This window comes from Chengkuizengella axinellae (assembly GCF_030730905.1).
Taxonomy (GTDB): Bacteria; Bacillota; Bacilli; order Paenibacillales; family KCTC-33759; genus Chengkuizengella; species Chengkuizengella axinellae.
The window spans coordinates 634,386-692,056 of the sequence record NZ_JAVAMP010000002.1 but is presented as its reverse complement, the minus strand read 5'-3'; the positions used below and the strand labels follow the sequence as shown (position 1 = coordinate 692,056).

Sequence of the window (57,671 nt, the reverse complement as noted above, 5' to 3'; positions counted from 1 at the left end):
ATGTGTCCAATATTCCCTTCACCAGCATAAAGGGTCATGTTAAAAAAGTCTTTATCCAAATCGGACCAATATAAAATATTTTCATCACCTGAGACAATAATATCTTGCTTTAATTTACCAACATAAACTTCAACATAACATTGATGCATATAGTATGTATAATCCATTAAATGATGTAGAGTCACATCCTCTTTTGAAATACCCGTTTCTTCAAAAAGTTCTCTGTATGCAGCTACAATGCCAGACTCTCCTTGTTCAATCTTTCCTCCGACTAAGTTACTTAATCCTTTATATGGATCTTTTAATCGATTGCACATTAATAATTCATCCATACTTTTATTGTATATCATAATAACGTTATATCCTTGCATTCTATTTATCCTTTCTTAAACATAATTTCTTTTATTTATTAATCAACATGACTACAGATCATCTTCATTTTCATAAGGAGATTGGTGAGCCTTAATAGTATAGATATATCAAATATGTTACTGTAAAGTATGGATGTTGTACATCATTTATCATTTTGGGAGGACTATATGCTGATTTGGAATATTTTATTTGTTTCTATCCTAGTGATCATCGTTTATACTACAATTCACACTCATTATATAAAGGTATCGTCCCATAAAATTCACTTGGGTTTACCACAGCCTATGACTGTTGTCCAACTCTCTGATATACATGGCAAGACTTCTTTTATTAATGGAAAAATATCGAAGATCGTCAATTCTATTCGTCCAGATTTAATTCTAATAACTGGAGATCTAGCTTCTACTAGCAAACATTTGCCAAAAGTGTTGAAGGAATTGAAACAATTGACTTCGCCAAATGTCTACTTTGTCCCTGGTAATTATGAAAGAGAACAGAGGAGAGGTCTTAAGAAAAAAATATTAACGGACAATGAGTACTTGGAAAACGTTAATGCTATTCGCAGTATAGGGAAATACTTAGAAAATTCAGGAGTAAAGGTGACTGTTAACAATTCATCCGTATCTATATACGGTTTTGATAATTCCATTTATGGTCTTGAAAAAGAAGATCGCAGCTTTTTGAAAAATTCTGATACTGTGAATATATTGCTTGCTCATTCTCCTAGTATCATTCATTTTATTAAAGAGCATAACATTCCTTATCACCTTTTATTAACTGGACATACACATGGAGGGCAAATCCGTTTATTTGATAAATCAATAGGACCCTATAAAGATTTTCATGTAGGAATGAAAAAAATAAAACCTCAATCCTACTTTTATATAAACCGAGGAATAGGATTTGTGAAATTGCCTATAAGAATAAATTGTTCTCCAGAAATTACTGTTATACGGTTTGATTAAAGTTGTTATTAGAACCTCGGTTAAAACCTTTTAATTATATGAAATACTTAACCAAAAAAGCGAGAATATCCTAACGAAGGATTTTCTCGTTTATTTGATTCAACTTTTCCGACAGTGAATTTGTTTATCTTTTTAATTGTTTTATAATTTCACCCATAATCTATACAGCCAAGCCTCACATTGTTGAGAGGAACTTATTTTATACAATCATTTTAATATAAAGTTATAATGTCAATACGCTAATTAGATACAAGTGTTCTTTGTAATGCATTATTAACTATCAAATCAATTACTTTTTCATATCCCCATTTTTTCCCTATTTCAAATGCTTTAGGAAAATAACTAGACCCTTTCTTCATCCCTGGAACTAAATTTATTTCTAAAAAGTAGCACTCCCCGTATTCATCCATTTTTATATCAATTCTGCCGTAATCTCTTGCACCTAAAAAATTAAAAGTATCCATTGCAATATTGTTTAATTTGTTTTTAATATTGATATCGACAATTTCTCTTAATTCTTCTGTATCTCCTGTTTTAACTTCGCTTCCTAAGATTCTAACTCCATTTTTATTTTTTGGGGGAATAATCTCGATTGGTGACACAATTAATTCGTTGTTTTGATTTTGAATGATAGCTACAGTAAACTCTCGCCCACTTAGGTACTTTTCAGCAAGTACTATTTTGTTGTATTTCAAAAAAATGCTCTCTGTTTTCTTCTTGTAATCTAAAAAGTTATATACTAAAGAATCTTCATCAATTCCATTCCCATTTGCAGCATTCATTGGTTTTAGAAAAATAGGAAAGTCAATTGGAATATCAGCTTCTAATTGATATGTTTCTGGTGTAACTAAAAAATAAGCAGCGGTTTTAATTCCTTCTGATTCAATTTGTTTTTTTGCTTCTATTTTATTTGAATCAAAATTTAATACTTCCCTGATTGAACCTGTAAAATTAAGATTAGATTTTTCAAAAAAATTAGAGAGCCAAAGTTTCTCTTCATTTTCTAACTGAATATACTTAACAGCTAAAATGACAAGGTCAGGCTGCCTCATTGTAACAAGTGTTAAATCAGATTCATTTTCACAAATGTTTAATTTAACATTCCCAAATCTTTTTTGTAACGTTTCTAAAATAGCCTCACATGCTTCTATTGTCCCAAATCCAGTCTCTTTCAAATTTTCGTTAGGTGTTGTTATGATTTCTATTTTCATTTTGTTCCTCCTATAGAATGATGAATTTATTTGAAATGTTCAATACCTTTTAAATTCTCATCCTGATCGCTTGCAATATCGTTTAATGTAATTATGATAATGTTAAAAATAAAGTGACATGGATATTAAAAAATTGTTTCTGAGGGAAATGGTAATTAGTAAATCAGAATAGACTATAGAGACCTACACAAAGAAAAGATTCTATCATGAATCACCCAAAGAGGCACAAAAAAAGGAGATTATTGTAATAACTAAAAAATAAGCATTGGAATAATGACAAACAATACTTCATGAAAACTTACATCGAGAAATAAAAGACAATAGAAAAGATTCATCATTAATTCTCATACTATTTTCTGTAAAAAAAATGACCAAGTAGTAAAAAAATAGAATAATCTGTCGGGTTTATTTCGGAGACCTGTAAATAAACGAGTTGTTCGTTATACCGACACGTGGATTGAAATAATGTGAGGCTTGAGTGGATAGAACAAGGAGAAAATTCGTAAAACAACAAAAAGAAACTGATTCAATTTTACCGTCGGAAAGAGTACATAAAATCAGTCCCTCAACCCATCAACATAAGTGATGATTCTACTATTATATCAATAGGGTTTATAAATGACAATTTTTATTTATCGTATAAGCATATTCAACCCTTATCTTCTATCTCTTTTACATGCTTTTATGATGTAAATACAGTTGCTTTAAGACTTCTTGAACCAACAAGCAAGAAAACTGTGATTTCATATTATAAAACTAACTATGCTCGCTCTAAATTGACAACAAATAATTGCCTATTTCATTCCAACAAAAATAGATTTGAAAATATTTACATATTTGTTATTTTGATATAATATTTAGTTGATAGAATAACTTTTATATCAAAAAAATAAAACGGAGGATGAAGAATGAATTTAAAAAGATTTTTTTCTGTATTTATGACCATTGCACTAATTCTATCTTTCTCAATTCATAGTTCGATTCAAATTGATGCTGAAACTAGCAAGTCAACTACAGAAACTTCAGAAGAAAGTAAGATCATCGTAAAATTCAAAGATAAAACATCCAAAGAGATAAAAAAACAAATACATCTAGAAGAAAAAGCTGAGGTTTTAAAGAAAAATGAACAACTAGGTTTTGAGGTTGTAAAGATTAAAGGAAAATCTGTAGAAAAAGCCTTAAAACAATATAAAGATAGAGCAGATGTTGAATATGCAGAACCTATTGTTACATATCACGCTTTATTCACTCCAAACGATGCGCTTTATTCAACAGACCAATATGGTCCCCAAATGATAGATATTGAGAAAGCTTGGGAGATCACACAGGGCAGTGAATCTGTTGTAGTTGCCGTACTTGATACTGGAGTACAAGCAGACCATGAAGACTTACAAGGAAAAGTCATTCCTGGCTATGACTTCATAGATAATGATAGTGACCCTTCTGATGAACAAGGACATGGTACACATGTTGCTGGAACAGTTGGAGCAGCTACAAATAATGAAATAGGCGTTGCTGGCGTAGCTCCTAATGTTAAAATCATGTCTATACGCGTATTAAATGAATTTGGCTCAGGGACAAATGCTGGAATTGCAGATGGAATTACTTTTGCTGCTGATCATGGTGCAGATGTGATTAATTTAAGTCTTGGGGGCCCATCTTCTTCTATAACTTTAGAAAATGCGGTTAACTATGCATGGAATCAAGGTGCGGTTGTCATTGTTTCTGCAGGAAATGCAGGAACCTCGATTCCACAATATCCTGCCTATTACGAAAACTCATTATCTGTTGGTGCGACCAATTCCAACGATATTAAATGGTCTGCATCAACTTATGGAACTTGGGTAGATGTGGCTGCTCCAGGTGCAAATATAATTTCTACACAGCTAGGTGGCGGTTATATTTATGATAGTGGAACATCGATGGCAGCTCCACATGTAGCTGGATTAGCAGGTCTACTTGCATCTCAAGGACTAACAAATGTTGAAATACGTAATGTAATCGAAAGTACAGCAGAACCTATATCAGGTACAGGTACTTATTGGGAACATGGAAGAGTTAATGCATTTCTTGCATTAAGTGGGGGGGACGTCCCTGATCCCGACCCTACTATCGTATTTGAAGATGATTTTGAAACTGATCTAGGGTGGGTTGTAAATCCTAATAACAATGATAGTGCTACAACAGGAATCTGGGAACGAGCCATCCCTGAGCTGACTGATTATAACGGAACGAAACAACAAGGAACTACATCAAGTGGAAGCTTTGATCTTGTAACAGGAGGAAATGCAGGAAGTTCTGCAGGAGTCAATGATATCGACAGCGGAGTTACTACGATTCAATCACCAGTTATCTCATTACCATCTGATGGTTCACTTACACTATCTTTCACTTATTACTTCAGTCATTACACGAATGCAAATCGTGATGATTTCTTTCGTTTGAATCTAGTACGCTCAGATGAAACTGTCGTAACTCTATTTGAAGAATTAGGAGCTTCCAGTGATCAGGATGCAGCATGGTCGAATCAAGCCCTTGATCTCTCTGCTTATTCTGGAGAGGATGTTTATCTTCAATTCAAAGCGTCTGATGCTGGCAGCCCTAGCTTGGTAGAAGCTGGAGTAGATGATGTCAAAATCGAAAAAAATGAACCACCTAATTCGATAGAACAAATGATACATTAAAGTCGGTTTTTAATAAACTATCGTATTTAACCCCAATTTTTAAGGGTATCGCCTAATTGACGATACCCTTAAATAAAAAATATTACTTCAAAACAGAACTATACTTTGTTATAAATTAATAGTCATATTTGTAATCCGTTCTTACTTCACCTGGTAGAGTTAAAGTCATGGTTCCCTCTGAATTAGTGACACTCCCACCAACAATATGCTCGTAAGCAATCAGGGTATAATTTCCATTGCCATCTATTTGTCCATATTGTTCATGGCTACTATCTCCAAAATAGCCTTGAGAATAATACAACATTTCCTTATTTAGATGAGGAGTCTCCCCTGTATCATCTTTAATGTTCATCTGTAAAAAAGAATCGAGATGATCATAGTTTAGATCCTTAAAATGAGCTTGCCAAGTACAAACAAGAAAGTCATCTTTAAGCTCTATCCATGAAATCGTGTCACCATCAAGATGATAATAACTAAGTACTTCTCCTTCAGGAAAAATATACGTATTATCGTAGTTTTCATAGTTTCCATTTATATTTGTAACATTTAGTGGGGTATTCATATAATGAACAGGCTGAAATAATCGTATAATTTCCCACCGCGCCTCTTCTAAAGAACCTCTATACAATACATCCTCTTGCTCCTCACTTAGTGGAGAGTTAATACTAATCTCTCCCGGAACCCAGCTCACCTTATATCCAAAGGATTGAGCAATTAATCTTAAAGGAACATAAAGAGTACCCTTTTTCAGTTTAGCAGGGGATTCTAATTCTAGTATCTCATCATTATTTGATCCGCCTTGTAACTGTGCATGTTGTGCATTAGGTTTTAAGTTTAAGCGTTCTCCCCATATCTGAACAGTTGCCGTGGATGTATTTACATCCCACATCACTTGTGCGTCCAATGCCTCGCTTACAATTCGTAATGGAATGAGTGTTCTATCACTATCCATGATAGTGGGGAGATCCTCGGTTATGACCTTGTCCTTTACTATTAACTTAGTAGGGACAGATTCAGCATAAATGATTTGAAGGGTAGAAATAAGTAATGCGGCAGTTGTCACAATAAATGTATGACGAACCCATTTTTTCATTAATAAGGCTACCTCTATTTCATTATTTTATAAGTTATGTATTAAACGTACTATACTCTTCTTTATTGGAAAGATCATCTATTCTTTTACCTTCAAAAAAACCTAGTGATCTTTCTCTTAATAAAGGGGTTTGATTTATATTGTTCTTAGGAAATACAATTTCTGCTGTTCTTACCGCTCTTGACAAATCAGAAGAGTATACTTTATCAAATTTCATATTTTTGATTGATCTGGACAACTTTAACGCTTGTTCCTCCCCTTCTATCGTTAAAGGGCTTTCATACTGTCCAGTAAACATCGTATATTTTTCTTTGTTTAATAAATTCGCTTCTGTTTGTCCATGCCTAATTAAATAAATATCCATTTATAACTTACTCCTCACTTTTTCCATGCATTATTCCATCTACCCACGAATAACACCTTTCCAAATCTTCATCACTAATCAATTCAGATCTATGTTCGAAGAGTATTTTTATATTCTTATTTTCTTTTTTAATTATCCCCAAGTACTCTTCTATAGGTGCCCAGCCATCCTCAGGTTGCAGTTCAGGCAGTACTGGATAATGATAAAATTCTATCTTCTTATTCACTTTTACGTTCCACAAATGAATCAAATCTGCAAATCTACCGTATTTTTTTATGATGGTCTTAGGATCAAAATATGGATCTAGTTTATCTTGAAAATGTAATCTACCTGTATCAAGGCATAACTTAACATGATTGTATTTTTCAAATAATTTTTCAAGGAAATCAGTCTCGTATACGTAACGATTTAATCCATCGAATTCTAATATAGGTGTAAAATGAAACTCCTCACTTTTCTCAGTAAGCCACTGAAATAAGGACTCACTGTGCTCTATTAATTCATCCAAGGAATAGCTGCTCTCAAACACAAACTCACTTGGGTCAGTAAAACGCCAATTGCTCCAATCTACTCTATCATCTAATAAAACAGGCTTTGGATAATGAAATAATACATACGAGGGATTCATAGAGGTTAAAAACTCCAACTCCTCCTGTATCCATCTATAGGCTTTCTCTCTAGTTTTTTCGTTTTGATCTAAAAACAGAGCATCCCTTACTTTCACATTCTCCGATCGAAATGGAAAGTGTACTCCAATTTGAAATCCTCTCTCTTTAGATTCTTTTAATAAGTTCAAAGTATCTTTTTGCCCAGAAAATAGACAAGCTTCTATACCATAAAAATCGTCCTTAAAATCCCTTTTAAATTTGTGATAATCAAAACTTCCATGTTGTCCAATCAAAAAATGATGCATAACAGCTATCCCCTTTGTAAATTGCAAATGCAAAACCAGGTTGCCTGCTTTTGCAATGATGTTTTCAATCATACTCTTACGAGCAGCTATTTATTATGGTTTATAATGAAATCTGCCAAAAGACGAACACCAAAACCCGAAGGACCCTTAATATGATATCCCTTTGTTATTGGTGATTCTGCTGTTCCTGCCATATCAATATGTGCCCATTTCACTTGGGGAACAAACTTTCTTAAAAATAATGCAGCAGTAATATGAGCTGCTTGGGTCATCGTTGTATTGTTTGATATGTCGGCATATTCACTGTTTAACATTTGTTCATACTCTTCAATTAAAGGCATTTGCCAAACGTATTCCCCTAATTCATTGCCGATTTGTTTCAAGCTTTCTGTTACTTCTTCATCTCCATATACACCAGCCATTTTATACCCCAATGCTGAATAAATTGAGCCCGTTAGCGTGGCAATATCAATAATAATTTCAGATTTGAAGCGTTCTGCGTAAAGTAAAGCATCTGCCATTATAAGTCGCCCTTCCGCATCTGTATTACCGACTTGCACATGTAAACCATTTGAATAATGTATAACTTCACCTGGTAAAAAAGCATTTGCATCGGGTGTATTTTCAACAATAGGCAATAATGCAGTAATATTTACTGGTTCATTTCTTAGTTTCAACAATTCCACTGCTCCAAAAACAGCTGCAGAACCTCCCATATCAACACGCATTCCACTCAAAAGTCTACCTTTCTTAAGGTTTATGCCCCCTGTATCAAAGGTAACGCCTTTCCCTATTAAAGTAATATGAGGTTGAGTAGGATCAGTGCATAGTTGTATTTCCGCTAAGTAAGATGAATACCTGCTGCCTCTCCCTACAGAGAGGATTCCATTCATCTTCATTTCCTCTAGTTTCTTCTCTTCATGAATATGTACATTTATCTCATGACCTTCAAATTGTTCTTTTATTTTCTCAACATAAGCATCTGGGTTTAAATTTTTGGGGTCCAGATTACATAGATCTCTAGCAAAGTTTTGGCTGTTAGCATTCATAATGCCTACCTGGATTGCTTTTTCAATCTCTTTTGTTTTTTCTAGATTCACAATTAATCTATTTGGTAAAATTTCTTTCACTTCTGTACGATACACTTGAAACTCACACCTTCCCAAAATCCAGCCTTCTACAAAAGCAGTAATTACCTTTTCTAATTCCAGCTTCGTTTCTTTCACAAATTCAAAAGAAATTTGCAAAGCTTCTGTGTTCATTTTTTTCACAAATCTGGCAGTTTCTCCTGCTGCATTTCTCAAATCCTCATAAGAAAGTTGTTCCCTTACTCCTAAACCTGTAATTATACTTGGCGTTTGCTCATTTGGTGAAAAATAATGAACTTGATTTTTCACCATCATCCATTCTGGAATACTAATCATATTTGTGCCTTCTACTACAGGAATCACTTTCATAATGTTTGTATTGCTTGTTTTTAATTCAACTTCCATTATGTATACCTCCTTGTATTTTAAATTTACTTAAATGATTTCTTGTTTTAATATGTTATAAAATGAATCTTTAGCGAATCTCTCTTTCCATGGTGAATGTCCACATTTCTCTAATAAATAAAAATGAAAATCATCTAGTGCATTTTCTAAAGGTTTCTTCACTCCTTCGAATGGATGTGGATCATGATCACCATGTATTGCTGCAACAGGGCATTGAAGTTGATCTGCATATTCTATAAGTAACCCCATTTTTCTTAACTCTGCAGCTTCCTTCCAGACAGGAATAAATTCATTACTTTTTACAATTACTTTATCTTGATCTTCCTGTTGATTGTTCAATACATCAAAACTATCAGATTCAGTAACTAACTCACTTAATCTAACGTAATTATTCTTATTATGTGTAGAACTAGGTGAATTAAGCTCTTCTATTATCAGCTTAAATTCTTTTGCATCCTCATTACTCAATCGTTTCAATCTGTTTTCTCTTAGACTTGGAACATATTTTTGTTCAAATGGAGGACAGCCAACCAAAATTAGTTTTTTTACTATAGAAGGATGTCTCAAAGCAGTAAGATATGCTAACCACGCTCCCCATGAGTGTCCAATCAATGTTATTGGTTTGTCTGCATATGCTTTTAATGTTTCAAACAATTCAGAAATTTGTCCTTCTAATGTTGTTTTTGTTTGTATGGGTTCTAACACTCCAATATGTTCAGAAAGCACTCTAGCAATGGCTGCAACTGTACCGGGCGCTCCAGGACCGCCATGAATGACCGCTGCTCTAGATGGATCTTGACCATAAGACCTTATATGCATGGAAATGAAACCTCCTAATGTAATTTTTGCTTTTTTGTCTACTCTCCATCCAATTCAAAGAGAAATTCTTCATTTATATCCTCTTCATAAACAATATCTCCATTACTGGATAATAACTTCATAGTAAATTCATACCCGTCTTCTTTTGTCACAAATAAATACCAAATTCTATACCCAGATCCTTGAACTAAGTTCACAGTCTGCTCCTCACCTGTTAAATGACTTAGCATTGTTATAGTTTCAATATTAGGGTTATTAAGCACTCCAACAAACATAGGAAAAGGAGTATCTCCAATCGGCGTGTCTTTTGTACTAGGAAAATACATAGATGATATAGAATCTACATCCATAAAAAATTTATTTTCTGAATAACTAGGAATCGAACCGCTCCCACCATAACCCCGTGTCCATCCCATCCATGACTTTTTAACAAAATCAACATTGAGTTGCTGACTCTCTTCACCCGTATCTCTTGAATACATCAGTATTTTATCGCCATCTACATCCATCTCGTGTAAAATAAATCCGATTTCATCTCTTACTTCTTCAATAGCTTCAATAGGTGTTTTGGTATAAGTCCCAAATATATTTAAAAGAAACAAAATACTTATACTAATAGCTAGTAGAATGATATATTTTGCGCTTATAAATTTCATAACATCTCCTTTTCACCTACAATATATTAAATAATTCCTCTAATGAATTTATTATATATTTCGGTTCCTCATGTCCAATTATTTTTAAGTTATTGCGATTGTAAAAGCAAAAATCAATCTCAGCATTTTTTGCTCCTTGAAAATCATGTAATATAGAGTCTCCGATGTATAAAACCTCATCATTTAATCTGTTTAATTGCGTAAATGAAATATCAAAGATCTGTTTATTTGGTTTCATAACTTTTACTTCATCTGAGATGACAATGGATGATAAATATGGAATCAATCCACTGACTTCTAACCTTTTCCTCTGAGAGTCACTATATCCATTCGTAATAAGTCCAAGTGAATATTTTGGATGCAAGTAACTAATCAATTCTATCGCATTTTCTTCATAATAATATGTACTGCAAAAATAACTCCAATAATGATCTGCTAATGACTTGCTTAGTAATTTTTCAAAGTTAAGTTTATTTAATGTTTTTTCAAATGAATGTTCAAGTATTGCTTCACGGTTTAAATTCAGTTCTTGACGATGCTTCCAATAATGAGAATTATATTTCTGATATATCTCCCAAAAAGACTCCCAAGGATTTACATCGTTAAGAAGATCAAATTTATGACATACCTTTTTCAAAGACTCTGTTTCACATAAAGGGAACCTTTCTTTCAGTGGGGGTATTATATCCCCGCTGAAAGTTAGTTGAACTTATCAGGTGATTACAGTCCGTTATTTCCCTCATATAGAAGAGAGAGTCTTACGGAATGTTGAAACGTGATAAATGATAGTTTAATAGTGTATTGTCTAAATCAAAAATAATTGCCTTATACATTCACCAGTCACTCCCTGTTTGTTCAATAGATGCTTTAAATTTGTTCAATAGCATAATCATATCAAAACTTGCTTCAATTGGATATTAAATCCATCAAGCAAAAAAAATAAACCACAGTGAATCGTGGTCTATTAAAATCTATTTTTCTTTTACAGTCCAGTGAAATAAAACATGCAATTTCTTTTTGATGCCCTCATAACAGTCTTCAAACGATTTTTCCTCAATATAAAAATAACTAATATATTCAAATACGATTGCACTTGTTACGATTTCTGCCGCTTCCTTTGTATCATAATCCTCTGTAAAAACACCTATTCCTTTATATTTCAGCAGCAACTGTTCTATTTCACCAATGGATTGGTAATCATTTTGCACAATCATTTCTAAAAATTCGGGATTTGTTTTGTATTGGTTGAGCGAACCTACGATAATTTCACGCATAAATGACTTATCAAATAAACGCATTCCCTCAGAAAATTGATCAATGTATTTTAATATCGCCTCCTCAACAGTGAGGTTCATATCTGCAGTGTTTTCTATATTTACCCCTTCATTCATTGAGATTTCATCCATCATAGAAGCATATAAAATTTCTAATTTTGAACCAAAATAATTGAAAATCGTTCCTTCCCCAATCCCAGCTTTTTGAGCAATTTTCTTTGTTGTAGTCCCGTCGTAACCATGAGTTAAAAACAACTCTTTTGAGACTTGAATAATTTTCTCTCTCGTTAATTGTTTTTTACTCTCTCTAATTCCTGATATAGTGAAAACTCCCTTCTCAAATATGAGGCACTTATCTTTATATCATAACTGATTCAAGTTAAGGGTGAAACATATGGATCGAAAATATTTTAATTATAGAACATAAAAAATAAAACAAAAGCTTCTCCATAATAGAGAAACTTTTATAGGGGTGCATTTTAATTTATTTATCATTCGCAAATGTGTTTTATCATTACGCTTAATGTGCTGAATTGGCATCATTTTTTGCGTTGTCTATTTTAATTGAGGAGACTTCTCTTTCTTTAAGAAAGATTGGAAGTACAATGACCGATAGTAAAAATGCAAACCCAACTCCTATAAATAGTGCTGTTCCTAAAGAAGATAACCCTCGATAACTTGCAAGCATTAAAGATCCGAATGCTATCATCGTTGTCAGCGTAGTGATGAGTATTGCTCTCCCAACACTTGCAAACACTTCAATTAAAGACTGATTGGTAGATTTGTAACGATGCAGTAAATGTACTCCATCATCCACCCCAATTCCAATAATGAGAGGCAATGCTAAAACATTAAGGATATTCCATTTCAATCCCAGCCATCCCATCATACCAGATGTAAGTATTAACGCCATGATTAGAGGAATGAAAGCCATTAATGCATACTTAAAAGATCTAAAATGTAGGAGTAAAATTGAAAATAATGCAGCTAAAACGATGATTCCTGTTTTTACAATTTCACCTTTAACAGAATCATACAAAGCCTTCATAAATACGGGCGTACCTGTAAATCTAGGATCCTTTTCTTGTAACATTTGTATGAAAATATTCCCTTTTTCATTTTTCAACTCTTCCCATATGTTAAAGTTCGGGTATGCCGTCAGTAAAAAATGCTCCCCATCCTCACTTACTAATTGAGATTTCAAATCATTTGGCAAATCATCAACCTCAAGTATTGTAGCATCCATCATTTGCTGACTTTTCTTCTGAAGAAGTGTATAAAAGTCAAATTGAATTTGTTCAAACTGTTCTGTAGACATGTTTTTTATCTGCTCTTTAAGCAGTGTTATATTTGAAGGTTTATCATCATTTTCTAGAAATAGTTTACTTGCTTGTTTTAATCGACCTGACTCTGTTTGTTCATAGAAAGTTTGCATTGTATGTTCAATACCTGCAATTCCCTGTAGAAACTCCTCTTTTGATGCAGCATAATAAGGTATTGGATTAGAAAGAAATTGTTCTATATTATGAATGGCTTCCAACCGTTGTTCTTGCACCTCGGCTTTAGGTAATATTTCGGCGATACTCAGTACGGCAGAAACAGATTCCTCAGCTTGTAACTCTTCATTTAATTCATAAATTTCTTCCAAACTATCCATTTCAACTAGCAGCCCTTCAGAGCTTAATCCAAAATCCTCACTCATTTTATTCAATAATTCAATAGATTCTAACCCTTTTGGCTCTAAATTCAGCATATTAAGATCAAATTCATTGTCTGTAGACTTAAACCCTACAATTCCAACCAAAACGATAACAGCACATAACATAATATAACGATTACGATGGCTATAAGCTGCTAATTTACCTAGTACTTTATATTCGCCTTTCACTTTAGAAATATTTTTTTGTTTACCCAAAAGTAGTATGGAGGGTAGGATAAGAAACACAGCTAGAACCGTAGTTAATATTCCAGATCCCATTACAAAACCTAGCTCCTTCAACATATCTAATGAACTAGTCATCATGACAAAAAAAGCGAAGGCTGTTGATAGTGCTCCTATCAAAATACTTGGTCCAACTTTTAAAAGCGTATATTCTATGGATTCTTTTTTATCTGCTCCTTTGCTCCTTTTTTCTGTAAATCCGCTTAATAGATGGAGTGAGAAATCAATCCCAAGCCCAATTAGGATTACGAATGTAAAAACTGTGACCATATTTAATTTTCCAATCACTAAAGAAACCAACCCAAAATCCCATATTACCCCGATAAAAAGTGGTATAAACGCCAAGATCGGGACAGAAATCATACGAAATGCTGCATAAAGTAAAATTAATATTCCTATCACAGCAACTCCAGAAGTCAACATCGTATCCTTTTCTGTGCTTTCTAACTCGTCTTTAGCAACAACATGCATTCCGGTTAATCCATAACTAACCCCGGGCATTTCGTTTTCAATCTGAATCAATTCATCTACTATAACATTCACACCGGGAGCTACTTTCTCAAAATCTATAATGTCAAATGTTGGCTGAATCATCATCAATACTTGAGTACCATCAATAGACCTTGTATACGGATCACCAAAAACTACCCGATTCACACCTGTATTTAATAATTCTAGATCCATATCAAGCAGAGAGTAAAAAAACCAATCCAGCCCAATTAAAGATGCTGTGATCCCCTTCTCTTCTTGTTCTGTCAGTACATTTCCATTATTTATTTGATCTGATATTCCGTTGTAGCTCATGTTCAAAAAAGATAAATAACTTTTTAAATTAGGATCACTCAACCCAAACCCAGTCATTTCAATTGTATTTTCATCCATCAACATCAAACCATTTTCAATAAGAAATTCTTCATTCACCTCAGAAGAAACACTTTTCACATATTCATTTAGTAGAAGCAACCTTTCCTTGGCAACATCAACTGCTTGATCAAGTTGTAATGGATCCTCCGCTTCCACAATGACAATAAGGTTGTTTAAAGTTGGGAAATGTTCCAAGATATCATCATACTGCTTTACAGACGGATGATCCTTAGGTGTGAGTCCAACCCAGCTCATCTCCATTTTTAAACCGGCGGATGCAAATCCCATTAAAACAGTCACCATAAGACAGATAACTAATACTGTTTTTGGTTTTGTTGTAGTAACACGGAATACAAAAGTAAAAAATTTGTTCATCATTTGAGTTTCTCCTCCTTCTAATTCCCACAATCATTCTTTATTTCACCAAACATGGATCTAATAAAACTTTGATGAATAATGAAATACATAAATATGAGTGCACTCATTAATGAGTGTACTCATATTTTAAATCTATAATTTTCCATTGTCAATCATTTTTCAAAACTTACATTTGGAAATTCAATTGTTGACACTCTACCATAGTTTGACTATATTAAATTTAAATCTAGTCTAAAGGGGAAATGTGTATGGTACATAAAATAAACCAATATTTGACCGATTTATCTGAACGTCAACAATTTAATGGAGCCTTTTTCATTTCAAAAGATGGTGAAGTTGTTGGTAGTGGTGGTATTGGTATGGCTAATTTTGAAGATCATATACCAAATCAAAGCAATACTCAATATTATGTTGGGTCCATCACCAAAACATTCACTGCAATTGCAATAATGATGCTTCATGAAAAAGCTTTATTAGATCTACATGAAAGTTGTGAACGTTTTTTCCCTGAATATGAACATAGCAACAAAATCACCATTCACCATCTATTAGCACATGGTTCAGGCGTTCCTAATTTTTTTGATCCAGAAGACTTTCTAGATACCTTTACTCAAAGAATGAGTGTAGAACAGATTTTGGACCTTTTTATAGATAAACCTTTAAATTTCGAACCAGGTGAAAAAAGTGAATATTCAAATTCTAACTACATATTGTTAGGGCTTATCATAGAGAAAGTCACAGGACAACCCTATCAAGACTATATTGATCAACATATTTTAAAACCTTTGAATATGGATCAAACTGGATTTCCAGAAAGTGCTACAGGAGGGGGAAACTTAGCCGAAGGTTATGAATGGGTAGAATCCAAACTACAAAAAATACCTGTAATCCATTCTACTAATTTATATGCGTCTGGAGAAATGTATTCAACAGTTCAAGATTTGGCTCTACTAGACCAAGTTTTATACACTGACAAATTACTTATGGCAAGCTCAATTGAAAAAATGCATCGATCCTATTTTGATCCATTCGGTTATGGGTGTACATCAGGAGAGAATCTAAATAAAAAATATGTACTATTTTCCGGTGGTACGATAGGTTATACATCTCTAGTTCTGCGATATGTTGAAGAAAAAGTTACAATTATAGTTATTAATAATATCAGCCACAATTTGAATGTTGTTGCAGAAGAATTGTCAAGAATCGTGCTTAATGAGGAATAGAGTATAAAATATACTAGCAATTAGATAATTCAAATCATCTAAATAAAATAAACTCTGACTTAGAACCTGTCAGAGTTTATTTGTGCTTTTTCATATATATTTCATTAACAAACTCAAATCATGGGATTTCCGAGTAGATTCCATTTGACTTGCTAAGTTAACTACAAAATTATAATTCCTTTGTCATAAATGCGCTATTTGGGTCTTCTATGTAATCTGAAAACGGCTTACAAAATCCAAACCCAAAACTTACATATAAATTTCTTGCTGGTTCGAAAGCATCCATTGATCCTGTTTCCAGACTTAAACGCTGATAACCACGTTGCTTAGCTTCCTCAATAATGTGTTGAAGGAGTCTTCTTGCAACCCCTCTCTTTAAATGTGATGAAGACGTTCGCATTGATTTTATCTCTCCATGTTGACCATCTAGTTCTTTAAGTGCTCCACATCCAAGTAATTCCTCTTCTTTCCATACACTCCAAAAAGTAATTTCTGGTTTTTTTAATTCGTCAAGATTTAGAGCATGTATACTTTCTGGTGGAGAATGTAAAGTCATACTATGAAGATGCTCCATTATTAAGTCACGTATTTCAGGTCCAGTTAAATCATCTAATTTAATATTCATATAAAAACCCTCCACTTCTCTCTTTAATTTTTTATTATACATTTAGTCATGATTAACTAACAATACTAGCTAATTAAATAACATATAAATTTTACAGCAATAGAGTTGAAAGATTCAAGCTATGCTGATCTAAAATAACAAAATGACTAATAATTGTTGAAGTATGAATAAGAAAGAATTATATCATAATATGATTATAAAAATAATGAAAAAGGAAGTTATACATGAAATTCCTATACTGGTTATTAGTGGGTGGATGGTTATTAATCATATATATATTAGCCGACATTTTTTGGGAAAGCTTTGGCTGGTGGGTTTTATTATTTTTTATACCTTTATTTCTTCTAGGAGAGTTTCTAATGAATAAATTATTTCCCAAAAGAGAAGAAATACTTAGCCGTTCTGTTCTTAAAAGAACCTTAAAGAAAGAATTAAAAAAACCTTTAAGAACGTTTGAAGATTATCAATACTTAGCAGGTCTTTATAATATGCTCTCTCAAAACGAAGAAGCAATACGAATAATGGAGAAGGCTATTCAGAATAAACAGTTTACTAATTTACTCTAATTAGAAATACTTTGACAGAACTCTCCTCCCTTTATTGTATCTCATTAATATATAAATACCTCTACTTTCTATTAGCTTCTTTCTCACTTCTCCTAAATGAAACTTTATCAGATATCAAAATTTATTTTCCACCTAAAATGAAACGGCTCAACAATCATGGAAATAATTAGAAACTTTTTTAAAACAAAAATTTGAGACTAAATGAACTAGTTCTCAGTCTAATTAGTAACATTGAAATTTCAATAACAAAATAAAAGGAGTGTAAAAATGGCTATTGGTTTCAGCAAAAACAAATTACTTAGAGAAAAGGAAGAAAGCTTTCTGTCCTTGATACATGAAAACCAAGAGAAACTATATAGAATTGCATATAGTTATGTGAAAAATAAAGATGATGCGTTAGATATAGTTCAAGAAACAGTATATAAAGCTTATATTTCTTATCATAAAGTAAAAAAAATTCAATATGAAAACACTTGGTTAACTAGAATTTTGATTAATACATCAATTGATTTTATAAAGAAAAATAATAAGGTTGTATCAATGGACATGGAATTCATTGAAAAAACAAGTGATTTTAACAATGACAATTTTCACCAAACAGTAGAAGTAAAAGAAGCAATTGAGAAATTAAATGAAAAGCAAAAGACAGTCATCATTTTAAGGTTTTTTGAAGATATGAAACTAGAGGAAATTGCGAAAATATTAGAATCGCCAGTAAGTACTATAAAGTCTACTCTATATAGAGCATTAAACGAAATGAATATTACTTTAAAGGAGTAAATGATATGGATAAAAAAAATTTGTATGAATTACAAAAAGAATACAAAGAGATCCAAATTCCTTCTGAACTTAATAATGTCGTACAAACAGGAATCGAAAGGGGAAGAACTAAAATGAATAAAAGAAGTAGTAATAAGTTTCTAAATATATGTGCTAGCTTTGTTCTAGGTTTAGCGTTATTAACGGCAAGTGTGAACCTATCACCTACTTTTGGCCAATCACTAGAAAATATACCTTATATGGGGCAATTAGTAAAAGTCCTTCAATTTAATAATGGTAAATCTGATGGCGGAACAATAACAGATGGGTCTGATATAAGTGGATTAGATTCTTTTGAAAAAGACGGATACGAAAATATTGTGATCAACTTCTCACAAGGTGATATGTTGCAAAGTGATGTACCAGCATATGAAGTAAGATATGATGAAATTCCATATGCTATGACCCTAGAGATTTGTGGAGCTAGAAATTTTTCAGCTGAAGAGGACTTCAATAAAATACTAGAAAGTGAATATGTGAAGGATATTTATAAACTGGTCACTTTTGATGATTCTTGTATGAGATTTGTAATTGAGTTCGATCGACCTGTGGAATATAAGATAGAAGAAAGAAAGGACCCTGCAAGCTTAGTCATTTCATTAAAAGAAGATGAAAAAGTTGAGGAAAAGAAAATATATTCATTAAGAACTGAGTCTTATGTTAAAGGATTTTTTGCAGCTAGTTCAGAAGAAAAGCTGTATACGATTGGTTATGATAAATCAAGAGTACTAAAAGATGAAAGTGGTCTGTTTTATATAGAAATTCAATCTTTTGAAACTAAAGAAGAAGCAGAACAAGAATTAGAGGAGTTAAGTAAGGCAACAGATATAAAGATGTTAATTGAAGAAAGAACGGGAGTACAAGAACCACAGAGTTTTCCATCAGAATAAAATGCATTTTATATAAGTAAAAAACTTTTTAAAATTTACTTGAATAAAATACAAACGGTGACTCTAATAAAGAGTTACCGCTTTTTCATATTTTATTTTTTGGTAATAATTTTTTTGTATTTACACATAATATACATTAATATTTATCTAGCCGATCTTTCAGATAATATTATGATTCAACTGAAAAATCAAATTTTCGCTTTATTGAATCTATCTTCATATAGGAGTAATGTTAGTTAAATACCATTGACCGAACTTGTCCAGGCTAGAATCTTTTTTTAGGTTTGCATACTTTTCAAAATCCATCTCATTAAATTGAGCTAATGTTTTATTAAATTGTTTAGGTATGAAAATATACCATAAGTCAGACCATTTCTCTTTATTGTCTTGCCCTTGAATGGACTCTGCGATATAACCAGGAGATTCACTTTCAAAATACTCCATTCTTTCGCCATCATAATAAGCCAATATGCTGTATAAATAATATGTTATAGGCAAGTAAATCATATCTTTATAAAATAGGCTTAAGTTCTTTCGCATACTTTCCTCATAACCCAACAATGAAATATAACATAGATCAATTTCACTATGTTTTCTAGCGTATTAATTAAAGGTAGGCATTGGAAGTCGATAGTTCTATTATTTACCAAAGAATGCGTTCATCAAAGAAAAAAAGCCACCAAGTACGATGGCCGGTAAGTCATCTATACTATAGTGGCATTACTAATGTTCTAGTAATTAAAATACTAATGAAAAGTACTCAGATTAATTCCTAATTATGAAAAATCAACATCAATTTGAGCTCTTTGCAAATCTCCACTGTAATCGATGTAAATTGTTTTCCACTCACAAAAGGTATCCAAAGCCGCTTGCCCCGCTTCACGTTTTCCATTTCCAGTATTTTTGGTTCCACCAAATGGCATCTGAATTTCAGCACCCGAAGTACTGTGGTTAATATATACGATTCCTGTATCTACTCTTCTAACGGCTTTCATGGCTTTACTTAAATCTCTAGTAAAAATGGCTGAAGATAATCCATAATCCACAGAATTATTTACTTCAATTGCCTCTTCAAATGTATCCACTGAGATGATAGATAATATCGGGCCAAAAATTTCTTCCGTTGCATATTTACTTGAAGGAGATACCGGACCTATGACAGTTGGCTCGAAAAAGTACCCTTCCTCACCAATCTTATTCCCTCCACAATGAATCTCTATACCTTCCTTTTTTGCTAGTGCAACGTAGTCCTCCACTCTTTTTATAGCTTCACTATTAATTAATGGACCTACATTTACTTCGTGATCTATTCCATTTCCAATTTTTAAAAGAGAGACTTCCTTTAATAATAATGGTGTAAGTTCCTCGAGAACAGATTTTTGAACTATAACTCGACTTGTTGAAGTACATCGCTGACCTGTTGTACCAAATGCTCCCCATGCAATGGCACGAGCTGCTAAGGGCAAATCAGCATCTTCCAACACGATAATGCCATTTTTCCCACCTAATTCTAACGAAACTTGCTTATGATTTGATGCACAGGATTGATAAACCTTTTGCCCTATATGAGTGGAGCCAGTGAAAGAAACTAAGGAAATATCAGGATGTGTTACTAGCGTATGACCTACATCCCCATCCCCTCCAACTATAAGATTGATTACACCCTTAGGTAATCCTGCATCCACCATGCATTTTACAAAAGCAGCAGCAGTAGCTGAGGTATTCGGTGAAGGTTTCCAAACAACAGTATTTCCAATTATTAAAGAAGGGAATATTTTCCACGAGGGAACAGCAATTGGAAAATTAAATGCTGAAATAGCACCAATGACTCCTAATGGTTCTCTTACTGCCATCGCCATTTTATTCGGAAGTTCTGAAGGTACAACTTCTCCAGTTAACCTTCTTCCTTCCCCTCCCATATAATAGGCCATATCAATGGCCTCTTGAACTTCTCCTTCAGACTCTGTGATTACTTTCCCCATTTCTAAAGTCATAAGCTCACTTAACTCTTGTTTTCGCTTCTTTAGCTCCTCAGCTATTTTATACAGGATCTCTCCTCTTTTTGGGGGTGGAAAACTTGACCATTCTTTAAACGCTATTTTAGAAGATTCAACCGCACGCTGCACATCCGCTTCTGCTGCAATATTTACAGTGGATACATGCTCTAGAGTTGCAGGATTCACATTTGTAATTGTATTCTCATTGTAATCATCCCATTGTCCATCAATAAAATTGCTTACTTTGATCACTTTATTATTCATCATTATAACCACCCTTTTATCTTTAAATATCAATCTATGATTGAACCGTCTCAACTGATACAATAACTTCAGTAATTATAGCTAGCGCCTCATCCAATTGGTCTTCTGTAATGATTAGAGGACATAAGAACCTTAATACATTACCGTAGATTCCTGCCTTGAATAAAATGACACCTCGTTGAACACATTCATGAATGATTTTAGTTGTTTGTTCCGAAGCGGGCTCCCTCGTAGCATGGTCATTGACTAGTTCAATTGCAACCATAGCTCCTACACCTCTGATTTCACCAACTAATGAGCTTGTTTTAGATAGAGATTCAAAAGTTGCTCTAATCTTTTCTCCTATCTTGATTGCTTTATCTCCTAAATCCAACTGGTCGTACGTATCCAATACAGCAAGCCCTGCAGAACATGCAACTGGATTCCCTACAAAAGTTCCACCAATTGCTCCATCACCAGCAGCATCCATAATTTCTGCTTTTCCTAATACACCTGATAGTGGCATTCCTGCAGCAATAGATTTCCCTATTGTAATTAAATCAGGCTCTAATCCAAAATGTTCTGAGGCAAAAAACTTCCCAGTTCTTCCAATTCCCGTCTGTACTTCATCAACGATAAATAGAATCCCTAAATCTTTACACAACTGTTGAACCTGATTTAAGTATTGTTTAGGAGGCACAATGAATCCTGCTTCACCTTGAATAGGCTCTATAATCACAGCCGCTGTTTCTTCTGCCGAAACTCTGTACTCAAATACATTTTTCAATTGTTTCATAGCTATTTCACATACTTCTTCTTCACTTGGAAAACTAGGCCAGCGATAGACATATGGATAAGGAATTCGATATACCTCTGAGGAAAAAGGACCCATCTCCGCTTTATAAGGTCTCACTTTACTAGTTAAAGATAATGCCATGTATGTCCTACCATGAAATGCACCTTCAAAACAAATAACTGCCTTTTTATTTGTGTACTTTCTAGCAATTTTTATAGCACTCTCAACCGCTTCAGCACCCGAATTTAAAAAACAAGCTTTTTTGTGAAATGTCCCTGGAGCTTTCGAACAAAGCTGTTCTGCCAGATCAATATATGGCTCGTAAGGAATAACTGTAAAATCCGTATGAGTATATTTTTTAGCCGTTCTGGTAATTTGATCAATTACTAATGGATTGCTGTGCCCTACATTTAAAGAGCCCACTCCACCTGCCAAGTCAATAAAAGTATTATCATCCAAATCTCTAATCACGGCACCTTTTGCTTCTTTAATAATAGAGGGAACTAGACTTTTTTTGACTTTTGCTTCAGCAACAAAACGTTCCATTTTATCCATTATTGCTTTTGATTTTGGTCCTGGTAAAGCTGTTTTTATGTTCGCGTATTTCAAAATAGATCACCTCTTTTTTGGTTAGTTTCATTTGGATACAGACTTCTTTCCAGTTGAACGTAACACCCCCAAATAAACCACTATTCCTTAAAGGCAAGAGGTTACAAACAATGATTACATATTTAATAAATACGTTTTTTGGCAGAAAAAAAGAACATGTACACATTACATTTTCTTTTCATCTACTCATATAGCCCCTTAGAAGATGCAAATCCTCTAGCTATTTTGTAAGCCCTTTCATTTTATAAAATATAACTACTCATCCTTGCCTTTAATTACTTATATTGTAAATTAAGACTATCTACTGGTCAATCATTATTTTCCATATTAATGGTCTTTTTTACAATATATTACTTTAATGCGTTGTAGCTTCATCACTTCATGCATCTAACTTGTTAATCTACTAAAAATACTGACATGCGGTTATGAAAGATTGAATTACTACTGGGATATCCCCCTATTCATGAATAAAGGCACATCTCTTATTAGAGAAATGCACCTTTATAAAAAATTATTATTCTTTCTACAATTCACTAGAAACTCCTCTTGCAAAACCTTTTGCAAAATCTATTGTAAACCCTAATGTAAATGGTAAGGATAATAGTATGATAGCTTTTAATAAAGAATCAGAGTTTAATACTCCAATTACACATTCAAATCCCATCCATATAAAAACATAAGCATTGATGAAATATAACAATATTCGATACCAGGGTGAAATCTTCTTTAAGAGAAGAACGTAAGTGATCGATAGATACAAAATAATAGCAATAATCGTCCAAACGGATGACCAATATACACTAAGACCTATTTCCCCTCTACCTTCTATAAAAGGATATAAAAGAATAAAAAGCAAACCTCCACCTTCCGCTTTATCAAATAAAGATGACATATAGGGCAATATTTCATCACTTAAAACATTTTGTAAAACAATTATGCATGAATATGTAAGTATTGTAATCGCTGGTATACCGTAACGAAATTTACTTTTTAATGTCTTATGTCTTAGGAATTTCATTGCGATTAACGCTCCGATTCCTCCACCTAAACAAGCAGTAATAAACAACCTTCTTTCTGGAATTCTATATTGCTGATTTATCGCTTTATGTTTATCAAAAGCAAAATTCGCAAAAGCAAATATATTAGCTACTGCTAGATAATATAAAGATAGATAGGCAATTTTTTCCGATAACAACAAACTTTCACCTAGCATTTTGTATGATCACTTCCTTTGTATAGCGACGGATTATTCTTTTTTTGCAATGATATCTTCCCTTACTTGCGTTAATATTTCCCCTAACCAATTAGTACCTTTCCATGTTTTGCGATCTAATATTCTTGGATCGTCTTCACTTAATCCAACTCCCCAAATCGGGTCAACTGGACTAGCTTCTACAATAGTAGTTCCTTTCGTTTCCAACAGCTTTTGTTTAAGTTGTTTGTTTTGAGTGAATTTCGCATAATTTCCATCATATACAACCTGTTTGCAATTTGCTTCCCAAACGTCTTTATCGAAACCTTTCACTTTTCTTCCTAATTTCTTCTGTTCACTTGGAGAGGAGCTTTTTAGTATTTTATCAGCAATTTGATGATCATCAAATAATTTCGCTTTCTTATACATCATATACTGTTCTGCACAATTAAACAGAATTCCATCTACTGTAATATGACATCTATGCCACTGTGAAAATGGAGATGCTGTCCTCCAGAAGAATGTAAATTTTTCCACAATATAACCTCCATTCTAAAGTAATTTTTTTTACTTCAACACACTTATCTGTCTAAAGCTTCTTTCAGAATGATATTCACTAATTTGTGATCATTTATAACAAAAGGTACTTCACTAGGTTCAACCCATATTCTTGTGATAGATTCATTTTCCCGGGCAAATGGAAAACATTCAGTTACATTCACCTTGTAAAATAACTGATAACCTATTCTAGGATACTTACCTTCAGGATCATACTGAGGATTGTGCTCTTGATTCACTTCAATAAACCCTAAATATTGACTTTCACCATTCACATATCCTTCTTCATATATCTCTCTAAATAGTGCTTGTTCAGGAGTTTCACCTTGATCTACGTGTCCTCCCGGATGATTAAACCCTCTATCTTTTATATGTACTAATAAGATTTTATTTTCGTAAAAACAGATGCCATGGACACTAGTAACTTTTTCTATTGAAGGATATTGATCTGTTGGAAACCATGTTAACTTTATTGCATGTCCATCCCAGTTTACATGAGTTGAATTATTTATCATTTAGAACATCTTTCAAAGATGGACATTCTTCTCTTAGCAAAGAGAATAGTTGAACATCCTGATATACTCCTCTTGAAAAGATCCCTTTTCTTTTTACACCCTCAAATATATATCCACACTTTTCAGCTACTTTACGACTACCAATGTTGTTGACATTCAATACGATTTCGAGACGTTCAATCGGTTTCAAATCAAATAAATACGATGAAAAAATACGGAGTGCTTCCGAAGTAATCCCTTTTCCCATATCTTCTTTTTTATATATTTGATAGCCGATCTCATATCCTGGCATATATCTATCATTTTTAAAATATACTATATCCCCTAGCAACTTACCTTCTTTATTAGTAATAAGCATTTTACCATGCTCCTCATCCCAAAAACCTGTTTCTTTAAACTTTTTTTGAAAGTCAGTCTGTGATATTAAATGAAGCGTCAGAAATTCCCCTCTCTCATTTAGATTACTAGTTAGATTATACAACTCCGCAATGTCTTCCTCTCGAATTGTTCTAAGAACTAAATTTTTTCCTTCGATCATAATGTGATACCCTCCTTTTTAGTAATAATGAATAATTATAAGTTCATAACCTCAGATAACGATGGACTTTCCCCTCTTAGAAGTGACAATAATTCTAAATCCTGATATGCTCCGCCTTGAAAAACGGCATTCCTTTTAATTCCCTCAAACTTATAGCCACACTTTTCAGCTACAATACGACTGCCAATATTGTTGATATTAACTACAACTTCAAGTCGTTCAATCGGCTTTAATTCAAATAAATAGGATGAAAAAATTCGAAGTGCTTCCGTTGTATACCCTTTTCCCATATCCTCTTTTTTATATATTTGATAACCAATCTCATATCCAGGGAGATAAGATACACCTTGAAAATAAGTAATCTCTCCAACTAACCTCTCATTTCTATCAGTGATTAGCATTGTACCGTATTGATCATCCCATAGACCTGTCTCATTAAATCGCTTATAAAAAGCTGTTTGAGAAGGGAGTCTAAAGTGCCAGAATGCTCCTCTTTCAGAAAAATCACTTGTTAGTTGTATAATCTTATCAAGATCGTCTTCCCTTATTGTCCTTAGTATAATGTTTTTTCCTTCGATCATAATATGGCTTCCTCCAAATCTAGTATCTTGTTACCAATAAAAATATTTTTATTATATATTATTTAAAAAATCAAGTACCAACTTATCAAGCCCTGTCTTTTTTCCATATTTTCCTGGTTTATCTACAAGTCTCAATGATATTTCTTCAGCAATCGGCCAATTCATATCTTGAATCCATTCCATTAGATTTGGGAGTATGGTAATCAAAATATCATCATCCAAATTTTTTATATTCTCTACTCTCTCAAAGTCTGTTTATCTCTAGGTAAATAGTCATCCAAGATATACATTTGCAGACTCTTACTCCTTTAAATGTTTCATTATTTCACACTCTTTAAAAGCTAATATTACCATTAAATCACAACTTTTTCTAAACTATCATTATACCTTTACAACAAAATTCCAAATAATCAAAATGATTCTATTATTATCCTGATAAAAAATAGTTCAAAAGTACTAATATTTTAACTATTGACTACCGATATATTTATTATACCCTTTTAAACGGAGTGTTAATTCATGATCATTTCTCACAATCTAACTGCAATAAATACATTCAATTCTATGAAAAAATTAAACAACAAATACTCAGGAACATATGAAAAACTATCTTCTGGCTTTCGAATTAACAGTGCTTCTGATGATGCAGCAGGTTTAGCTATTTCAGAAAAAATGAGGGCACAAATTATAGGATTACAGCAAGCTCAGAGAAATATTCAAGATGATGTTTCATTAATCCAAACTGCTGAAGGTGGTTTGGCATCTATACAATCTTCTTTACAAAGATTGAGAGAGCTTGCAATTCAATCATCCAATGATACATTAACTCAAGAAGATCGTGAATCTATTCAGGAAGAAGTTACACTAGGTTTACAACATATTGATGGTACTGCAGATCAAACTAAATTTAATAATATCGATCTACTAAATGTTGAAGTAGTAACAAATGTAATTGGTTATTCAGATGAAATCACTTGGGAGAATAGTAACTACACAGGCTTTGAAGATACCACATTCTTTAGTCTTGATTGGAATGGAGAATTTTATATTGCAGGTGGATATGACGGTCAACTTCTTAAATCATATGATGGTGACAATTGGTTTGATCCATTAGGCTACCCTAATGGATTAAACATTCATAGCATTAATTGGGATGGAGAAAACTTTTTAATTACAGAATCTAATCACGTATATACCTCTCCTGATGGAGTAACAAGAATAGGATACTACTTTAAAAATAACAATGGCGGTTTTTTTGATTCTAATTTTGTAGGTGGAAAATATATAACTGTAGGTGATTCAGGATTAATTGCAGTATCTGATAGTTCCACTGGTCCATGGAACGAACAAATATCAGGAACTTCTGAATTATTAAATAGTGTTGCATCCAACGGAGAAAATTATGTTGTAGTTGGTATGAATGGAACCATTCTCACTTCAGTTGACGCGATCAATTGGACAGATAACTCCAATATTGCTGTTGGTCAAATAAACAACGTGATTTGGGCAGACAATCAATACATAGCTACATCACATAGTGAAATTCTCACCTCTCCAGATGGTGAAAATTGGTCTGTTCATAACATTGATTTTATAGCAACTGGTATTATATATGACGGAAACAAATTAATCGCTACTTCCAATCATAATGTATATGAGTCTAGTGATGGAATTAACTGGACAGAAAATAACAATGGATTATCAGTAAGTGGCGGTTCTATTGAAGATATAGTATATACTGGTGATGATTACATGATGATCGGTCGTGGTGGATATGCTTTCAAGGGAACAAAAGAAGCAATAACAGAACAAATAAAACCAACACTCTCACTGCAGATTGGAGCAAATGCTCAAGATTCATTTTCACTTGAACTTATTGATGTCAGAACTTTAACATTAGGAATTGATCATATAGATTTATCAACAGCAGAAAATGCAGAAGAATCGCTTGACAAAATAGATTCAGCATTGTCTACGGTGTCTTCAGAAAGATCAAAGTTGGGTGCATATCAAAATCGATTAGAACATGCATTATCCATTTCGATCAACTATGAAGAAAACCTTTCATCTGCTAAGTCACGTATAATTAATGTAAATATGGCTAAAGAGATGATGGAAATGACTAAAATGAATATTCTATCTCAAGCTTCACAGTCCTTGTTAGCACAAGCAGTACAAAACCCTCAAGCTATTTTAGAATTACTTCAATAAAACATTGCATGTTTATATGTATATAGTAGATGCCAATACATCTTTTTCATCAGAGAGAAACTACGTTCAAGACTTTGTTATCAAAAGACCTTTATCGTATTCAGACCCATAAAAAATCACTGACAATCATTCTCTTTCTTTGCTAATTCAATTATATTTAATATAAAAGGCTCCTTTGCCTTCGTATACTGAACCCGATCATTTTTGTGCACATCCGATAGCTGCTCTTTCAGTAATTGATATTTCCTCAGTACTTTTGGATGCTTAATTAAATAGTTTTTAAACAGTAGATTAGATAGCCAGTGTGAACCATTATGTTTATACACATGTAAATGATGAGTCCCTGCACGCCACTTCCCTTTTCGTAAAAATAATCTTTCTTGAAAATCCGGATGATGCACATATTCATAACCTATATTTTTCAATTCATCCTTGTAGGTTTGATTCAAGTCTTTCAGATCCTTAATTCCTACCATGATATCAATCGTGGGTTTAGCTTTTAATCCAGGTACCGATGTACTTCCTATATGTTCTATTCCTATTTGAATAGGTCGTAGCACTCTCGTTATTTTCTCTTTTTCATGGTTGTATTCTTTCTCCCACTCAGAAGTGTACTTAGATAAAATGACTTCTTCCATTCATGAATTTCTCCTAATCGTTATAATTATACAAACAATTTATAGCTTTTTAACCATCTTATAATTCGTCAACTCCACATGATTCCGCTCTACAGTTTGAGATTTAATCACAACATAACCTCGTCTTTCAAAAAAAGGTTTCGCTGTAATACTTGCTTCTGTATCCACTTCTTCAATTTTCCTTCTCTTTGCTTCAACTTCGAGTATATCTACTAGAGCTGAGGCGATACCTTTCCCCTGTTCATTTTTATGAACATATAATCGATATAAATGTCCAGTTATTGTTAAATCACTAAAACATACAACAGTGTCATTTATTTTAGCAACATAAGAAATATTCTGATTCAAAGAAGATTTCCAAATCTCCAATTTACTCTCCTTATCAGTTTTAGGTGCCCATACGTCTAGTTGTTCTTGAGAATAGTCTTGAGCATTTACAGAATGGACAGTATCATAAAATAATGAAATAATCCCATTAATATCTGTTTCTTTGTACTTTTCAATTTTTATTTCTTTACTCATGATTTCTATCTCCTTATTCAAATAAGATAAAAGCCCACAACCATTATTTATAAAACCTTTTTTAAAATACCTGTAACAAAATCATTTTTACCTTCAATATAATGATCTATATTATACCGATGATCTTCAGCCAATTTATATTTCAATGCTGCGTATTGCTCCCTTGCTGTTTCATTTTCACGAAGATAATCCCTTAAGGCAATATGCTCTAAATACCCTTTGCCATCTTTAGGACACACATACAAATGATATTTCATGTACCCATCATCTAAAGTGCGTTTAAATGCTTCACGCCCTTCAACCCCTAGGTTGCCTTCATGTTGAAAACCTTCCTTAGCTAATCGTTCTATCACCTCTGGCAAAACATCATAACTTTCAATCACCACATCTACATCTATAATTGGTTTCGCAGCTAATCCTTCAACTGATGTACTTCCTACATGATCAATTTTTATAATCAAATCACTTATATAACTTAAAATCATAGATTTTATTTTTTCAAATTCAATCTTCCATTCTGGATGATAAGGAACGATTTCAATGACTCTTGTTCTTTCAACCATATTGTTATCACTCCCCAAGATTTTGGATTTTTCATATAAAGCAAAAACTCCTACCAGAATCTCCTTAAGATGTAATCAAATACTTCTTTATAATACAAAGTGATTCTTTACTAATATTTTCTATATTTTTCTTATAAGGATATAATGGATATTATAACGAATTTGGAGCAATTTATATATGCGTTGTTTCACATTTTAAAGGAGGAATTTCGTTTTGAAAAAAGTATTAGTCATCGGAGCCAATGGTCAAGTTGGAAAACATATTGTTCAACATCTTATAGAAAGTAAATATGCTGCAGTAGCTATGGTAAGAAATGAAAAACAGCTTTCTGATTTTGAATCCTTAGGTGCACAAGCAGTAATCGGTGATTTGGAGAAGGATTTTTCTCATGCTTATTCTGGATGTGATGCAATCATCTTTGCTGCGGGATCTGGAGCCCACACTGGTTACGATCAAACCATTTTAATAGATCAAGAAGGAGCCATTAAAGCTGGTGAAATTGCTGAAAAATTAGGGGTTAAACGTTTTGTCATGTTAAGTTCATTAGGGACAGAAAATCCAGAAAAAGGACCAGAGTCATTAAAGCCATATTTATATGCAAAAAAACGTGCTGATGAAGTCCTTAAACAAAAAGATCTCATTTATACCATCGTAAGACCAGGCAGATTATCAAATGAAGATGGTAACGGATTAGTTCGAATAGAAAAAAGATTATCAGATGTATCGGGCAGTATTTCACGTCAGGATGTGGCTAAAACTTTAGTGGAATGTGTAGAAAATGAAAATACATATTATAAAATCTTTGAAATGTTAAGCGGTGACCAAACGATTACAGATGCTTTAAATGCATTATAAATCAAACAATTTAATATGAACTATTCTAATTCTCTTCTTGGTGCATTTGTTATATTACCTTAAATTGAATGTTGGTGGTAGGTGTAAATGATGTTTGTAAAAGTATATCAGTATCATATTCAGGCTGACAAGGAAAAGGAATATTTAGAGATACAAAAAACAGCTGCTAAGATATATGAAAAATACTTAGATTCCAAATTTATGTATATAAAAAGCAATTCCAATCCTGCAAAATGGATTGAAATTGCTTGGTATAAAGATGAAGAAAGTTATAATCACGGGATGGAGCTAGTAAATGAAGACAGCGAAATAAAGTATCTATTTCAATCATTTAAAAAGTTGCTAGACCCTAATCATCCTGAAATTGAAGAAGGCGATTATTCTTTAATACTCTCGAAAAATCTTTTTTAAACAAATACAATTGAAAACCTCAGTAAATCAAGTTAATTGTCAAAAATAGCATTGTTCTTGTTTTTTATAAAGAACAATGCTATTTTTCTCTCTTCAACTTCCAATAGCACTTATTTTCAATTTTTTTACTTTTTTTCTAATGTATATTTATTAATATCAAAAAATATTAATTAACGACAAATTTCGACAAACTATACTTTTATGCTGTAGTAGAATAAAGTTAAGACAAGTTTTAGGAGATTGAGAGCTTTTGATAAGGTTATGTTTCTAACTGTTATGAAGGGAGGAGTTTCTAAACAATATGAAAGCGCTTTTTTCACCTGAGATTTGTAAAGTTTTCTATTATACATGTTATGAGGAGGAGTTAGATTGAAAAAAATATTATCTTCTGCAGTTGCTCTAACTTTAGGATTCACCTTAATAGCTGCACCTATTGTTAATGGTGGAGAAGAACTAAATGCTCGTGATGGAGATACTGCACCAAAGAACCCATACCCATTTACTGTTGCAGAAGTTTTGCAAGATAAAGATGAAAAGAAACGATATGGACTTCTTAAAGATGCTCATAACGATTTCAGATTACAAAGTGGAACAGATAATGCAGTTAGAAATGGAAATGGAAACAAGTTTGGACTTGGTGAAGACTTGGATGTTGTTACACCTGTTGAGTGGGATGGCAATCAAACGGTAAGTAATGTTGTTGTTCTTCTTGCGGAGTACCCTGACCATCCTGTAAATGATCTTCAACCTAATGATACTGAAATGTACTATGAAGATTATACAAAAGAACATTTTGAAGGTCTTGTATTTGGAGAAGAAGGTTATGAAGGACCAAATGGTGAAAACTTCATATCTGTTAAGCAACTTTTAGAGGAACAGTCTGGTGGCAGTCACACTATTGAAGGAGAAGTGTTTGGCTGGTATACAGTAGATAAACCATCTACATATTATGGAGATGAAGATCATGAATCTACTCGTAGATATGAGCTAGTAGAGGATGTACTTCGTGAATTAGGAAAAGATGCAGCAGCAAACAACTTAGACTTATCTAGATACGACCAGATGGATCAATATGACCGTGATAATGATGGTAACATCTTTGAACCAGACGGGGTTATTGACTATGTTATGGTTGTACAATCCACTGTTGCAGAAGATGGTGTTTTCATGTCCGACAACCTTACTGCAGATGAATCCATCTGGCCTCATTACTGGCACATTGATGAGCCAATTGATCTTGACGGAACTGATTTAAAAGGATACTCCTATACTATTCAAGGGGCAACTGGTGGAGCAGCAATTTATGCACATGAGTTTGGTCACGCGCTTGGATTACATGATGAATATGATAATACTTATTCTGGTGATGGAGAGCCAATTGCTTACTGGTCATTAATGTCAAGTGGAAGCTGGGCAGGAAAGATCCCTCAAACCGAGCCTACAGGATTTAGTCCATATGCGAAAGAGATACTTCAGGCTACTTTTGGAGGGAATTGGTTAACTGGAGAAACGATATCCCTTGATGATATTGATGAAGAAGGTATTGAGCTTTTACTTGATCAAGCAAGTACGAAAGGAACAAATAACAGTGTAGTCAAGGTTGAACTTCCTGAAAAGGTTGTTACGATTGAAGAACCATTTAGTGGAGACTATGCTTATTATAGTGAAAGAGGCAATGATTTAGATAATGATTTAATTTATGAAGTTGATTTATCAAGTGCTGCAGATGCTCTTCTAACTTTCAAAACTTCTTATCAAATTGAAGAAGGATGGGATTTTGCTTCCGTACAAGTTAGAGAAGAAGGATCTAATGAATGGGTTGCTATTGAAGGAAATATAACTACAACTGAGGCAGAAGGGGAAGATAGAAACCCAGGTCATGGTATCACTGGTAGAAGTGATGGCTGGATTGATGCTGAGTTTGATCTATCGGCTTATGTTGGATCTACTATCGAACTTGCATTCCATTATTTCACAGATACAAACACAGTTGAATCTGGATTTTGGGCAGATGATATTCGTATTACAGCCGGTGAAGAAGAAATTCTTTTTGATGATGCTGAAGGAGCAATTTCTCCTATTCTTGATGGATTTATAAGAACAACTGGAACGTTTAGTGGAGAACATTATTATTTATTAGAATGGAGAAACCATCAAGGTTCAGACACAGCATTAGCTCATCTTCGTCCAATCACAAATAATCCAGAATTAATGTCGTATGATCCTGGTTTGGTCATTTGGTATGTTGATAATACACAAGATAATAATGCTGTAGGTGATCATCCTGGAGATGGTTACTTAGGTGTAGTGGATGCTGATCAAAAAACGGTGATGTGGACAGACCGCTATGTTACACGAACAAGATATCAAATTCATGATGCTGCATTCGGATTAGAGCAATCTGAGAAAATGTATTTAGATTATGATTCTCTTTACGGAGCAGGAGTAAGAGATAATGTAACGCAAGCAAATCCATTATTTGATGACAGTCAATCTTACTCGAACTCAGGTCAGCCGGATGCTGGAAGAAATGTTCCATCCTATGGTTTGAAGATACGAGTTATTGGAGAAAGTGATGATCGAAGCGTAGGTAAAATTCTTCTTACAGTTGACTAAATGAATATTTAGAAAGAGGTAGATCCTTAGGGATCACCTCTTTTTCTAATTTCACTACCTTGACATTCATACCGGTTGATGACTTACTTACTAAATGGTAGAATATAAATATGGATAAAAATAATAGTACTTTAGATAAAATATTAGATGCAGGACGTCACCTAATTCAAAAATATGGATATAATGGTTTCAGTTATGCAGATATTGCTGAAATTATAGGTATAAAGAAAGCGAGCATTCATTACTACTTTCCTTCCAAACAAGAATTGGTTAGGGCAGTTCTACAACGTTATAATAAGGATTTTCTCAATGATCTGTACCAAATTGAACAACAATTTACTGACCCACTTGATAAGTTAAAATCTTTTTTCTTGTTATATCGTAAAACATTAGAAAATGATGAAAAAATTTGTCTATGTTCTATGATGGCAGCTGAAATCTCTTCATTTCCTAAAGAAATTCGTACAGATATCAATCGTTTTTTTCTAGATAATGAAGAATGGCTCGAGAAGGTTTTAACACAAAAAAAAGCACTAGATGTTCCCTCTTTCTCCGATAGTTTAGCAGAACAATCCAAGTTATTGCTAACTTTTGTACAAGGTGCTCAATTGTTAGTTAGAGCATCTGGAGAACTAGAACAATACGACACAATGGTAGAAAATGTATTAAAAACGCTTTGATACTATTTACTCATTTTTTAAAAGGTTTAAGCTTAGCACAAATCAAATAAAATTAGAAATACCCTCTTTAAACAAACATCCAAAATATCCTTGATATAGAAAAAGGAATGTGCGGATTAAAAGGGGTTTTTCTGTGTCAAACAATTTAGAAGAACATCAAAATAAACATGAAAACAGTGCGCATCAAATTCATATTTCATTCGATACACACTGCCTTCAAAATTTTATGATTATTTATCTTAGTCTTGAAGTAGCACCACCATCAAGCGGCATTACTACACCAGTGATCCAAGATGATTGTTCACTAGCTAAAAATACAATGGCATCAGCTACATCACCTGGTTGTCCATTTCTGCCAATTGGATGAAACTCATTAAAGGTAGGTAAAGTTTTAGAAACTTCTTCTTCTGTCATGAAAGAATTATAAATTGGAGTTTCAACAACTGCTGGAGCAACTGCATTCACTCTAATATTATCTTTAGCAAATTCTACAGCAAGGTTTTTAGTAAGAGCATGTCTTCCTGCCATAGCCGCTGAATATGCAGTAGATGGAGTTGCTTCAACGGCTTGGATTGCCCACATTGAACCTGTATTCACAATAGCGCCTCCTCCACGTTTCTGCATTTCAGGTATGGCAGCCTGTGCTGAATAGAAAGTACCTTTAAGTATTACATCAATATAACGATTCAAGTCTTCTTCGTCATGATCCAAGAAACCTGTTGGTTTAAAAATGCCTGTATTACTAACCAACACATCAACTCCCCCAAACGTATCTACGGCTTTTTCCACTAGTTCTTCTGATGTTGATTTAATACTTATATCACCAGCAACATAAGCAATATTTTCACCTCTTGGATCAAGTTCTTTTGCTGTCTCTTTTAGCAATCCTTCTCTTCTCCCATTGATTACCACCTTAGCTCCTTCATCAATGAAACGTTTAGCAGCAGCTTCTCCAATACCAGAACTTCCACCTGCAATAATTACAACTTTGTCTTTTAATAACATAAATAATTACCTCCTTAAGGTTATAAATGTATTTATTGGATAGTTTTGATTTTTAAAAATATAAATTCAATTACTATCGCTATTTCATAAATCAATTCTACCTACTAATAGGTAGAATTGCAAGAGTTTTTTTTACTTTAGAGGAAAAATTAGACGAACTCTACAATGACCTCCTATAGAAGTTATTGTTTTTGAATGGATTAAGGAGATTATGTAAACAATGAAATCATTTCTATTTTGCAGAAACATCGATATGTTTAAAGACTTTAACATCAAACAAACCCATGTCAGTAACCTTCAAGCTAGGAATGACAGGTAAACATAAAAATGATAATGTTAAAAAAGGATTAAAATGTGTTGGAGCATGAATTTGTTGCAGTGCTGTATTTAATTGCTTTAGCTCTTCATAAACCACATCGTACGATTTTACTGACATCAAGCCACAAATTCTCAGAGGAACAGAAGCGATTACCAAATCGTCTTTGACAACTACTAACCCTCCCTCCATCTCTTTTATAGCACAAATCGCAGTCATCATATCTTTGTCATTTGTACCAGATACAACTAAATTGTGTGAATCATGTGCTACCGTTGAAGCAATGGCACCGCATGATAATTGCAAACCTTTTACAATGCCCAAACCAATATTACCAGTCATTTTATGCCGTTCAATTACTGCTATTTTTAATTGATCAAGTTTTGTTGAACATATAAATTCATTATTTTCAATGGATACTTCTTCAATAAGATGTTTGGTGTGTATACTATTCGGTTGAATACCTATCACATTAGCTTTATTGCCCCTTAATATTGGAATTTTTAAATCTTGTTCTGTAATGTTCAAAATTACAACTGTATTAGTGATATGTTCATTTAACTTATGATCATTATTATTATCGTCAGTGCTCAAAGTACTTCCATTTTGAGCAACTAGCTTTCCTGACTTAAAAACTTGGTGTATAGACACTTCTTCTAAACGGTCAACAAGTAAGAAGTCTGCGTCATATCCTGGAGCTATTGCTCCCTTGTTTCTCAGCCCAAAACAATCTGCTGCATTTAGTGAAGCCAATTGATAAGCAAGTAATGGATCCAAGCCATGTTGAATCGCCAAACGTACATTATGATCGATTCCACCTTCTTCGATTAATTCATTTAAATGTTTATCATCCGTACAAAAAGAAAACCTGCGGGCATTGTTGACATTAACAGCAGAGATGACAGATCTTAAATCCTTTGCTCCAGACCCCTCCCGAATAAATACATACATTCCGCGTTGGATTCGATCCCTAGCTTCCTCCGCAGTTACACATTCATGGTCTGTTCGAATTCCTGCAGTTCTGTAAATATTGATTGCTTTTTTATCTAATCCAGCTAAATGACCGTCTATTTGATCAGTGTATTTCAAAGCTGTCAATAATTTATCTATCATACTTTCTGATCCATTCATCACGGCAGGATAATCCATCACTTCCGCTAATCCTAAAACTCTCGCATGAGAGAAAAAAGGATCTAGATCTCGAGCAGTTAGTTCTGCTCCAGCATTTTCAAAGGGAGTTGCTGGGACACAAGAAGGCAGCATTAACAATATATCAATTGGAACGTGAGCAGAAGCATCCAACATAAACTTTAAACCTTCCGTTCCACTAACATTTGCAATCTCGTGCGGGTCTGTAATCACTGTTGTCGTCCCATGAGATAATACTACTTCAGAAAATTGATCTGGAGTAATCATTGACGATTCTATATGGACATGGCTGTCAATAAAAGATGGAACAATGTACCTACCTTTAGCATTCATCTCCGTTTTTCCAGTAAACTCACCAATTCCAACAAAAACACCATCCGTAATAGCGACATCAGCTTCAAAAATTTCAAGATTATACAAATCGACTATTTTCCCGTTCTTTATGACTAAATCTGCTGGAATTGAATGATTCGCAGCTGCAATTCGTTTTGTTAATTGCTGTTTATTCAATGATGAAATGCTCCTTATAGATTCTATTCTTGTGATTAATCTTATGTTAACCATTTCCTTTACATAAAAACCCCATTAATTGGGGTAGGTTTTTAGCTCATATTTCATTTGTAAAACAAGACTCAATTTCATTTAACATGTAGTCTGCATAGTCTTTTAAGGCTTGTTGCTTAAAATGTACTTGTTTTGACTCATTCATATATATTTTCAAAGCATCTTCTATCAGCATACTATACTCTTGCGGTAAGTTTTCCTTGCCCCACTCGCCACCTTCGAGCTTGGAACAGATCACATTCTCTTTTAAATAATATAAAACCCTACATAAATTTAAATTATAATACACTGGTTGTTCTAAGATTTCATCCCTAGCATTAAGTACATCATTGTATATAGATTCAAGATATACTTTTTTAGGTACATCACCAAACACCTTGTCAATTTCTTCTCCATATAAACAAAGGCCTCTATGAATAATAATTGTGAGATGAGCCGCTAGGTCTGGATCTTCAGCATCACCACAAATATAATGATCATCAAATAAATACTTGTCTTTGTGAAAATTTGAATAATGAAGCTCGAAAGGGATTGGATGAACAACTTTCTCTACATTCTCATTTAAGATAATATGAATTTCAATCCCTTTTGGCGGTACTTGCTCTAGGTTCAGAATAACGTCAATCAATTCTCTTTTTGTTTGAAAGTTTATCGGTTTATTTACTATAACAATAAAATCAATATCACTTGATGAGTTAAAACCTCCCATAGCTAATGAACCATGTAGATAGATGCCTACTAGATTATCATTTAAAATATACTTATATTTATCTACGACTGTATTTAAAATTTTATATGGATCCAAAAAAACCTCCTCATTTCTACCTAAAAATTTCCATTTTTTAACTCTCTGTATAAGCGTTAACTATTATAATGATCGATCCAAAAAACGTCATTTCCCATAATAAATGTGTAAGATGGTTTTCAACAGACAAACTTTCATATGTTTCATGCTCAATATAAAAACCCTAACCAAGCTTTAAATTTAGAAGCGATCAATGAATAACCTATATATTTATCATCGCTTTTCATATAAAATAGAAAAATCTTTTTTTATATAAAATACATCTCATTCCATATTACCTTCATAATAAAACAAAATTTTATCCCATACTTTTTGAAATGATGTTTTTAATATTAAACCTTTAAAAATCTTCATTCATCCTCCATCAATTGCGACTAATGATTAAACGATTGTCTTAGCGTCTTTAGGAAGTTCTTTTATTTTTTTAAGGTATTCGGTCACTTTTTCATCATCTTCAAATGGATATTCATATCCAAGCTGCTCAGCTGTCTCCAAACCTATTTTTCTAAATAGTTTTCCTGCCTCAAAAAGAGACTCCCATATTTCTTCATAGTTTGATCCGGAATACGTTTTTTCAAAGGAGTTCCACAATTCTTCAGGCAATTGCTGTTTAAAGTGTTTTCCCAGCGATCCCGAGTTTACTTCCCAATTTTTTTTGCTGCCTATGTACCAAGAAATCATATCACGCATATGATCTTTCATTATGACATCATATATGTATTTTGCATAAGATAACTGATCTCTCCAAATACTTTTTGCCACATAAGTTGAACACCACCAAAAGTTATTACAGTCTTTTTCAAATTTTTGCTTTGTTGGTTTTTTTGTATAATAATATTCTTCAGTGGCTGGGTCGAACTCTGGTAAAATGTTGTCTTTATCCAATAGTGTAACTTTGAGACTGTCTTCCAAACATTTATTAACTTCTTTTATAGATCGGAAAAATAAATCTATTCTAACACCATCTTCAAAAATCATTAAAAATATATGTGATTTTTCTCCATTATCATCAAAACTATTTTGCTGCATAATTATTGTTTTGCCAAAATGTTGAATCCAATCTTGATGCTCTAAGAAAAACGTAGGATCCTTTACTAAAAATACAACATCATAATCACTAAATATATCATTTTTTAGATTTGGATTTGCTCGTGAACCATTTAGTATAACTGCTCTAACCATTTCATTGTTTTCTGCATACTCCAGTATTTGATTCATAACTTCATTTTCATTTCTCATTTGTATCACCTTTTCATAATTCTATTTATTTGATGTTTTGAAATCACTATTCATTATATCATGGCCCTCTCAAAACCTTCCTGTTACTAAAACACTTTTCTTTATTTGGAAAGATATATGAATAGCTAAATTGTGTATAATCATATTCATAAAATGAATAATTATCTATTAATTGTAAAATCTATGTAAAATTTTCAATAAAACTGTTGTATTTTTTGCCAATTAATACTATAATACAAAAGGTCAAACCATTTAACCATTACATTGTAAGTTAGATATTTGTTATATATTGAAAAAAGTAGGTGATATTTGATTTCTATTAAACTTTAAATTTAATCCAATAATTGATGTGATTTATGCTCTTACAATCTCTTTAAATACTGAATATGAAAGGAAAAAACCAATGAATAAAAATAGAAAATTACAATGGGTTGTTATTATTTCGCTATTCGTTTTATCTTTTCCAATTTCAGCATTTGCTGCTGGTGAACCTATGAGTTTTATCATAGATGAATGTGATGATATTAGAGTTCCATATAGCTCTGAAACTCATAATGGTTGTGTAGAAGTAAGTGGGACTGTAACGTTAAACGAATCAAGTGCAGTTTTAAATATATCTGCAGATGCGTTCGTGATCGAAGCACCAAGAGGTCCTGACAGTCCATCTACTCCACCTAGAACTAATGAATCTATTAGCGCTGAGTGGTTATTGTTTTCTGAGGATGGAGAAGAAAAAAGCATGAACTTTGGCGGAGAGAACGTCAGAAGAATTTCTGAATTAGTTGAACAAGAAGGTACATATACTGGTGGAATTCTTACAATCCATGCTACGTTGGAAGCAAATGGCGGATTTATTGAACTTATTGAAACTTTTAATTTTAATTTACAAGACGATCATATTCTTAATGAAAGTGGAAACCTAGATCGAGATAATGATCAAATAAATTATCAAATAGTTCCTGTGGGAGATTCTATCCAAATAGATTTTCAAATCATCGAGGGCAATGCCCCTATCAATTGGATTCTATTTGACAATAATGACCAAATGGTAGCATGGTTGGATTTTAATAGCAGTAGTCAAAATATTATTGATCTTATCCCTGGAGAGCAATATAGACTTAACATTTATACTTGGGAAGAAGGCACAGCATCCGTTATTTATGAAATTAATGTAACAGAAAATTGATTCAATATAAAATATAACATTAAACATTTTAGAGAGATTTCTACAAAGAGTTAATAAATCACATCATTTGTTTGATTAGTCCATGAATATGAATGTATTTGTTTCATTTATTTGAATGTGAACAAAATATAAATAATAGGAAGGGACAGCTGAACCCTTCCTTTTTAGTAGATTAAACAATGATTATATGTGTAATATTTTAGAAATAGATATTGATTAAATAATACAACCATAATCACCGAGATTAAAACTATACTAACAACTTTATTCCTTATCTCAATCAAGCAAGGTCCTCCTAAAATCCGCCACCTTAGTTAGTGACCATAATAATGCATCGAGCTTCTTAGAGAAATGGAAAATGGGTTTCTCTAATGGTAAATTGATACCTATTGGTAAGGTCATAGAATTATTCGTAATATCTGCATCTACATGTTGAAGCTGCCATGGAACATGGTGAATATCTCCTCTATATAAGTACTTCTCATCATTGCAAAATAAACAATATCTTTCCGTTAACCAATAGTCAATTGAATCCCTTGTTGATCTAAAAGGCTTTGATATAGGTTTATAAACACCTGTAAAACCTGTCAGAACTTTATCCTTATCCATTCGTTTGCTTTCATAATAGTAGGTGTCAGAATGATTTGAATGTACTATTTGCGCATAGTAATAATTTAAAGAAAACAATTTTCTAGCTATATAAACAGCTAAATGATTCATTGCATCTAAACTAAAGAAAAAGACACCAGCTTTTCCTTTAAACTTTACATAAGTCCTTACATTAATTTCTGGAAAAGAAGATGCAAAGGGAACTGGAGGTAAAAACCTCATTCTAATATTGCTCATATGAAAAGGCACTACACCAATCCAAGCAAACCCATCAAAAGTATCAATTGTTAAACTGGCAGGGATATGATCTCTTATATCATTAACTCGTATGGGCCAATGAGCAAACAATAAATCATTCCAAGTCTGCTTCATTACCCAGTGTTTTGCAGGTACAGAAAATTCTCTATGTTGTGTTGATTTTAGTAATTCGTTACTCATATTATTTCACCCAAAAAGATTCAAATTTTGTAAAATATATCTTTCTTTTAATTGTAAAACAAATGATAAATGATATCAAAAAAATGTTAATATCCAAGGGACAGTTATAACATTTTTTGAAATAAAATTAGGAACTAGAAACTAGAATTATAATAAGATTTCCTATACAATAAACTATCTAATTATGATTTTAGTAACTATAAGATAGTGGCTGGATAATTGAGGTATTAATGCTCAAAATGATTTTGGAATGAAATCTATACTAAAATAGGGGGAACTATGAAAGAAGATGATGTTCAACTGCTTCAAAATAGAATAACGTTGCTTCTACCGATAATGATAAATATTTATTACGAGTAGGTGATATTGGAGCCTATGAAAAGAAAAAAATAGAGTTTCAAATCTTTAAAAAAATGCAACTGCTTAACGTAAAATCCCCCCAACCCATCGATATTGGAATATTAGAAGATGTGGAAACTTGTTATACTATATATTCATATATTGAAGGAATAGATGGGAAAGAGGCACTGCCTTTATTATTAGAAGAAGAGCAATATAATTTGGGGATAGAAGCAGGTAATGAGCTATCAAAAATGCATTTATATCCAGCTCCTTCTTCTCGAAGATCATAAAGGGTTTGAACTGTTAAAACCGGTTTGGTTTAATTAAACAAGGGATGGGATGGAGTACCGCCTATCTGAAGATCATTCGACTCTTCTACTATCTAAAAAATAGTAGTGCGAACCAATGCCTTGGTTTGCTCTACTATTCTTAGTTTGTTTATACTTCAAACACGAAATCGTCGTCTGTTAATTTCTCTACATTCAAAGTTTTAATATACCCGTTCCCTTTTGTTGAGAAGAAATCATGGTTTTTCGTGTTCGTATTTAATCCGTTCAATACTATAGCATTAATCTCTTCATCTGGAAAAGCAGCCTCTAATCCTAAATTCATCAACGCTTTATTGGCATTATATCTACTGAATTGTTTCACATCTTCTTGAATACCTAATGGACCATATAATTCATCTGTATAGTTTTCCTCATTCAAATACAACTCTTGTAGTAATTGACTTACTTTTAAATCCGCTTCTTGTTTCTCTTCAGCACTTAGCTCCCTGTAAACCTCTTGTGCTAATAAACCTATATAAACACCGTGAATGGATTCATCTCTTATAATGAGGTTGATAATTTCACCACTATGCACTAGTTTTCCTTGCCCCGCCAAAAACAATGGATAATAGAATCCACTATAAAATAGGAAAGATTCTAAAAACACACTGGAAACCATGGCTAAATATTGATCTAGTTTTGTGTTAATATTTTCATAATATGTAGATATGATGTTTGCTTTCTTTTGAAGATATTCATTCTCTTCTACCCACTGAAAGATCTCATTAATTTCTTCAGTTGTACAAAGGGTAGAAAAAATACTGCTGTAGCTTTTCGCATGAATATGCTCCATCGCTCCCATGAAGCCCAACACACTTTTCTGTTGCAAACCTTCAAGGTTTTGACTGATCAACGGCATACCAATTCCACCTTGTTCAGTATCTAATAACGTCAGTCCACCTAATACCTTTTTATATACTTCCTTTTCTGTATCGCTTAATTCCATCCAGCTCATTTTATCTTCTGATAAAGGAATTTCTGTATCAATCCAAAATTGGAGCAGGTTTTGATCCCAAAACATTTTCGTAAAATCATCATCAGGTTGATTCCAATTTACTGCTTTCATCGTTTCACTCCTTAAGTTACACCGCACAAGATGTACATTCTTCAATATCTAATCTCTTATTTCTCGTATAGTATAGTGATTTCAAACCTTTTTTATTTGCATAAATGTAATACCTTGCTAATTCTCTAGTAGAAATGCTGCTATCCACGTATAGTATCGTGCTGATGCCTTGATCCACATGCTGTTGGATTTCTGCTATTAAATCAATTAATTTAAACTGATTCATATTGAATGCTGATTTATAAAAAAACATGTTTTCTCTTGATAAAAATGGCATTGGATAATACGTTGTAGAGTTTCCATATGTTCTGGTTTCAATTCGATCAACAACAGGCATTACACTTGAAGTGGAGTTCTGGATGTAACTAATAGATTGTGTAGGTGCAATCGCTAAACGGTATGCATTGTATAATCCATGCTGCTGTACTAGCAGTTTCAGTTGTTTCCAATCTTCAGTTGTTGGGATTTCAATACCTGCAAATAACGCTCTCACTTTCTCCGTTGCAGGTACATAGCTGTTATCAATATACTTTGTAAAATAAGTTCCTTTTGCATATTCAGATTTGTTAAAATCCTTAAATGCTTGTTCACGTTCCTTCGCGATCAGCATGCTTTTTTCAAGAGAATAGTAATTGATCATCATGAAAAATGTATTTGCAAAATCCTTCGCTTCTACACTCTCATAGGCAATTTTATTTTTTGTTAAAAATCCATGAAGGTTCATTGCTCCTAACCCAATAGAGTGCAATTCATCGTTAGCTTTCTTAACCGTTGGGGCGTTGCTGATTTCCGTTAAATCAGACACGGTTGTGAGAGCATCAATTCCCATATGTACAGAATCTCTAATTTTCTTCGAATCCATGACATTTACAATATTTATTGAGCCTAAGTTACAGTTAATATCTCGGTTGATTTCATCAGGTTCAGAGTAATCTCTTATAATCGATGTCTCTTGCAATTGGAATATTTCACTGCATAGGTTTGACATTTTAATTTCACCAATGTCCTTTAATGCATGTTGGTTGTTGGCATTGGATTTAAACATAATGTATGGATAACCTGATTCTAACTGTGTTGAGGATATTTTTATCAACATATCTCTTGCATTCATTTCTTTTCTTTCCACGTTTGGATTAGTTTTCAGTTCCTCATACATTTCATCAATATTAATATCATCCAGATGAACACCATATTCTTTTCTAACTGAGTATGGAGCAAACATACAGAACGGTTCGTTTTTCTCAGCTAATTCAAAAAATTTGTTCGGTATAATTAAACCAATGGATAAGGATTGGATTCTACTTTTTTCGTCAGCGTTAATCTTTTTCGTATCTAAAAATTCAATAACATCCCAGTGAAAAATATTTAAGTATACTGCTCCGGAACCTCTGCGCTGACCCATTTGATCCGCATAAGCAAATGAATCCTCAAGCAACTTCATAACAGGCAGCACACCTTTAGCTGCTCCAGCCACTTCTTTAATAGATTCCCCTCGTGAACGAAGCTTTGATAAATTTAACGCCACTCCCCCACCTATTTTAGATAGCTGCATTGATGTATTTAAATTAAAGTTAATAGAATTCAAACTATCATCCATATCTAAAAGGAAACATGAAACCATTTCTCCCCTACGACTTTTTCCAGCATTCAAAAAAGTAGGAGTTGCAGGCTGATACCTTTGTTCCATCATTGCTTCAACTAACTTTTTCGCTTTATCGAAGTTTCCTTGACCTAAGTAAAGACCTACGATGGTTACTCGATCTGGATAATGTTCTAAGTACTTTTTCTTATCATTTGTTCTTAAAGCATAGTCTTTGAAAAATTTTGACGCTGCCATATACGATTGGAATTGAAAGTTGTATGCGTTAGCTAGTTGAAAAACTTTTTCAATTTGTTCATATGTATAATCTTCGTAAACATTATAGTAAAAGTCATTCTCTACTAAATAATCTATCTTTTCCTTTAAGGAGTTGAATTGAACGGTATTTTCCTTCACTTCCTCCATAAATGCTTCAACGGCCTCTTGATCTTTTTCTAATTGAAAAAAGCCATTCTCCTGTTTCATCACTTCATTATTAAGCTCAATATGTTTCAACGAGTAACACCCTTTCCTTAAATACCTCTAAATCTCTTGTTGTTCCAGACAGCTCAAACTTATGTAAGGTTGGAACACCGTATTGATTTGAAATAATATCTGCACTTTTGCCAAAATTGCTGCCCCAGTTTCTGTTCCCACTTGCTACAACTCCAACCATCTGGTTATGATTAAACTTTAAAAATTGCTCAACCTCTTCAGGAACTTGTCCAAAACCAGTTGTATATGTAACTAATATAAAAGGCTCGTCCATGATCAACTCTGAATGTAGTTGAACCGAGCTTATATTTATTTTATTAATAAAACGTTTCACATTCCCTGTTTTAGAAGCATAAACGATTTTCATAACTTCCCCTTATACTATGAATTAAACACTATATATAGTGACGAATTTGATTATATACCACTATATATAGTATTTGCTAGTTTTAAAAAAAAGGATATAAGGAGACTAGAGTGTCTTTACATTCCATTATCTACGGTTTTCTCTATTAAACTATCATTTTCGATTTTTTTCATTAATCTACCAAATAGGTACGAAATTTAATAGCTAACAATTCTCTATTATATGAAATCCAAAATAAGAATCATGGTATATTAAATGTTCTATGCTTATATTTCTAGCTTAAACTGTACACACTTTTCAATCCATCGTTTCACTAAATCTGGATTTGAAGCAAAATGAAAATGAGTATACCCAGCCACTAGATTAGCATTTAAATAACCTTCCTTTTTAGTTCCTCTCATTCCTTTTGTCACATATGCATGATCTATAGGTAATTCTGTTTCATAGGTAGAATAGTGGAACTCATGCCCCCTGGCGTTCATCTGGGTATCCAATAAAAAATTGCCTTGACTACCTGTGATTTCTCTATATCCTAAAGCAGCTAATTTCTTTTGCATTTTCACTTTACCTGGAATCAAGCCAATCATAGGGTGTTTTGTACCCTCTGTTGTTTCAATTTCCTCAGTTAAATACATAAATCCACCACATTCAGCTAAGGTAGGTATACCAGCCTCAATTACATTTTTAATTGACTTTTTCACAGTAACATTTTCACCAAGTTGTTCTGCAAACTCTTCAGGGAAACCTCCGCCAATATATAAACCTTGAACCTCAGGTGGAACCTCTTCACCTGCAAGAGGAGAGAAATATACTATATCAGCACCGTTTGCTTTTAACAACTCTAAATTTTCTGGATAATAAAAATGAAATGCGGCATCCTTAGCAACTGCTATTGAAGTGCTTTTCTGAATTGAGTTAGTAGGCGATTCTTTAAATAATTCTGGTAAAACATCTACAACGGGTGCTTCTGCTAATTCTAATAAATAATCAACATCAATGGATTGCTCTATTAGATCTGCTAGTGAATTAAAAAACGAATCTAATTCGCCTCTTCCAATAGAAGGTATCAGCCCTAAATGTCGCTCAGGTATATTGATGTGGTCTTCCCTTTTCAAATATCCGACCACAGGTATCCCACATTCTTGCTCAATCGCAATTTTCACAAGTTTATAATGTCCTTCACTACCTACTTTGTTGGCAATGACACCTACGATATTCACTTTTTCATCCAAGCTTTGAAAACCTTTAACAATGGCTGCTGCACTTCGAGCCATGCTTTGACAATTCACAACTAAAATAACAGGACTTTTTGTTAAAAGACTAATTTCTGCAGTACTCCCTGTATTTGTTTTTGGGTTCTTACCATCATAAAAACCCATTACACCTTCAATAATAGAAATGTCAGCACCCTTGCTTCCACGATTAAAAATCTCCTTAACCGTGTTTTCAGAAGTCATCCAGCTATCTAAATTACGAGAGATTCTTCCTGTCACTACAGTATGATAGGTAGGGTCAATATAATCGGGGCCGCATTTAAAACCTTGCACAGTTAATCCTCTTCGCTTCAGTAATGCCATCAACCCTATAGTTGTAGTTGTTTTACCTACACCACTTCCTGTTCCTGCAATTACAATTCGCTTTTGAGTGTTTATTCCTCTCACCCCTTATTTGTTGAAGCTATTCTATCCATATTTGCTATTTCACAATTCTAACGTCTTGTAACTTGTTAATCAAAATAGTTTTATCTAATTTCAATTTTTTTTACTGTTCTATGTACTTCATCTGTGATCTTTCGAAGATATCGTCGAATCCAATTGTACTTATGGTGCAACGAGTTCAACCTTAATTCGATCGGGATCCTCGAAAAATAATGCATAATAGTCCTGTCCAGCTGCATATGGATGTTTATCTTCATATAAAACAGGAATTTCTTTTTCTTTCAACTTCAAAGTAATCTCATCAACCTGTGCTTTGGACTTGGCATGAAAAGCAAGATGGTTCAATCCTGTTCGGCACCTATGATAAGGAACATCCATAAACCGCTCCTCTGTTTGAACGAAAACAAGATACGTATCTTGATACTTATAACTGATACCTGCATTCCATTCTTGGAACCTCTCATATCCTAGTTCTGATAAGAACCATCCCCAGAATTCAGTAGTTTTCTTTAGACTTGAAACATAGATTTCTACATGATGAAGCATACGTTTTCCTCCTATAGGTTAGTGGGTATTACAATATTACATTCAAATATCTTTAAAATCCATAACGGCAACGGAAATCGTTACGTTTCCCGATTTTTTCTTAGTAAGTACCAGTTGCTCTACACCGCTATAACGTTTAGCTGCGGGTTCACTAACTCCATATGCTCCCGTATATTTGAATACAGTTTCAGAAGGTTGGTCTATGGCAATTTCATTTAATTCAGGAGGGATATAATATTTGAAATCCCATTTATACTTTTCTACTACTTTTAGAAGGCCCTCTTCATCTTTTTTCAAATCTATTGTACTAATTGCTTTGACACTCTTTATAGAGAATTGGAGTTCCCCAAGAGTCTCTATAATAATCTGTTCAATTTCATCAGACGAAGTCCCCCGATTACAACCCATTCCTAAAACAATCACTTTTGGTCGATATAAAACTCCATTTCCCAATATCACCTCTTCTTCTTTATTGAGTATTCGATGAGTTACAATAAGAGCTGCCTGTGGTTCTTCTGCAAGCGCCTCTATAATAGAAGAAAAGCGTTGAATATGACTTGGTATAGGTGTATCATACATCCACCAATCTCGTTCACCAGATTCCTGAATGACTGCTATTTTTTCTTCATTAACTACAGATGCACTTACAGGTGTTAGTTTTTCTGCTGAATCCCACTGCCAGCCGAACCGTTGCCCAAATAAATCTACTGGAATAGTACCTTGAACATCGGAAGCAGTAGTTATAATTGGTCTAGCATTTAAAGCTGCAGCAACCTCTCTAGTTAACTCATTTGCACCACCTAAATGTCCAGACAATACGCTAATGACATGTTCACCTTTATCGTCAATTACTACAATTCCTGGATCAGTTTTTTTATCCTTCAATAGCGGAGCAATCATCCGTACAACAGCCCCAAGAGATATAATAATAATAATACCTTTATATACTGGGAATAGAGCTGGAAACAACATTCTTACTGAGCCTTGAAACATTTGAATCCTTCTACTTAACTCATCACCTGTTTCAAATTTACTCATATAATACAAATCAGAGTTTGAGAACTTTTCATGTAAAGAACGAGCCAAAGCTACGCCATGTTTTGTAATCGCAACAATGGCATAATCCGAGTTCTGTTGAATAACAGGTAACTCTTCCTCTTTTAATTGAATATAAGACATGATTAACACCTTCTATTTGATTTCTTAACTCTCAATTCCTTTTCTAAACCCATGTGTAAACTCTTTATCATATAACTTCGAACGATAATCTTTTTCGTGAATGTTCGGGTCTAAAGCCCAACCAGCTAGAATCATAGCATGTGAACGAATGCCATTCTCACGCATATCTCTGTCTAAATGTTCTATCGTTGTTCTAACAATCTTTTGATCAGGCCAAGTTGCTCTTTGAACGACAGCAATAGGTGTTTGTTCACTCCATCCCGCTTCGATAAGCTCTTTTGTCACTTTCTTAGTTAAAGTAGCGCTTAAAAATAAAGCCATTGTACTATGATGTGAAGCTAACGCTTTTAATTGCTCCCGTTCTGGAACCGGCGTTCTTCCTTCTGCTCTTGTTAAAATCAATGTTTGCGTTAATTCAGGTATCGTAAGCTCTGCCCCAACAGCTGCCGCTGATGCAAAAACGGAACTAACCCCTGGTATGATTTCACACTCGATACCTTCTTTTCGCAGTAAAGTCATTTGCTCCATTGTTGCACCGAACATGGCTGGATCCCCTGTATGTAAACGAACTAACATTTTTCCCTGTTTTACTTTATCAACCATCAGCTTTACCATTTCATCTAAAGCCATACCAGAGCTTTTGATCACTTCAGCTTCAGGTTTTGCTTTCGCCGTTAACTCTTCACTGACTAAAGAATCTGTATATAAAACAACATCCGCTTGCTGCAGCAGATTCAATCCTTTCACAGTAATTAAATCTGGATCTCCAGGACCTGCACCTACAATAAAAATCTTCACTATTTCCTCACCACCATTAATGTTAAATATTCTAATTCTGCCCCTTCAAGCTGCTCTACGTCCGTCCATACTCTTTCTTCTTCTGATGTAACTTTGGTAACTACAGCAGCTTTGTCTACTAATGCCAATTCTTTTAAGATCCCAATCATCATATCCAGTACTTTTGCTACTTTTATAAAAACTACACAATCATGTTCAACTAATGCCTTCCTCATCTTATCTGCATCATTTGTAGCAGGTACAATAGCCACTTGGTCATCACCATCTGCAAGTGGAAGTCCCATTCTAGCAGCTGTTCCATTTACAGAAGAAATACCCGGTACCACCTTAATTTGAACCTCTGGATGAAGCTCCTCTACTAAACGCTGCATATGAATAAATGTGCTGTACAACATAGGGTCGCCTTCAGTTACAAAAGCCACGTCCTTCCCTTGGGTTAAATACTCATTTACTGTCTCTACTGTTTTGTTCCACTGTTTTTCCAATGTCGCTATATCCTTAGTCATCGGGAATATTAAACCAACCATTTCTTTATCTAAAGGATTAATATATTGTTCTGAAATCGCTAAAGCATAACTTTTACTGCCAGATCGTTTTTTAGGATATGCAATCACTGGAGACTCTTTTAAAATGCGAAATGCTTTTACTGTAATTAACTCAGGGTCACCAGGACCCATACCAATACCATATAATGTGCCTACATTACTCAACCTCGAGTTCCTCCTCTTCTCTACTAGCTGTAATGATATATATAGGGTTCAACGCATCAAATCGATTCATATGTAAAATAGGTTTGCTTCTTGAAATTTGAGCCAACGTAATTTCGACCTTATAACCTTCTTCTTTAAATGCTTGACTAGCTTCATATAATGTTTCTACTGTTGCTGCATTTAATACGATTCGTCCGTTTTGTTTCAATCGAGCACAACAAATGTTCAACAAAGTCTTCATCTCACCACCAGTGCCTCCAATAAAGATGGCATCAGGGTCAGGAAAGCCTTCTAAACCCTCAGGAGCTTTATTGTGTTGAACAGTCATATCCACTCGGAACTTTTTCATATTTTCTAAGCAGTTTTCCAAATCTTTCTCATTTTTTTCTATAGCATACACTTCGCCGTCTCTAGCCATGCGAGCCGCTTCTATTCCAACTGAGCCCGTACATGTTCCAATATCCCAAACAATGCTTGTTGGAGTCAAAGCCATATTCATCAAACTCAGCACTCTTACTTCTTTTTTTGTTATCAACCCTTTATCAGGTTTTCTCTGTGAAAACTCAGCATCTGGGATTCCCATTGTCCACATAGGACTATTCGTTTTTTTCGATAAAATAACAACGTTTAAACTTGAGAAAGAGGAATCTTGCATTTCCTTCAATGTATACCATCCCGTTTTTTCATCATCGCTTCCCAAGTTTTCACCTACAAAAGCTTTATACTCTGTCATATCATAATGCAATAAATATTTGGCTATGGTCTGTGGCGAGTTGATATCATCTGTTAATAAAATGACATTATCTTTTCCATCAATACGTTGAGCAAGCCCCTTCATACTTCGACCATGAATACTAGCGCAATATGCATTTTGCCAGCTTTCACCTGCTTTAGCATAAGCAAGTTGGATTGAGCTTAGATTGGGATAAATCTCAACCTCCATTTTTTTAGACAAATAACCACCAATGCCATAAAATAATGGATCACCTGAAGCAAGAACGACTACTTCTTTATTGCTGGATTTAAGAAGTTCTACTAGTTTACTTAATCCACTTTTAATGACTATAGTTTCTCCTTTATAATCTTCGAAAAAAGATAGTTGCCTTTCACCACCTACTAACAGCTCACTTTCGTAAATCCATTTCTTATAAGTAGGCAATAAACTTTCTTTTCCATTGTCACCAATTCCAATGATTTTAATATGACTCATAACACACTCATCCTTTTATATTTAAGAGTAATCGGAATAAACTTTGGAAGCTAAAGTCACTTTTTGGGTTATGTTTAGAGGTGTAAATCTAATCTGAATAGTGGAATGATGGATTAGTATTTACTCCTCATTCTGCAAAGTAGAATACAACGTTTTTCTTCCTAATAAAACACCCTTTAATGTGCTAATTACGGTTTCAATCTCTATGTTCCCATCTACTTCATTTAGTCCTGATAAACAGCAATACTCACACAATTTATCGAAAAACAAATCATTGTTTTGCTCTAACATCATTTCGCCTACTTGTGAAGCTGTATTTGCTGATTTAATATTTTCCAAAGTCGTTTCATCCACATTGCTTTCAGCCGCCACTTTAGCAAGGAAATTAAAATCTATCGGTGCGCTTTTTGAATGGACCATCATTACGCCATTCGCTACCTTTGAAAATTTCCCCATCATCCCAACTAACGTTACTTTTTTTACTTTTTTATTTTTACAGGTCTTTAGAGTGAAGCCAATGAAATCCCCCATTTCAATAAAGGCTTCCTCAGGCAAATCAGGGTAAAGCTCCATACCGAATTTTTCACTCCGCCCCCCAGTAGCAAGTACGAGATGTTCACATCCAACGGTAACAGCAACATTAATAGCATGCGCTATACTAGCTTTATAAGCGGAGGTTGAAAACGGTACAACTGTACCTCTTGTGCCTAAAATCGAAATTCCACCTATAATTCCCAATCTTGCATTCAGCGTTTTTTTGGCTATTTCTTCGCCATCTGGGACTGAAATAACTACTCGAACACCTTCTTGAATCTCAAATTGTTGTAAAATGGACTGAGTCACTTCCATGATCATCTTATAGGGAACAGGATTTATTGCTGCTTTTCCTACTTCAACTGGAAGACCGGGTTTAGTCACTCTGCCTACACCTATTCCACCATCTAATTCAACACCTGAGACCTTACTCCAAGAAACGGTAGAAAGAATCAAAGCACCATGCGTTGCATCAGGATCATCTCCGCCGTCTTTAATCGTTCCAGCAGTTGCCGACTCCCCAGTGAACTCACAAGTAGAAATCTCAAAGGAAACCTGCTTACCTATAGGTAAAGTAATGGTTGCTTCCTTTTGCAACTCCTGAAAAATCAATGCAGTTAAAGCTGCCCTCGTTGCAGCTGTTGCACAAGCACCTGTTGTATATCCATGACGCATGTCTTTAGGGTCTTTCTTCGCTTCCTTTTTCTTCATACGTTACACCTGACGTACTGCCATCAATGAAATTGCATTTAAAGCAGCTACTGTCACAGCACTTCCACCTTTTCTTCCAATATTAGTAATGAATGGAATATCTAATTTAGCTAATTCTTCTTTGGATTCCGCTGCAGAAACAAAACCAACAGGCATACCAATCACAAGCCCTGGTTTCGCTTCACCATTTTTTATTAAACGGATTAATTCCAACAAAGCTGTAGGAGCATTTCCGATAGCAAAGATGCCTCCTTCTGCTTCCTTGATTGCTTTGCGCATTGAAATAATCGCTCTTGTCGTGTTTAATCTTTTAGCTTCCTCCATCACATCTTCATCTGATATGTATACTCTCACATCACTTCCGAACTTTTCGAGTCTCGGCTTGCTGATTCCAACCTGCACCATTTGTACATCGGCTACTACCATTTTTCCGTTTTGAACTGCTTTAATCCCTGCCTCTACTGCATCTGGATGAAACAATACACTGCGACCTAGATCAAAATCCGCTGAAGCATGAATGACACGCTGAACTACAGGATACTGTTCTTCTGTAAATGAATGCTCCCCTAATTCTTCTGTTATCATTTCGAAGCTTTTTCCTTCTATTTCTTGCGGTTGTACTGTTAATGGTTTGAATTCAGTCTTAAAATCCATTCCTAGATCTCCTCCCTAAATATATAAAATAATTACGGAACGATTACTTGAGTATTTCAACCGCCTAATCGAACCTGTTACTAGACTTTGCTGATAATTTTAACTGCTCTCACCAAAAGTAGATTTATTTATATAATTCAAAATCTGTTCATGATCAGAAAATTTAGTTCCGTATTGTATCTTTGGCCTGGAAATCATTATTGTTTCAATCCCCATTCCTAATGCAGATTCCACTTTTTCATCCACTGCGCCTACTTTTCCACTCTCTTTCGTTATCATCACATTCACGTTATAAAATTCATAGAGGGCTTTATTTAACTCTTTTGAAAATGGACCTTGCATGGCAATAATGTTTTTTTGCTGAATGCCTAGATGTTCACACTTTTCCATATTATCTTTGCGGGGCAGCATACGGGCTACCAACGTAATATCAGGAAGATTAATCAACTGATCTGTAAAGGTTTTTAAGGTTTTGCTACCTGTTGTAAGCATAATCACCCCTTGTTTCTGTGCTGCAAGCTCTGCTGCTTCTTCATAAGAATCTACTTTGTGAAGCAATGAATGTTGATTAAACTCTAAACCCTCTCTTTCGAAACGAACATATGAGATCCCTATTTCTTTCGCACATTGAATGGCATTTTTGGAAACCTCTTCTGCATATGGATGACTTGCATCAACGATCATTTGTATGTTTTTTGCTCGAACCAATTCAATCATATCTTCTGGCGTCAATCTACCAACTAAAACAGGCAAACCTGATTCCCTCATGGAAATCGCTGCATTTTCAGTAACCACAGTTGTAATTAAAGAACATCCCATTTCTTTAATTTGTAAGGCTAGTTCTCTTGCATCACTCGTTCCAGACAGTACTAAAATCATTAAACTTACCCCCTTCATTTTCAAATTTGAACGATTCGATGTACATCGTCCCTAGTCAAACCTAAATCGTGTACCAACATCCATGTATGATTTAAACATGATGATGATCGTGGTCATGGTCATGATGATGATGGTGATCGATATGTTTCATCGCATCCAAACGATATGTGCAGTTGTCACAATTCATTTTCACTTCATCCTGTAGTGCTTCTTTTACTCTTTCGATCAAGACCTCTTGTAAATTTGGATGGAATCCAAAATATTCACCTAGTTGAAATTGATGATTTTCATATTTATGCTGATATGTTTTTAACATGTCTTCCATCCGTTTTATCAAAATACCTGTGAATAAAAAGTAAGGGAGAATGATTACATTTTTGGCTCCTAATTTTATACATCGCTCTATTCCTTCATCCATCGATGGAAAAGTAACCCCAATAAAAGCCGTTTCTACCCACTTCACCTTCATTTTTTCCCAGAATAAACGTGAAATTTTGTATACATCACTGTTAGCATCTGGTTCACTGCTTCCTCTGCCTACGATTAAAACAGCGGTTTCCTCTGCAAGTTCTTTTTCATTAAATTGACTTGTATGCTGTAAACGATCATTTAATATATCGATGACAAGATCATGCACACCAATCGGTCTACCATACACGAATTCAGTTTGAGGGTATTGTTCCTTTGCTTCATCTATGGCTGCCGGAATATGAATTTTAGAATGACCTGCTCCTAATAAAATAATAGGAATCACAACAACCTTTGTTGCCCCTTTATCAATACAAGTGTCAATACCTTGATTTATGTTTGGTTTTTCAAATTCTAAAAAACAAGTTTCAATGATCGGTGTTTTTATCTGAGGCAGCATTGAATTCACAAATGCTCTGACCTCTTCATTCCCCTCTTTATCTCTACTTCCATGACCGACAAATAATACAGCTTCCATCTTTTAACCTCCCATGATTTCATAAATCTTGTTCATAATGTTTAGTTTCCAATGTTACTTTGTATCAGTCTCCACAAATGACTTGTTCTGTTACTAATACAGGTACGTCTCGATATGTAAAACCTTCAATTTCTTTCAAACGTTTAAAATACTTGTGAAATCGCTCATTAGGAAAACCATCATTTGCATAACCTTTTACGATGCGTTCAACCATATCAACAATATGTTCCTTTTCAATTCCCTCAGCTACAGGCTGCGCAGCATGGGCCGTTCTCCCTACAGTTTTTGCTCCTAAAAACAAATCAAACTTCCCTTTACGAAATACAATTCCAATATCTTCTTTCACTGCACCATAACAAGCCATCGCACATCCATTAAATCCTATTTTTAATTCCTTTGGCGTTTTCAAACCTTCAATCCGTTTATGAATTTCTTTCACATACGGGATGGATTCATCCTTTTCCTCATCACAGAAATCACAAGCCTTTACTTGAGCTACATCCCCAATAGGAGCTAGTAGTAATCCTTCATCTTTCAATTGGCTCGTAACTTCATTTGGATTACTTGTTGAAACTCGTAATATGATTTGGTGATGTGGTGTATATTCTATATCCCCTTTATCTCCAGCAATTTCTGCAATCAGCTTCATTTGTCCAGATGTAAACTTTTTATTGGCGATACCAGGACTTACAGCAAACTCTAATATAGATTCCTGTTGAAAAGCAGTGTCTATCTCATTCACATTGTCCTTGCTTAAATTTGGAAGAAATTCATTACCCTGTGTTTTTTGTAAAGTTTGCAATGCTTCAGACGCTAATGCTAATGGAGTTATTTCCATTTGATTTTCATCTGTAAGTACTTCTTCCTGGGATAAAGACCATGGTTCATTTTCTTTTTTCAACCGCTCATGTGGTTTAAGTTGCTGCTCTTGTCGATCTAACGTATATTTCCTCTGATATCCTCTTGGGGTAATCATTTTTCCATCATATAAAAATGTAGTAGAGTTTCCGATAATAACAGTTGTTAGCATGCCAATATCAAACTCAAGCATTTTTTCCAAAGTCGTAATTTGTACAAACTCACGCTCTCTATACGCACTTTTTACCAGCCCTACTGGTGTATCCGGAGATCTATATTTTAATAATATGTTTTGTGCTTCGATAATTTGTCTCGTTCTTTTCCCACTTCTAGGGTTGTATAAGGCTATTACAAAATCTGCCGCACCAGCTGCCTCAATTCGTTTTTCAATCAGTTCCCAAGGAGTTAAATGATCGCTTAAACTAATAGTACAAGCATCATGCATGATAGGAGCTCCGAGCAGTGAAGCACAAGAATTAATCGCAGATATGCCCGGGATGACCTCAACTCCCACTCCTTTTGATTCACTCCAACCTTTTTCTATTAAAACTTCATATATAAGTCCAGCCATACCATAAACACCTGCATCACCACTAGAAATGACCGCTACTTTTTTACCTGATTCTGCTTGTTTTACTGCTTCTTGTGCACGGCTTACTTCTTCTGTCATACCCGTTCTAACAATTTCTTGATCTGTAAGCAAATCTCGAATTAAATCCACATAAGTGTTGTATCCAATAATGACATCACTTTCCCCAATCGCCTCTCTTGCTCTCTTTGTGATATGTTCAAAACTTCCAGGACCAAAACCAATCACAAGTA

General features: G+C 33.9%; 55 protein-coding genes and 1 pseudogene (2 of these 56 cut by a window edge). 13 read left to right on the top strand and 43 right to left on the bottom strand.

Translation table 11 applies throughout. From position 1 onward, the window contains the following. Nucleotides 1–371, bottom strand: partial view of an NUDIX domain-containing protein gene (locus Q5Y73_RS08910; RefSeq protein ID WP_305991511.1) — the 5' portion only. Its footprint begins 58 nt before the window's first position; 371 of the gene's 429 nt are visible here — the first part of the coding sequence; its start codon is at nt 369–371; its stop codon lies off the left edge, out of view. Between the two features lie 168 nt (nt 372–539). Between Q5Y73_RS08910 and Q5Y73_RS08905 the strand changes: the two genes are divergently transcribed. Continuing rightward, nucleotides 540–1,337: a metallophosphoesterase gene (locus Q5Y73_RS08905; protein WP_305991510.1), complete on the top strand. Its 798-nt coding sequence runs from the start codon at nt 540–542 to the stop codon at nt 1,335–1,337. Between the two features lie 239 nt (nt 1,338–1,576). Here the strand turns inward: Q5Y73_RS08905 and Q5Y73_RS08900 are convergent, their stop codons facing one another. Continuing rightward, the gene (locus Q5Y73_RS08900; RefSeq protein WP_305991509.1) at nt 1,577–2,548 is read right to left on the bottom strand and encodes a D-alanine--D-alanine ligase family protein; all 972 of its coding nucleotides are present in this window, start codon (nt 2,546–2,548) and stop codon (nt 1,577–1,579) included. 908 nt (nt 2,549–3,456) lie between these two features. Between Q5Y73_RS08900 and Q5Y73_RS08895 the strand changes: the two genes are divergently transcribed. Then, on the top strand, nt 3,457–5,232 hold the full coding sequence (locus Q5Y73_RS08895; RefSeq protein ID WP_305991508.1) for a S8 family serine peptidase: 1,776 nt from the start codon (nt 3,457–3,459) through the stop codon (nt 5,230–5,232). A gap of 115 nt (nt 5,233–5,347) precedes the next feature. Here the strand turns inward: Q5Y73_RS08895 and Q5Y73_RS08890 are convergent, their stop codons facing one another. From Q5Y73_RS08890 to Q5Y73_RS08850, 9 genes are all read right to left on the bottom strand, one after another. Continuing rightward, the gene (locus Q5Y73_RS08890; protein ID WP_305991507.1) at nt 5,348–6,325 is read right to left on the bottom strand and encodes a copper amine oxidase N-terminal domain-containing protein; all 978 of its coding nucleotides are present in this window, start codon (nt 6,323–6,325) and stop codon (nt 5,348–5,350) included. A gap of 34 nt (nt 6,326–6,359) precedes the next feature. Next, nucleotides 6,360–6,689, bottom strand: coding sequence for a histidine phosphatase family protein (locus tag Q5Y73_RS08885; RefSeq protein ID WP_305991506.1), 330 nt, complete (start codon nt 6,687–6,689; stop codon nt 6,360–6,362). 7 nt (nt 6,690–6,696) lie between these two features. Beyond that, the gene (locus Q5Y73_RS08880) at nt 6,697–7,602 is read right to left on the bottom strand and encodes an IolE/MocC family protein (protein ID WP_305991505.1); all 906 of its coding nucleotides are present in this window, start codon (nt 7,600–7,602) and stop codon (nt 6,697–6,699) included. An 86-nt stretch (nt 7,603–7,688) separates the two neighbouring features. Beyond that, nucleotides 7,689–9,095, bottom strand: a complete 1,407-nt coding sequence (locus Q5Y73_RS08875; protein ID WP_305991504.1) for a M17 family metallopeptidase — start codon at nt 9,093–9,095, stop codon at nt 7,689–7,691. 30 nt (nt 9,096–9,125) lie between these two features. Beyond that, a complete protein-coding gene (locus Q5Y73_RS08870) occupies nt 9,126–9,914 on the bottom strand; it encodes an alpha/beta fold hydrolase (protein WP_305991503.1) in 789 nt (262 codons plus the stop codon). A gap of 38 nt (nt 9,915–9,952) precedes the next feature. After that, nucleotides 9,953–10,570 (bottom strand): hypothetical protein, encoded by a 618-nt coding sequence (locus tag Q5Y73_RS08865; protein WP_305991502.1) that lies wholly within the window; start codon nt 10,568–10,570, stop codon nt 9,953–9,955. A 16-nt stretch (nt 10,571–10,586) separates the two neighbouring features. Continuing rightward, nucleotides 10,587–11,207, bottom strand: coding sequence for an HAD family hydrolase (locus Q5Y73_RS08860; RefSeq protein ID WP_305991501.1), 621 nt, complete (start codon nt 11,205–11,207; stop codon nt 10,587–10,589). A 334-nt stretch (nt 11,208–11,541) separates the two neighbouring features. Continuing rightward, entirely contained in the window at nt 11,542–12,117 is a 576-nt protein-coding gene (locus Q5Y73_RS08855; protein ID WP_305991639.1) for a TetR/AcrR family transcriptional regulator, read from the bottom strand. A 247-nt stretch (nt 12,118–12,364) separates the two neighbouring features. Continuing rightward, entirely contained in the window at nt 12,365–15,028 is a 2,664-nt protein-coding gene (locus tag Q5Y73_RS08850) for an efflux RND transporter permease subunit (RefSeq protein ID WP_305991500.1), read from the bottom strand. 248 nt (nt 15,029–15,276) lie between these two features. Here Q5Y73_RS08850 and Q5Y73_RS08845 point away from each other — a divergent pair, with 248 nt between their 5' ends. Continuing rightward, complete coding sequence (locus Q5Y73_RS08845) at nt 15,277–16,251, top strand: serine hydrolase domain-containing protein (RefSeq protein WP_305991499.1); 975 nt, start codon at nt 15,277–15,279, stop codon at nt 16,249–16,251. Nucleotides 16,252–16,420: 169 nt separating this feature from the next. On the opposite strand, the gene Q5Y73_RS08840 is transcribed toward Q5Y73_RS08845, so the two are convergent. Then, entirely contained in the window at nt 16,421–16,876 is a 456-nt protein-coding gene (locus Q5Y73_RS08840) for a GNAT family N-acetyltransferase (RefSeq protein ID WP_305991498.1), read from the bottom strand. A gap of 224 nt (nt 16,877–17,100) precedes the next feature. Between Q5Y73_RS08840 and Q5Y73_RS08835 the strand changes: the two genes are divergently transcribed. The 3 genes from Q5Y73_RS08835 to Q5Y73_RS08825 all read left to right on the top strand — a co-directional run bounded on the left by Q5Y73_RS08835 (nt 17,101) and on the right by Q5Y73_RS08825 (nt 19,151). Beyond that, nucleotides 17,101–17,442, top strand: a complete 342-nt coding sequence (locus tag Q5Y73_RS08835; RefSeq protein WP_305991497.1) for a hypothetical protein — start codon at nt 17,101–17,103, stop codon at nt 17,440–17,442. Nucleotides 17,443–17,709: 267 nt separating this feature from the next. Then, the gene (locus Q5Y73_RS08830; protein WP_305991496.1) at nt 17,710–18,222 is read left to right on the top strand and encodes a sigma-70 family RNA polymerase sigma factor; all 513 of its coding nucleotides are present in this window, start codon (nt 17,710–17,712) and stop codon (nt 18,220–18,222) included. Between the two features lie 5 nt (nt 18,223–18,227). Further along, entirely contained in the window at nt 18,228–19,151 is a 924-nt protein-coding gene (locus Q5Y73_RS08825; protein WP_305991495.1) for a hypothetical protein, read from the top strand. 216 nt (nt 19,152–19,367) lie between these two features. Here the strand turns inward: Q5Y73_RS08825 and Q5Y73_RS08820 are convergent, their stop codons facing one another. From Q5Y73_RS08820 to Q5Y73_RS08780, 9 genes are all read right to left on the bottom strand, one after another. After that, the gene (locus tag Q5Y73_RS08820; RefSeq protein ID WP_305991494.1) at nt 19,368–19,691 is read right to left on the bottom strand and encodes a Maf family protein; all 324 of its coding nucleotides are present in this window, start codon (nt 19,689–19,691) and stop codon (nt 19,368–19,370) included. A 236-nt stretch (nt 19,692–19,927) separates the two neighbouring features. Then, nucleotides 19,928–21,412: an aldehyde dehydrogenase family protein gene (locus Q5Y73_RS08815; protein WP_371320174.1), complete on the bottom strand. Its 1,485-nt coding sequence runs from the start codon at nt 21,410–21,412 to the stop codon at nt 19,928–19,930. Nucleotides 21,413–21,446: 34 nt separating this feature from the next. Then, a complete protein-coding gene (gene gabT, locus Q5Y73_RS08810) occupies nt 21,447–22,796 on the bottom strand; it encodes a 4-aminobutyrate--2-oxoglutarate transaminase (protein ID WP_305991492.1) in 1,350 nt (449 codons plus the stop codon). Between the two features lie 523 nt (nt 22,797–23,319). After that, nucleotides 23,320–23,991: a DUF1294 domain-containing protein gene (locus Q5Y73_RS08805; RefSeq protein ID WP_305991491.1), complete on the bottom strand. Its 672-nt coding sequence runs from the start codon at nt 23,989–23,991 to the stop codon at nt 23,320–23,322. A gap of 51 nt (nt 23,992–24,042) precedes the next feature. Next, a complete protein-coding gene (gene ybiA, locus Q5Y73_RS08800; RefSeq protein ID WP_305991490.1) occupies nt 24,043–24,525 on the bottom strand; it encodes a riboflavin biosynthesis intermediates N-glycosidase in 483 nt (160 codons plus the stop codon). A gap of 44 nt (nt 24,526–24,569) precedes the next feature. Then, entirely contained in the window at nt 24,570–25,061 is a 492-nt protein-coding gene (locus Q5Y73_RS08795; RefSeq protein ID WP_305991489.1) for an NUDIX hydrolase, read from the bottom strand. Beyond that, nucleotides 25,051–25,599, bottom strand: coding sequence for a GNAT family N-acetyltransferase (locus tag Q5Y73_RS08790; protein WP_305991488.1), 549 nt, complete (start codon nt 25,597–25,599; stop codon nt 25,051–25,053). Before Q5Y73_RS08790 ends, Q5Y73_RS08795 begins: the two co-directional genes overlap by 11 nt. A gap of 35 nt (nt 25,600–25,634) precedes the next feature. After that, entirely contained in the window at nt 25,635–26,180 is a 546-nt protein-coding gene (locus Q5Y73_RS08785) for a GNAT family N-acetyltransferase (protein ID WP_305991487.1), read from the bottom strand. A gap of 51 nt (nt 26,181–26,231) precedes the next feature. Continuing rightward, on the bottom strand, nt 26,232–26,387 hold the full coding sequence (locus Q5Y73_RS08780; protein ID WP_305991486.1) for a DUF5071 domain-containing protein: 156 nt from the start codon (nt 26,385–26,387) through the stop codon (nt 26,232–26,234). 312 nt (nt 26,388–26,699) lie between these two features. Between Q5Y73_RS08780 and Q5Y73_RS08775 the strand changes: the two genes are divergently transcribed. After that, complete coding sequence (locus tag Q5Y73_RS08775) at nt 26,700–28,391, top strand: flagellin N-terminal helical domain-containing protein (protein WP_305991485.1); 1,692 nt, start codon at nt 26,700–26,702, stop codon at nt 28,389–28,391. 116 nt (nt 28,392–28,507) lie between these two features. On the opposite strand, the gene Q5Y73_RS08770 is transcribed toward Q5Y73_RS08775, so the two are convergent. Genes Q5Y73_RS08770 through Q5Y73_RS08760 form a run of 3 tightly spaced genes read right to left on the bottom strand, consistent with a single transcriptional unit; the run spans nt 28,508 to nt 30,114 of the window. Further along, nucleotides 28,508–29,029, bottom strand: coding sequence for a GrpB family protein (locus Q5Y73_RS08770; RefSeq protein ID WP_305991484.1), 522 nt, complete (start codon nt 29,027–29,029; stop codon nt 28,508–28,510). Between the two features lie 39 nt (nt 29,030–29,068). Then, nucleotides 29,069–29,539, bottom strand: coding sequence for a GNAT family N-acetyltransferase (locus Q5Y73_RS08765; protein ID WP_305991638.1), 471 nt, complete (start codon nt 29,537–29,539; stop codon nt 29,069–29,071). Nucleotides 29,540–29,598: 59 nt separating this feature from the next. Further along, the gene (locus Q5Y73_RS08760; RefSeq protein ID WP_305991483.1) at nt 29,599–30,114 is read right to left on the bottom strand and encodes a GrpB family protein; all 516 of its coding nucleotides are present in this window, start codon (nt 30,112–30,114) and stop codon (nt 29,599–29,601) included. A gap of 214 nt (nt 30,115–30,328) precedes the next feature. Here Q5Y73_RS08760 and Q5Y73_RS08755 point away from each other — a divergent pair, with 214 nt between their 5' ends. From Q5Y73_RS08755 to Q5Y73_RS08740, 4 genes are all read left to right on the top strand, one after another. Further along, the gene (locus tag Q5Y73_RS08755) at nt 30,329–30,970 is read left to right on the top strand and encodes an SDR family oxidoreductase (RefSeq protein ID WP_305991482.1); all 642 of its coding nucleotides are present in this window, start codon (nt 30,329–30,331) and stop codon (nt 30,968–30,970) included. Between the two features lie 87 nt (nt 30,971–31,057). Further along, on the top strand, nt 31,058–31,381 hold the full coding sequence (locus tag Q5Y73_RS08750) for a hypothetical protein (protein WP_305991481.1): 324 nt from the start codon (nt 31,058–31,060) through the stop codon (nt 31,379–31,381). Between the two features lie 369 nt (nt 31,382–31,750). Next, nucleotides 31,751–33,997: an immune inhibitor A domain-containing protein gene (locus Q5Y73_RS08745; RefSeq protein WP_305991480.1), complete on the top strand. Its 2,247-nt coding sequence runs from the start codon at nt 31,751–31,753 to the stop codon at nt 33,995–33,997. Between the two features lie 110 nt (nt 33,998–34,107). Beyond that, nucleotides 34,108–34,677: a TetR/AcrR family transcriptional regulator gene (locus Q5Y73_RS08740; RefSeq protein WP_305991479.1), complete on the top strand. Its 570-nt coding sequence runs from the start codon at nt 34,108–34,110 to the stop codon at nt 34,675–34,677. 234 nt (nt 34,678–34,911) lie between these two features. On the opposite strand, the gene Q5Y73_RS08735 is transcribed toward Q5Y73_RS08740, so the two are convergent. From Q5Y73_RS08735 to Q5Y73_RS08720, 4 genes are all read right to left on the bottom strand, one after another. Then, nucleotides 34,912–35,682, bottom strand: a complete 771-nt coding sequence (locus Q5Y73_RS08735; RefSeq protein WP_305991478.1) for an SDR family NAD(P)-dependent oxidoreductase — start codon at nt 35,680–35,682, stop codon at nt 34,912–34,914. A 232-nt stretch (nt 35,683–35,914) separates the two neighbouring features. After that, nucleotides 35,915–37,711, bottom strand: a complete 1,797-nt coding sequence (gene ade / locus Q5Y73_RS08730) for an adenine deaminase (protein WP_305991477.1) — start codon at nt 37,709–37,711, stop codon at nt 35,915–35,917. Nucleotides 37,712–37,754: 43 nt separating this feature from the next. Then, a complete protein-coding gene (locus Q5Y73_RS08725; protein ID WP_305991476.1) occupies nt 37,755–38,516 on the bottom strand; it encodes an aminoglycoside adenylyltransferase domain-containing protein in 762 nt (253 codons plus the stop codon). Between the two features lie 381 nt (nt 38,517–38,897). Beyond that, entirely contained in the window at nt 38,898–39,755 is an 858-nt protein-coding gene (locus Q5Y73_RS08720) for an aminoglycoside 6-adenylyltransferase (RefSeq protein ID WP_305991475.1), read from the bottom strand. A gap of 403 nt (nt 39,756–40,158) precedes the next feature. Between Q5Y73_RS08720 and Q5Y73_RS08715 the strand changes: the two genes are divergently transcribed. Next, nucleotides 40,159–40,941: a hypothetical protein gene (locus Q5Y73_RS08715; protein ID WP_305991474.1), complete on the top strand. Its 783-nt coding sequence runs from the start codon at nt 40,159–40,161 to the stop codon at nt 40,939–40,941. Between the two features lie 276 nt (nt 40,942–41,217). On the opposite strand, the gene Q5Y73_RS08710 is transcribed toward Q5Y73_RS08715, so the two are convergent. Further along, nucleotides 41,218–41,988 (bottom strand): YqjF family protein, encoded by a 771-nt coding sequence (locus Q5Y73_RS08710; RefSeq protein WP_305991473.1) that lies wholly within the window; start codon nt 41,986–41,988, stop codon nt 41,218–41,220. Nucleotides 41,989–42,329: 341 nt separating this feature from the next. Between Q5Y73_RS08710 and Q5Y73_RS24810 the strand changes: the two are divergent. Beyond that, nucleotides 42,330–42,620 (top strand): annotated as a pseudogene (locus Q5Y73_RS24810) (phosphotransferase); the annotation flags it as partial. Between the two features lie 148 nt (nt 42,621–42,768). Here the strand turns inward: Q5Y73_RS24810 and nrdF are convergent. The 14 genes from nrdF to cobJ form a co-directional block, all read right to left on the bottom strand. After that, nucleotides 42,769–43,725, bottom strand: coding sequence for a class 1b ribonucleoside-diphosphate reductase subunit beta (gene nrdF / locus Q5Y73_RS08700; RefSeq protein WP_305991471.1), 957 nt, complete (start codon nt 43,723–43,725; stop codon nt 42,769–42,771). 16 nt (nt 43,726–43,741) lie between these two features. After that, nucleotides 43,742–45,820 (bottom strand): class 1b ribonucleoside-diphosphate reductase subunit alpha, encoded by a 2,079-nt coding sequence (nrdE, locus tag Q5Y73_RS08695; protein WP_305991470.1) that lies wholly within the window; start codon nt 45,818–45,820, stop codon nt 43,742–43,744. Next, on the bottom strand, nt 45,807–46,166 hold the full coding sequence (gene nrdI / locus Q5Y73_RS08690; RefSeq protein ID WP_305991469.1) for a class Ib ribonucleoside-diphosphate reductase assembly flavoprotein NrdI: 360 nt from the start codon (nt 46,164–46,166) through the stop codon (nt 45,807–45,809). Before nrdI ends, nrdE begins: the two co-directional genes overlap by 14 nt. A 266-nt stretch (nt 46,167–46,432) precedes the next feature. Continuing rightward, entirely contained in the window at nt 46,433–47,818 is a 1,386-nt protein-coding gene (locus tag Q5Y73_RS08685) for a cobyrinic acid a,c-diamide synthase CobB (protein WP_305991637.1), read from the bottom strand. A 168-nt stretch (nt 47,819–47,986) separates the two neighbouring features. Next, entirely contained in the window at nt 47,987–48,370 is a 384-nt protein-coding gene (locus tag Q5Y73_RS08680; RefSeq protein ID WP_305991468.1) for a VOC family protein, read from the bottom strand. 42 nt (nt 48,371–48,412) lie between these two features. Next, nucleotides 48,413–49,549: a cobalt-precorrin 5A hydrolase gene (locus Q5Y73_RS08675; protein ID WP_305991467.1), complete on the bottom strand. Its 1,137-nt coding sequence runs from the start codon at nt 49,547–49,549 to the stop codon at nt 48,413–48,415. A 24-nt stretch (nt 49,550–49,573) separates the two neighbouring features. Next, nucleotides 49,574–50,347: a precorrin-4 C(11)-methyltransferase gene (cobM, locus tag Q5Y73_RS08670; RefSeq protein WP_305991466.1), complete on the bottom strand. Its 774-nt coding sequence runs from the start codon at nt 50,345–50,347 to the stop codon at nt 49,574–49,576. Next, nucleotides 50,347–51,057: a precorrin-2 C(20)-methyltransferase gene (cobI, locus tag Q5Y73_RS08665; RefSeq protein WP_305991465.1), complete on the bottom strand. Its 711-nt coding sequence runs from the start codon at nt 51,055–51,057 to the stop codon at nt 50,347–50,349. The genes cobM and cobI overlap by 1 nt, the downstream gene beginning before the upstream one ends. Next, nucleotides 51,050–52,267, bottom strand: a complete 1,218-nt coding sequence (gene cbiE / locus Q5Y73_RS08660) for a precorrin-6y C5,15-methyltransferase (decarboxylating) subunit CbiE (RefSeq protein ID WP_305991464.1) — start codon at nt 52,265–52,267, stop codon at nt 51,050–51,052. Before cbiE ends, cobI begins: the two co-directional genes overlap by 8 nt. Nucleotides 52,268–52,387: 120 nt before the next feature. Next, entirely contained in the window at nt 52,388–53,512 is a 1,125-nt protein-coding gene (locus Q5Y73_RS08655) for a cobalt-precorrin-5B (C(1))-methyltransferase (protein WP_305991463.1), read from the bottom strand. Between the two features lie 3 nt (nt 53,513–53,515). Then, nucleotides 53,516–54,166 (bottom strand): precorrin-8X methylmutase, encoded by a 651-nt coding sequence (locus Q5Y73_RS08650; RefSeq protein WP_305991462.1) that lies wholly within the window; start codon nt 54,164–54,166, stop codon nt 53,516–53,518. 99 nt (nt 54,167–54,265) lie between these two features. After that, entirely contained in the window at nt 54,266–55,045 is a 780-nt protein-coding gene (cobK, locus tag Q5Y73_RS08645) for a precorrin-6A reductase (protein WP_305991461.1), read from the bottom strand. Nucleotides 55,046–55,136: 91 nt separating this feature from the next. Next, nucleotides 55,137–55,991 carry a sirohydrochlorin chelatase gene (locus tag Q5Y73_RS08640; RefSeq protein WP_305991460.1) on the bottom strand — a complete coding sequence of 285 codons (855 nt, stop codon included), beginning with the start codon at nt 55,989–55,991 and terminating at the stop codon, nt 55,137–55,139. 64 nt (nt 55,992–56,055) lie between these two features. Continuing rightward, on the bottom strand, nt 56,056–57,671 hold the 3' portion of the coding sequence (cobJ, locus tag Q5Y73_RS08635; RefSeq protein ID WP_305991459.1) for a precorrin-3B C(17)-methyltransferase. It continues 13 nt past the right edge of the window; 1,616 of the gene's 1,629 nt are visible here — the last part of the coding sequence; its start codon lies beyond the right edge, outside the window; it ends in the stop codon at nt 56,056–56,058.

Coding starts and splice junctions, on each gene's coding strand:
- Q5Y73_RS08750 (WP_305991481.1), top strand. CDS start 31,058: ATGATGTTTGTAAAAGTATATCAGTATCATATTCAGGCTGACAAGGAA.
- Q5Y73_RS08820 (WP_305991494.1), bottom strand. CDS start 19,691: ATGCGAAAGAACTTAAGCCTATTTTATAAAGATATGATTTACTTGCCT.
- Q5Y73_RS08655 (WP_305991463.1), bottom strand. CDS start 53,512: ATGAAGAAAAAGGAAGCGAAGAAAGACCCTAAAGACATGCGTCATGGA.
- Q5Y73_RS08795 (WP_305991489.1), bottom strand. CDS start 25,061: ATGATAAATAATTCAACTCATGTAAACTGGGATGGACATGCAATAAAG.
- Q5Y73_RS08900 (WP_305991509.1), bottom strand. CDS start 2,548: ATGAAAATAGAAATCATAACAACACCTAACGAAAATTTGAAAGAGACT.
- Q5Y73_RS08720 (WP_305991475.1), bottom strand. CDS start 39,755: ATGAGAAATGAAAATGAAGTTATGAATCAAATACTGGAGTATGCAGAA.
- Q5Y73_RS08870 (WP_305991503.1), bottom strand. CDS start 9,914: ATGCATATAAGGTCTTATGGTCAAGATCCATCTAGAGCAGCGGTCATT.
- Q5Y73_RS08675 (WP_305991467.1), bottom strand. CDS start 49,549: ATGTCTTATATTCAATTAAAAGAGGAAGAGTTACCTGTTATTCAACAG.
- Q5Y73_RS08840 (WP_305991498.1), bottom strand. CDS start 16,876: ATGAATATTAAATTAGATGATTTAACTGGACCTGAAATACGTGACTTA.
- cobK (WP_305991461.1), bottom strand. CDS start 55,045: ATGATTTTAGTACTGTCTGGAACGAGTGATGCAAGAGAACTAGCCTTA.
- Q5Y73_RS08680 (WP_305991468.1), bottom strand. CDS start 48,370: ATGCTTCATCATGTAGAAATCTATGTTTCAAGTCTAAAGAAAACTACT.
- ade (WP_305991477.1), bottom strand. CDS start 37,711: ATGGTTAACATAAGATTAATCACAAGAATAGAATCTATAAGGAGCATT.
- Q5Y73_RS08875 (WP_305991504.1), bottom strand. CDS start 9,095: ATGGAAGTTGAATTAAAAACAAGCAATACAAACATTATGAAAGTGATT.
- Q5Y73_RS08895 (WP_305991508.1), top strand. CDS start 3,457: ATGAATTTAAAAAGATTTTTTTCTGTATTTATGACCATTGCACTAATT.
- Q5Y73_RS08885 (WP_305991506.1), bottom strand. CDS start 6,689: ATGGATATTTATTTAATTAGGCATGGACAAACAGAAGCGAATTTATTA.
- Q5Y73_RS08740 (WP_305991479.1), top strand. CDS start 34,108: ATGGATAAAAATAATAGTACTTTAGATAAAATATTAGATGCAGGACGT.
- Q5Y73_RS08735 (WP_305991478.1), bottom strand. CDS start 35,682: ATGTTATTAAAAGACAAAGTTGTAATTATTGCAGGTGGAAGTTCTGGT.
- cbiE (WP_305991464.1), bottom strand. CDS start 52,267: ATGAGTCATATTAAAATCATTGGAATTGGTGACAATGGAAAAGAAAGT.
- nrdF (WP_305991471.1), bottom strand. CDS start 43,725: ATGAAAGCAGTAAATTGGAATCAACCTGATGATGATTTTACGAAAATG.
- Q5Y73_RS08850 (WP_305991500.1), bottom strand. CDS start 15,028: ATGATGAACAAATTTTTTACTTTTGTATTCCGTGTTACTACAACAAAA.
- Q5Y73_RS08815 (WP_371320174.1), bottom strand. CDS start 21,412: ATGAATAATAAAGTGATCAAAGTAAGCAATTTTATTGATGGACAATGG.
- Q5Y73_RS08865 (WP_305991502.1), bottom strand. CDS start 10,570: ATGAAATTTATAAGCGCAAAATATATCATTCTACTAGCTATTAGTATA.
- Q5Y73_RS08830 (WP_305991496.1), top strand. CDS start 17,710: ATGGCTATTGGTTTCAGCAAAAACAAATTACTTAGAGAAAAGGAAGAA.
- Q5Y73_RS08825 (WP_305991495.1), top strand. CDS start 18,228: ATGGATAAAAAAAATTTGTATGAATTACAAAAAGAATACAAAGAGATC.
- Q5Y73_RS08905 (WP_305991510.1), top strand. CDS start 540: ATGCTGATTTGGAATATTTTATTTGTTTCTATCCTAGTGATCATCGTT.
- Q5Y73_RS08710 (WP_305991473.1), bottom strand. CDS start 41,988: ATGAGTAACGAATTACTAAAATCAACACAACATAGAGAATTTTCTGTA.
- Q5Y73_RS08785 (WP_305991487.1), bottom strand. CDS start 26,180: ATGATCGAAGGAAAAAACATTATACTAAGGACAATAAGGGAAGACGAT.
- Q5Y73_RS08760 (WP_305991483.1), bottom strand. CDS start 30,114: ATGGTTGAAAGAACAAGAGTCATTGAAATCGTTCCTTATCATCCAGAA.
- Q5Y73_RS08775 (WP_305991485.1), top strand. CDS start 26,700: ATGATCATTTCTCACAATCTAACTGCAATAAATACATTCAATTCTATG.
- Q5Y73_RS08770 (WP_305991484.1), bottom strand. CDS start 29,029: ATGGAAGAAGTCATTTTATCTAAGTACACTTCTGAGTGGGAGAAAGAA.
- Q5Y73_RS08640 (WP_305991460.1), bottom strand. CDS start 55,991: ATGGAAGCTGTATTATTTGTCGGTCATGGAAGTAGAGATAAAGAGGGG.
- Q5Y73_RS08835 (WP_305991497.1), top strand. CDS start 17,101: ATGAAATTCCTATACTGGTTATTAGTGGGTGGATGGTTATTAATCATA.
- Q5Y73_RS08650 (WP_305991462.1), bottom strand. CDS start 54,166: ATGGATTTTAAGACTGAATTCAAACCATTAACAGTACAACCGCAAGAA.
- Q5Y73_RS08890 (WP_305991507.1), bottom strand. CDS start 6,325: ATGAAAAAATGGGTTCGTCATACATTTATTGTGACAACTGCCGCATTA.
- Q5Y73_RS08790 (WP_305991488.1), bottom strand. CDS start 25,599: ATGATCGAAGGAAAAAATTTAGTTCTTAGAACAATTCGAGAGGAAGAC.
- Q5Y73_RS08845 (WP_305991499.1), top strand. CDS start 15,277: ATGGTACATAAAATAAACCAATATTTGACCGATTTATCTGAACGTCAA.
- Q5Y73_RS08880 (WP_305991505.1), bottom strand. CDS start 7,602: ATGCATCATTTTTTGATTGGACAACATGGAAGTTTTGATTATCACAAA.
- nrdI (WP_305991469.1), bottom strand. CDS start 46,166: ATGAAAATCGTTTATGCTTCTAAAACAGGGAATGTGAAACGTTTTATT.
- Q5Y73_RS08715 (WP_305991474.1), top strand. CDS start 40,159: ATGAATAAAAATAGAAAATTACAATGGGTTGTTATTATTTCGCTATTC.